This is a genomic window from Cyanobacteria bacterium QS_8_64_29 (assembly GCA_003022125.1).
GTDB lineage: Bacteria > Cyanobacteriota > Cyanobacteriia > Cyanobacteriales > Rubidibacteraceae > QS-8-64-29.
Genome location: PXQH01000049.1, coordinates 1 through 55,930, shown reverse-complemented (window position 1 = coordinate 55,930; position 55,930 = coordinate 1). Strand labels below are relative to the sequence as shown.

The window sequence follows — 55,930 nt, the reverse complement described above, 5'->3', positions numbered from 1 at the left end:
CCCACGAAAAGACGGCTTGGATGCTGCGCAGCATGATCGAGCAATCGAGTTAACCGGCAGCTCGGCGGCAACTGTGAAGCCATGACCGATGCAGCCCCACCCGATCGCGCCCGCTTGCTGCGGCAGTGGATGCAGCGGGTGGGGCTCTCAAGCTTGCGGCAACTGAGCCGTGCGGCCGGCGTTTCCGAGCGCCAGCTCCACTACCTGCGGCGGGGCGAGATTGCGCGCATGCGGCTGGGTACGCTGCAGAACTTGGCCCAGGCGCTGCAAGTCTCGGTGGCGGAGCTGCTGGCGCACTTCGATCCCAGCGGGGACCCCAACCGCGAACAAGCAGCACTGGCTGCCTTGCGGCAAGAGTGCCAACGCCTGCAGCAGCAGCAAGCCCATCAACAGCAGCAGCAGTGGGCGCAATGGCAGCGCGACAGCCTGGGGATTCTGGAGCCGTGGCTGTTGCAGTGGCCCACTGCCGCCGAGCAAGCGCAAGCCAACCCCGAGTTGCCCGCTTACAAGCTCGTGCCCTTGGTTGAGCCGGTCGAGCGGCTGCTCGAGCACTGGGGCATCCGCCCCATTGGAGCTGTGGGCCAAGCGGTGGCCTACGACCCGCAGTGGCACCAACTGCTGGATGGGGCGGCGGAGCCCGGCGATCGCGTCTGCGTGCGCTATGTGGGGTACTGCCAGGGCGACAGGCTGCTCTATCGCGCCCAAGTCAGCCCCAACCCGTAGCGAGCCCGCGCGCGATCGCTAGTAGTACTTAATGTAAACGCTGTCGATGCCGGCATTCTCGCTCTCGGCGAGTTGGAGCCACAAGCTGTTGGCCTCGGTCATCAAGTCGATGGCTGACAGCTGGTAGCGCTGCCGCTGGGTGCCCTCCAGCCAACTGACCGTCCCGTCAGTCTGAATCTCGGGTTGGCTGACGCGGCAGTAGTGTGTTTCGCTTTGCCGGGTTAGCGGATAGCCCTTGAGCTTTGATACCGCTGCACGCTGGCCGCTGTGGCGGTTCCACCAGGTTTGGATGGGCTGTTGCGTCGTAACGGCGGCGGCTTCCATTCTGACCGGAAACGCAAGGCGCATGCTGGCTGCCATGGTCGGATCTCGCTGAACTCGCCCACACCGTGGCTATCGTACACCGATGCGGAGCGCAGCGAAAGCGACTGCACGGCCAGCCCAACGCCGGTCATGACGGCTAGGTGATCGCTGCACTCAACCTGCTTGCTCTTTTGGGCACCAAAGTAGAGCTCGGCGCAGACGACAGTACAGAGCCGCACAGCGGTTGTTTGAGCAGCGGATGCACGCTAACCAAAGGACATAACTCCCATATTGAAGGATTTTTGGAGATCGCAATCTAGTGCATAAGCCACGAGAATTGGTATCAGGGGCTCGCCCTGCCAGCTGCCAATGACGTGCTCGAAAAAGCCAGGGGGCCATCCCAGCGCTTCTGGGGACTGGGATGGCTCGGCGGGCTCGGCTGCTTCGATGGTGACTGTGACCTCGCGATCGCGCAGGTCGGCGGGAAGCTGCAGCCAGAGATTGCCCTCGGCATCCACCTGGGCGCGGCGTGCGATCTTCCCTCCGCAATGCCGCAGTTCTATAACAGCACGCGATCGCCTCATCTTGTACGGCGGGGCACTAGGCCGCAGCTTACAAAACGGCAACTGCCAGGCGCGTTGGTGATCGCCAACCGGCAAATGCTGGGAATCCCATCCAGCAGCATTGAGCAGCAAGCTCGTTATGGCAACGGAACCAGCGCCTAGCGCGAGGGCGCGAGCTGCTGCGGCTCGGCAATGTAGTCTTGCAAGGCCCGCACCCCCAAGGCGTGCGCTTGCAAGCTCTCGATGGCAGCGACTGTGGCTTTGGCGCCGGCGACCGTCGTCACGGTGGGCACCTTGTACGCTAGGGCCGTGCGGCGGATCTGGCGCGCGTCCGCTTGCGCTTCGCGGCCGGCAGGCGTGTTGACGATCAGCTGGATCTCGCGGTTGACGATGGCATCAATAACATGGGGGCGGCCCTGGTGCAGCTTGAGAATGCCCGACACCGCCAGCTCCTGTGCCTGGAGATAGTCGCGGGTGCCATCGGTAGCCACCACGGCAAAGCCCAAGCGCAAAAAGGACTCGACGATGGGCGCGATCGCGGCCTTAAAGCGATCGTCGGCGGAGACAAACACCGTGCCCGAGCGCGGCAGCCGCTGGCCGGCAGCCAGCTCGGCTTTGGCAAACGCGCGGCCAAAATCCCCATCAATGCCCATGACCTCGCCGGTGGAGCGCATCTCGGGTCCGAGCAGCACGTCCGTGCCGGCAAACTTGTCAAACGGAAAAACGGCTTCTTTGACGGCCACGTGCTGCAGCGTGGGCTCTTGGGTGGCGCCTAGCGAGGCTAGTGTCGCCCCCGCCATGACCTGGGAAGCCAGCTTGGCAAGCGGCACGCCGGTGGCTTTGGCCAGGTAGGGGACAGTACGCGAAGCGCGCGGATTGGCCTCCAGTAGGTAGACGGCATCGCCCTGGATGGCAAACTGCAGGTTGAGTAGGCCTACAACATTGAGCGCCTGCGCCAGCTGCCGGGTGGATTGGCGCACCAGCGCCAGCGCCGGTTGCGATAGCGACACGTGGGGCACGGCGCAGGCCGAGTCCCCGGAGTGGACCCCAGCCTGCTCGATGTGCTCCATGACGCCGCCAATGGTGACTTCGCCGTTGCGATCGGCAACGGCATCAACATCCACCTCCACCGCATTTTCCAAAAACTTATCGATCAGGATGGGCCGCTCGGGCTCGACGCGGGCGGCGTGGGTCATGTAGTGCCCGAGTTCGCCGTCCGAGTAGACGACCTCCATGGCCCGCCCGCCCAGCACGTAGGAGGGGCGCACCACAACCGGATAGCCAATCTGGGCGGCGACGGCCAGCGCTTGCTGGTAGCTGCGCGCGATGCCGTGGGGCGGCTGCTCGATGGCCAGATCCTGCAGGATCTGCTCGAAGCGCTCGCGATCCTCGGCGACGTCAATGGCATCGGGGGTGGTGCCCCAAATTTGGGTGGCCAGCGACAGGCGATCGTCGGGCGCGCTGCCTAGGGTTTGCAAGTACTGCTGCAGCGGCACCGCCAGCTTGAGCGGCGTTTGGCCGCCAAACTGGATGACGATGCCCTGGGGCCGCTCCAGCTCGATGATGTTGAAGACATCCTCCTGGGTGAGCGGCTCGAAGTAGAGGCGATCGCTGGTGTCGTAGTCGGTGGAGACTGTCTCGGGGTTGGAGTTGACCATGATGGTCTCGTAGCCCTGCTGGTGGAGGGCAAAGGCCGCATGGCAGCAGCAGTAATCGAACTCGATGCCCTGCCCGATGCGGTTAGGGCCGCTTCCCAGAATCAGCACCTTGGGGCGATCGGAGGGGTGCGCCTCCGATTCGCCGGCTTCGTAGGTGGCGTAGTAGTAGGGCGTGTAGGCCTCGAACTCGGCCGAGCAGGTATCGACCATTTTGTAGGCCGGCACGATCCCCAACTGCCGGCGCTGGCGCACGACCTGGGCTTGGGTGGTGCCCGTGGCGAAGGCAATTTGCCCGTCGCTAAAGCCCTGCTGCTTGATTGCGCGCAGCTGGGGAGTGCTGAGCTCGTCTAGGCTGCGCTGCGCCAGGAACTGCTCGGTCTCGATCAGCTGGGCCAGTTGGGTCAAAAACCACGGATCGATGCCGGTGAGGTCGCGGATCTCGCTGGCGGCCATCCCCAGCAGGAAGGCGTGGCGGACGGTAAAGATGCGCTCGGGGTGGGGCACGCGCATCCCGGCTTGGACCTGCGAGCGGCTCGGGAGCGGCTCGGGGCGATCGCAGCCCCAACCCAGGCGGCCGTCCTCCAGCGATCGCAGCGCTTTCTGGAACGACTCGCAGAAGGTACGCCCGATGGCCATGGCCTCGCCCACCGATTTCATCTGCGTCGAGAGCACCGCCTCGGTCCCGGGGAACTTTTCGAAGGCAAAGCGCGGCACCTTGGTCACCACGTAGTCGATGGTGGGCTCGAACGAGGCCGGGGTTTCGCGCGTGATGTCGTTGGCGATCTCGTCGAGGCTGTAGCCAACGGCCAGCTTGGCGGCAAACTTGGCAATGGGAAAGCCGGTGGCCTTGGAGGCCAGCGCCGAGGAGCGCGAGACGCGCGGGTTCATCTCCACCACCACCGTCTCGCCATCGTCGGGGTTGATGGCGAATTGGATGTTAGAGCCCCCGGTTTCGACCCCAATCTCGCGAACGATTTGCTTGGCCAGATCCCGCAGCCGCTGGTACTCCTTGTCGGTTAGGGTTTGGGTGGGCGCAACCGTGATGGAGTCCCCCGTGTGGACCCCCATGGGATCCAAGTTTTCGATCCCGCAGATGACGACGACGTTATCGGCGAGGTCGCGCATGACCTCGAGCTCGTATTCTTTCCAGCCGATCAGCGATCGCTCGACCACGATTTGGGAAGCCGGGCTGGCATCGAGACCGGCTTGGGCTACCTGCTCGTACTCGCGCTCGTTGTAGGCGATGCCGCCGCCGCTGCCGCCCAAGGTATAAGCGGGCCGCACGATGGCCGGGTACCCGCCAATGCGCTCGATCAGCGCCTGGGCTTCGGTCAGGTTACTGGCGGTTCCCGAGGGGCAAACGGGGACGCCAATGCGGCCCATGGCGTCTTTGAATAGCTGGCGGTCCTCGGCCATTTCAATGGCCGGCAGCTTGGCCCCGATGAGCTCCACGCCATAGGCGGCCAGCGTGCCGTGGCGGGCCAGCTCGACGGCAACGTTCAACCCCGTCTGCCCGCCCATGGTGGGCAGTAGGGCATCCGGGCGCTCTCGGGCAATGACCTTTTCGACAATCTCGGGCGTGATGGGCTCGATGTAGGTGCGCTCGGTGAGTTCGGGGTCGGTCATGATCGTGGCGGGGTTGGAGTTGACCAACACCACCGCGTAGCCTTCTTCGCGCAGGGCTTTACAGGCCTGCGTCCCCGAATAATCAAACTCGCACGCTTGCCCGATGGTAATGGGGCCCGAGCCCAAAATCAGGATGGTGTGGAAGTCGCTGCGGCGCGGCATGCGTCTTGGTGCTCAGCAGGGGGTCTCCAGTCCCACTCATTCTAGGCTGGATTGTCCCCCACCCCGAGCGCGCTTGCCGCATGCCAGGGCGCTGCCGTTGTTGCTGGGGGGCGCTAGCGCCGGGTTTGGCGGGCCAGCTCGCGAAACGAATCCAGGCTGGGCCCGGGACGGCGCCGGCCCATGCTGGGCTGCAAGCGCCAATACTTTGGGGCAAAGTTCCCTACGTTCGCCGCTGCCTCGTTGCGCTGGGCAGCCGGCTGCGTGCGACCCCCCACCTGCGATGGCACGGCTGCTGACTGAACGGTTGCGCCGCTGCTGCTGGCTGAGGCGGTACCAGTCGGCTGCGATTGCTGCGCGGCACTGCTGGCTGGAGCTGCTCCCTGCTGCGAGCTGTCGGCGGCTTGCGAGCCGTCGAGCTCCAGGTAGTAAGCGTTCTGGCCCTTGCGGCTCCCTAACAGGCCAAAGGTCAAGATCGAGAGCAACCGGCCTAGCAAGCGCTTGAGAAAACCGAACATGGCGCCACCTCCTACGAGCATTTTGGGTCAAGCAAAGGATGCATCCTTCAATCCTAGCGGCCATGCGCCCGGCTCGATCCGAGCGATGGCAGGGGGCAATGCTAGGCTGGCGGGCAATTTGGTTGCAGGAGGCAATGGGTGGTTGAGCCGTGGCTGATTGGCGGCCTGCTGACTGCGGTCCTGCTGCTGCCGGTAGCGATCGCGCCCGTCCGGTTGCTCACGCGCGCCGGGTTGGTACACGCCTGGGGGCTGGGCACCTTGGTGTGGGGCAGCTTGGGCTGGCCGGGCTTTGCCATTGTGGCGTTTTACTTTCTGGCGGGCTCGGCGCTGACGCGGCTGGGCATGGCGCGCAAGCAAGCAGCCGGTCTTGCCGAGCGCCGCGCCGGCGCCCGCGGCCCGGAGAACGTCTGGGGCTCGGCCCTAACCGGCGCTGCCTGCGCGCTGGCCACGCTGGCTGCTCCCGCGCCGCAGTCGGCGCTGTTCGTTTTGGGCTACGCGGCCAGCTTTAGCACCAAGCTGGCCGATACGACGGCCAGCGAGGTGGGCAAGGCCTACGGTCGCCGCACATTTTCGCCTGCCACCTTGCGGCCGGTGCCGCCCGGCACCGAAGGCGCCGTTAGCTGGGAGGGCACCCTGGCCGGTGCCGTCGCCTCCGCAGTCCTTGCCCTGGTGGCCTGGGCCACAGGCGCGATCGCGGCAGTCGGGGTGGGGTGGTGCGTGGCGGCCGCACTGGTGGCCACGACCCTCGAGAGCGCCATCGGCGCCACGCTGCAGCAGCGTTGGGCGTGGTTGACCAATGAAGCGGTCAACGTTGCCCATACCGCCATAGGCGCTGCCATGGCCATGGCCCTGGCCGGATTGGCTGGCGGTGGGGGCGCTAGCTAAAGCGGCACGGGCGCGCCAGGGCTTGCCGCAGCCGGGCGCAATAGCTTGCCTCGCTAACCTCGTAGGCGCCAAAGCGGGCCAGGTGGGAGTTGTTGATTTGCACGTCGAACAACTCAAATCCCCGCGCCCGCAGGTGCGCCACCAGCCAGACCAGCGCCACCTTGGAGCCTTCGGAGATGCGGTGAAACATCGACTCGCCAATAAAAGCGCCACCCAGGCTCAGGCCTAGGATGCCACCGGCCAGGCGATCGCCTTGCCAGGTCTCGAAGCTGTGGGCCCAGCCGGCCTGGTGGAGGGCGCAATACACCTGCTGCAGCTCGGGCGAGATCCAGGTGCTCTCGCGATCGGCGCAACCGCGGCAGACAGCTGCAAAGTCGCGATCGATGGCGGTCTGGAAGCGATCCGGGCGCAGGAAGCGGCGCAACGAGCGCGGGTAGCGAAAGCGATCGTCCAGCGGCATGAGCGCCCGCCGGTGGCTGGCGTACCAGCCCAGCTCGCCGTCCTCATCGGCCATCAGAAAGTAGCCTTGGGCGTAGCCGGCAACGACGGTGGCAACATCGAGTGCCATGGCAACTTACAGGGGGCTGCTGCCCCTCAGGCTGCCGCAGCTGATGCGCGCGGCGATGGCATCCGTTAGGCTGATGGCAGCCCCAGACGAGACTTGCCCCCATGTCCCAAGCCATTGAGCCTGTCGTTTTGCCCCCGCTGCAGGATTCGCAGCAAGAAGCCCACTGGCTGCGCCAAGCCTTGCAGCAGCGGCTCGATCGCGAATTCCTGCCGGAAGCGATCAATGCCGAAATCGCGCGGCAAGCGGCGCAAATTTTCGTCCGCCAGCGCCTTGAGGGCGAGAACGAGCTCGGTGCCCTGGTCCTCGCCCTAGTGACGGAGATGCAAGCGTTTGACTTTAGCGACAGCTTCTACGGCGAGTGCGCTGTCGCCAATGCAGTCAGCGATCTGGTGCTGGAGCGCTTGGGCACTGAGCGCTGCTGCGGCCAGTAAGCGGCTTACCAGCTGGATTTGACCACACCGGGTAGCAGGCCCCGGTGCGCCCACTCGCGCAGCACGTGGCGCGAGAGGCCAAAATCGCGGTAATAGCCGCGCGAGCGTCCGGTTACCCAGCAGCGATTTTGCACGCGCGAGGGGGCGCTATTGCGCGGCAACCGCTGCAGCTGGCGGTGAATTTCTAGCTTCTCGCGCTGCGAGCTAGCATTTTTGAATCGCGCCTTGAGCTCCGCGCGCTTGGCAGCGTACTTTTGGGCCATGCGCTGGCGCTTGCGCTCGCGCTCGAGGACGCTCTTTTTCGACATGCAGCCTCCGTCGTTCCAGCGGATCGCTCATCCTATCGGATCGTCGGCCTCAATCGCAGTCCCGGCTTCGGGCAGGCTGGGATCGAAGCGGGCGGCAGCCGGGCAGAGCGAGGCCAGCAGGCAAGCGCGGCACTGGGGCTGGCGCGCCCGACAGACCGCCCGCCCGTGGTAGATCGAGCGGATGGACCAGTTCTCCCACTCGGCCTGCGGCAGCAGGCGCATCAGGTCGCGCTCGATCTGGGTGGGGGTGTTGCCCTCCGTTAGGCCCAGGCGGTGGCTGAGGCGCTTGACGTGCGTGTCGACCGTGACGCCTTGGTGGATGCCGTAGGCATTGGCCAAGACGACGTTGGCGGTCTTGCGCGCGACCCCTGGCAGCGCGAGCAGCTCGTCCATGTGATTGGGGACTTGGCCGCCAAACCGCTCGGTCAGCGCCGCGCAGGTGGCTTGAATGTGTTTGGCCTTGTTGCGGTAGAACCCGGTTGGGCGGATGGCCGCCTCGATCGCTTCGCGCGGTGCCGCCGCCAGTGCCGCTGCATCAGGGTAGCGCGCGAACAGCTCGGGCGTGACTTGATTGACGCGCTCGTCGGTGCATTGGGCCGAAAGCATGGTGGCTACCAGCAGCTGCACCGGCGTTTCGTAATCGAGCGTGCAGCGCGCCTCGGGATAGCGCTGCGCCAAGCGCGCCAGGATGGCGCGGGCGCGCCGCTGCTTGGCGGTCAGGGCCTGCGTTGCTGACACCGCCTAGCCGTCGTTTTGGAGCAGATCCTGAACCACGGCCAAGTTGGCCGTATCGCGCACGATCAAAAACATGGCCAAGCCGATGAAAAACACCACCCCAGTCTGGGTGATGCCCTCCTGAACTTTGCTGGGCAGGGGCCGGCCGCGGATGCCTTCCAGGGCCAGAAAGACCAGCTGACCGCCATCCAGCACCGGCAGCGGCAGGATGTTGATGATGCCTAGGTTGATGCTGATCAGCGCCGCAAAGCGGAACAAGCTACCAGCGTCGGACTCGGCAATGCCGGCGCCCACCTCGACGATGCGGATCGGCCCTGCCACTTGGTCGGCCGATTCGCGAAAGTTGGCGGCTAGCTCGCGAAAGCCCTCGGCGGTCAGGCTGACGATGCGTTGGTACTGCTCGGCCCCGGCTGAGAGGGCTTCCCCAATACCGCTGGGGTAGCGCCGCTGCACGTCGCCGTTGGGCGCCAGCAGGACGCCAATTTTGCCCTCGCCGCCCTCGTTGCGCGGGGTAACGCTGAAAGAGCGGGTTCGGCCGTCGCGCTCGATGGTGAGCGCCAGCGGCTCCTGCGGCGAGGCTTGAATGCGCGCTTGCAGCGCTCGGATGGCGTCGCGCCCTTCCCCTAGCCGCTGGGACTCTACCGAGACAATGACATCGCCGGCTTCTAAGCCCGCTTGCGCGGCTGGCGATTGCTGCTGCTCGACGATCTCGGGGACGGCAACGCCCGGTTCGTAGTCCGATTCCGGGATGCCCACAACGCTCGCTTGCGCCACTAACAAAAAATAGGCAAAGACAAAATTGGCGACGACGCCAGCGCTAATGACAATGGCGCGATCCAGCAGCGGGCGGTTTTTCATTAAGTTGGGATCGCTGGGATCGACCTCACTGTCGGGGTCGCCATCTGGGAAGCCGACAAAGCCGCCCAGCGGCAGCGCGCGCACAGCGTACTCGGTTTGCGCCCCTTGGTACCGCCAGAGCACCGGTCCAAAGCCAAGCGAGAAGCGGCTGACCCGGATCCCTTGGGTGCGCGCGGCCGTAAAGTGCCCCAACTCGTGAATGACGATCAGGAGCGCTAGCACCGCGATCGCCGCCAGAACTGACATAAATTGCCTGCTTCCTTCAAGCTTGTAGCTATTTTAAGACATAGGACGTGGACCGCCCGCGCTAACTGGCGTATGCCCCCAAGCCGGCGGTTGCGACCGCTAGAATGAAGCGGCGCCCTATCGAGCCGCTGAGCCAGTCAAGATGGCGAGCGCACCGGCAACAACGCCTGCCCTAATGGCCGCGAGCTGGCGCTGGCAGGGATGCGACATTCGCTACACTGTTGGGGGGCAAGGCCCGCCCGTGGTGCTCGTTCACGGCTTTGGGGCCTCGAGCGAGCATTGGCGCAAGAACCAGCCGGTTCTGGCGCGCGCTGGCTATCGGACCTACGCCATCGACCTGTTGGGATTCGGTGGCTCGGCCAAGCCCAAGCGCGCCTACAGCATCGAGCTGTGGCAGCAGTTGCTGGTCGATTTTTGGCAAGCCCAGATAGGGGAGCCGGCGATTTGGGTCGGCAACTCCATCGGCGGACTGATTGCGCTGAGCGTTATGACCCACCAGCCACACGTGGTGGCAGGGGGGGCGTGCCGATCAACTGTGCTGGTGGGCTCAGCCACCGCCCCGAAGAGCTGAGCTGGCCGCTCGGGCTCGCCATGCGCGGCTTTAGCTGGCTGGCCAACGCGCCGCTGGTGGGGCCGCTGCTGTTCGATCGCATCCGGCAGCCCGGGCACATTCGCCGAACGCTGCAACAAGTTTACGGCGATCGCGACGCTGTCACCGACGAACTGGTCGAGCTCATCCGCCGTCCGGCCTGCTATCCGGGCGCCCAGCAGGTTTTTGCTTCCGTTTTGGCCGCACCACCGGGCCCCAAGCCCAGCGAGCTCCTACCCCGCGTGCGCGCGCCATTGCTGGTGCTCTGGGGCGATGCCGATCCGTGGACGCCCATCAGTAGCGCCCACCACTACCGCGAGTTGAGCGAGCGACGCGCGGATGTAACCTTTCAAACCACTGCGGGAGCCGGCCACTGCTGCCATGACGAGTGCCCCGAGCGGGTCAACGCTTGCTTGCTGGATTGGCTGCAGCGCACGCTGAGCTTGCGATCGCAGTCGCCATGACGCCCATCCTGGCCGGTACAGCGGCCGGCCTGCTCATGGCCTGGCAACGGCGGTGGGGGCCCTGCCGGTCCTGCTGCCCGTGCGGCTGAGCCACCGCAGCCAGAGCGCGATGCTGGGATTTGGGGCTGGGCTGAGCTGCTAAAAGGCCCGCAACCGTTCGCAGTTGCGGGCGCAGGCATGGCTTTGGGGCTTGCCGTTTAGGGCATGGGATGGAAAAGCAGGTCGGGGAAGAAACGGTTGAACTCGATTAGCAGCCCGGCCGTCACGGCCATCATGGCCGTTAGCAGTACGGGGGCTGTTGAGAAAAAGCCACCTAGATTTTGCATGGTACTCGCCTCCTTGCTCGCGAACGCCTCGCTAGCGCGGCATGATTGGAATGTCGGTTTCTTTGGCTGTCAGCTGGCCGGAGAGCAACTCCTTAACAGCAGCAACGGGCCAGGCAAAGCCGTTCAGCATGAACCGCGCTGCCCTCGGAACGTCGATGACGATCTCTTTCTGTTCGGGGTTTTTGTCCTGCTTGATGTCGTTGAGGTAAGCGCGGCCGACCCAGCCGATCCAGCCGGCAATGTAGAGAAACAGGATGCTGGGAATGAGAAAGTCCCCAGCCCGATCCAGGCGGCCGTCAACGACCAAATGCGGCAACCCTTCCGGACCGCACAACGCCTGGGAGTAGCGCTGGGCGCGCTTTTGACCCGATTGCGGATCGGCGGTGGTATTGCGGAAGTTCTGGGCGCGCTTTTGAAAAGCCTCCGATTCGCTGCAGCGCACGAGCTGCCCTTGCTGTTGCGGTTGTTGGGCGCTGGCAGCCGGCACGAAGCCAAGCCACAATACAGCTACCAACGCTAAGGCAAGCAGTCGTTTCATAGGATCAGTCCTCGTTCGTATGTCTTCGCTACCGGTACACGATGGGCAAACTGGCAGGCGCTAAGATGCTGTCTCAATGTATGGTAACGCCCGCGCGCGATCCGAGTAAAGCTCGCAGTTGGGCGCTGTTTCGGCAACAAGATTCTTAACAACAATGGCGACAATACTAGCAATTGAGACGAGCTGCGATGAGACGGCCGCTGCGATTGTTAAAAATCGTCAAATTTGTAGCAACATTGTTGCCTCCCAAGCTGAGGTCCATCGCGCCTATGGGGGCATCGTCCCGGAAGTAGCCGCCCGAAAGCACCTGGACGTGATCGCGCCCTGCATCGAACGCGCCTTCGCCCAAGCAGGTTGCGATTGGGCGGCGATCGACGGCGTTGCGGTCACTTGCGCCCCGGGACTGACAGGCGCTCTCATGGTGGGGCTCAACGCCGCCAAAACGCTGGCTGTGCTCCACGACAAGCCGTTTTTGGGCATCCACCACTTGGAGGGCCACATCTGCGCCCACTACCTGAGCGAGCCGCAGTTGCAGCCCCCCTTCATCTGCCTGTTGGTCTCGGGCGGGCACACCAGCACGATCCGCGTCCGCGACTGCGGCAGCTACGAGCTGCTGGGCATGACCCGCGACGATGCCGTCGGTGAGGCCTTCGACAAGGTCGCGCGGCTGTTGGGGCTGGGCTATCCGGGCGGACCGGCCATCGAGCGCGCGGCGCGCACCGGCAACCCAGCGGCATTCGATCTCCCAGAGGGCAAAGTCTCGGCCCGCCAGGGGGGCTACCATCCCTACGACTGCAGCTTCAGCGGCTTAAAAACCGCTGTGCTGCGCTTAACGCAGCAACTCGAAGCGCAAGGGCCGCTCCCGGTCGCCGATCTGGCTGCCAGCTTCCAAGCAACGGTAGCGCGGGCCCTGACGCGGCGCACCATTGCAGCGGCCCGCGACTGCGGCATCGGCACGATCGCAGTGGGCGGCGGCGTTGCGGCCAACAGCGGCCTGCGGCAGCAGCTGCAAGCGGCGGCCCAGTCCCAGCCGTTGCGCGTTTTGTTTCCGCCGCTGGCCCTCTGCACGGACAACGCCGCCATGATCGGCTGCGCGGCTGCCGAGCGCTTCGAGCGCGGTTGGCGCTCGCCGCTGACGCTGGGAGTGACCTCGCGGCTATCGCTCGAGCGGGCCGGCGAGCTGTACGCCCCGCCCAGTGGGGCCAGGACGACCGAGCTGAGCGCGGCGTCCTTCTAAAGCGAGCGCGCTTTTTGGTAAGCAGCACTATAATTGGGGGCAGTTCCGTGCGGCCCCAAGCCGCCGTCCGCTTCATGCCCGAGAGCGCCGACCTGACGCTAGCCCCGCAGGACTACAGCCTGCTCACCGACCTCTATCAGCTGACGATGGCCGCCTGCTACGCAGGCGAGGGGGTGCACCAGCAGCGGGCGAGCTTTGAGCTGTTCGCGCGGCACCTGCCGCCAGACTGCGGCTACCTCGTTGCCATGGGGCTCGAGCAAGGCCTGGCCTACCTGCAGCAGTGGTGGTTTTCCCCGCAGCAGATCGAGGCCCTGCAAGCGACGGGGCTGTTCGAGAACGCCCCCGAGGGCTTCTGGTCGCTGCTGGCCGAAGGGAGCTTCAGCGGCGATGTCTGGGCCGTCCCGGAAGGCACGCCCGTGGGTGCCAGCGAGCCCATCCTGCGCGTGGAAGCACCGCTCTGGCAGGCGCAGCTCGCCGAGACGTACCTGCTCAATGCCATTAATTACCAAACCTTAGTGGCAACGCGCGCCGCTCGCCTGCGGGAAGCGGCAGGTGAGGGCGCTCGGCTTTTGGAGTTTGGCACGCGGCGCGCCTTCAGCCCCCAGGCCTCGCTCTGGGCGGCCCGCGCGGCGCTAGCGGCCGGGTTGGATGCCACCTCCAACATTCTGGCCGCCCTGCAATTGGGACGCCAACCCAGCGGGACGATGGCGCACTCGCTGGTGATGGCAATCGGAACCCTGCGCGGGGGCGAGGACGAGGCCTTTGCCGCCTTCCACCGCTACTTTCCCCAGGCGCCGCTGCTGATCGATACCTACGATACGGTGGCAGCCGCCCGCCGCTTGGCCCGCTGGGTCCAGCAGGGCCAGATGCAAGTGCGCGGCGTGCGCATCGACTCGGGCGATATCGCCGCGCTCTCGCAACAGGTGCGATCGCTGCTCCCCGAGACCGCCATTTTCGCCAGCGGCGATTTGGACGAGCACGAGGTCGAGGGGCTGGTGCGTGCCCAAGCCGCCATTGACGGCTACGGCATCGGCACGCAGTTGGTGACGGGATCGCCGGTCAATGGCGTTTACAAACTGGTGGACATCGGCGGCGAACCCACCCTCAAGCAATCCAGCGACAAGGAAACCCACGCCGGGCGCAAGCAAATCTTGCGGCGCTGGGATGGTGATGGCGCGGCTGCCGACCGCCTGGGAACGGCTGAGGAGCCCCCCCAAACGGGCGAGCGCGCGCTTTTGGAGTGCGTCATGGCTGGCGGCGAGCGAACGCGCGCGGCCGAATCGCTCCAGGCCATCCAGCAGCGCGTCCGAAGTGAGGTGGCGCAGCTGCCACTCTCGGCCCGCCGCCTACAGTCGCCAGTCCCGCTGCCGGTGGCGATCTCGCCTGCGCTACAGCAGCTCGATCGCGCTGCCCGGGCGCGCGGAGAGCATGGTTGAGGGCAACGCTCGCGCCATCGCCCTGTTCGGCACGAGCGCCGATCCGCCCACCCTCGCCCACGGCGCCATCCTGTCGCAGTTGGCGCGCCGCTTTGACTGGGTGGCCGTCTGGGCCTCGGACAACCCATTCAAACCGCAACAGACCGCCATCGAGCACCGCACGTGCATGCTGCAGCTGGCGATCGCCAGTGTCAACATTCCCCAAGCCAACGTGGGCCTGCATCAGGAGCTGAGCAGCCCGCGCACCTGGGAAACCCTCTGCCGGGCGCGCGCCCGTTGGGGGCCGAGCGCCGCCTTGACGCTGGTTGTGGGCTCCGATCTGGTGGGCCAAATCCCGCAATGGTACGCCAGCCGGCAGCTGTTGCGCGCCGTGCGATTGTTGGTGGTCCCGCGCCCGGGCTATCCCATGACGGCGCACGATTTCGAGGCCATCCGGCGCTTGGGCGGCCAGCCCGAGGCAGCTCCCTTCCAAGTGCCCGCCGTTTCCTCGACCGCCTACCGCGAGCAGCAGGCGGCCGGGGCCGTTGCGGACCCGGTTGAGGCTTACATCCGCCGCCACCGACTCTACGCATGCCAGAACGTGGCCTCCACTTGAGCGAGCGCGACGCGCCGGCCGATTTTAAAGTCGGGGTCGACAATGCCATCTTTTCGGTCGATACCCGGCACAACCGCCTGCTGGCGCTGTTAGTGCAGCGCTCGAGCGCGCCGTTTCGGCATTACTGGCGCTTGCCGGGCACGCTGGTGCGCCCAAGCGAGTCGCTGGAGGAGGCGGCCCACCGCATCCTGGCCGAGACCATCGCGGTGGAGAATCTCTACCTGGAGCAGCTCTACACCTTCGGCCAACCCGGCCGCGACCCCCGCGATCCGGAGGCCCACCCTGGGGTACGCCACCTGTCGGTGAGCTACTTTGCGCTGGTGCGCTATGAGGATACCCGCCTGCTCGGCGATCGCCCCGAACCGGTGGCGTGGTATCCCACCGATGCGGTGCCGCAGCTGGCCTTCGATCACAACCAGATCCTGAACTACGGCCGCCAGCGCCTGCGCAACAAGCTCGAGTACAGTCCGGTGGCGTTTCGAGTTTTGCCCGAGGCGTTCACGCTCAACGAGCTCTACCAGTTCTATGCCGCGGTTCTGGGCGATAACTTTGCCGATTACTCCAACTTTCGCGCCCGCGTGCTCAAGTTGGGCTTTCTCACCGATACCGGCCTCAAGGTCTCGCGCGGGGCCGGGCGGCCGGCCAGCCTCTACCGCTTCGATGAAGAGGCCTTCGAGCTGATTAAAGATAAATCCATGGTGTTTGCCTCAGCATGAAGGTCGCGATCGCGCAGCTCAATCCCACCATCGGCAATTTTAGTGGCAACGCCGCCGGGATCCGCGCCGAGGCAGAGCAAGCCGTGGCGGCAGGCGCCCAGCTGCTGCTGACCCCCGAGCTCTCGCTCTGCGGCTACCCGCCGCGGGACCTGCTGCTGGAGCCAGATTTTATCGAGGCGGCGGAACGCCATCGGGACGAGCTGGCGCAGGCGCTGCCGCCGCAGCTGGCCGTGCTGGTGGGGCTGCCCGTCCGCAACCCCCAGGCGGCCGAGCGCGGCGAAAATCCGCTGTTCAACAGCATCGCGCTACTGCAAGGCGGGCGCGCGCAGCGCTACTTCCACAAGCGCCTGCTGCCCAGCTACGACGTGTTCGATGAGGAGCGCTACTTCGCCGCCGGGCGCTGCAGCAACTGCCTGACGCTGCAAGACGGCGATCGCGCCCTCACCCTCGGCATCACCATCTGCGAGGACCTCTGGAACGACGCCCAGTTTTGGGGGCAGCGCCATTACCCCACCGATCCGCTGGCCGAGCTGGCCGCGCAGCAACCCGATGCGATCGTCAACCTGGCGGCCTCGCCCTACCGTGCCGGCAAACCCCAGCTGCGCGAGGTCATGCTGGCCCACGGCGCCCGCCGCTACGGCATTCCCATTGCCTACCTCAACCAGGTTGGGGGCAACGACGATCTCATCTTCGATGGCGCCAGTGTCGCGCTCGATGGGCGCGGGCAAGTGGCAGCGCGCGCGCGCGCCTTTGGCGCGGACCGCGCCCTCTGGACCTTCGATGCCGGCCGGCGCGATTGGGCAACCGGACCGACTGCGTCTCGGCCGCAACAGCACTGCGCCGAAATCTGGTCGGCGCTGGTGTTGGGGCTGCAGGATTACGCGCGCAAGTGCGGCTTCGCCACCGTTGTACTGGGCTTGAGCGGCGGCATCGATTCCGCGTTGGTGGCCGCGCTGGCCGCCGAGGCGCTGGGACCGGAGCGCGTGCTGGGCGTGCTCATGCCATCGCCCTACAGCTCGGCGGCCTCGCTGGCCGATGCGCGGGCGCTGGTAGCAAATTTGGGCATCGACAGCCGCGAGATTCCCATCGGCGAGACCATGCAGGCCTACGACCGCATGCTGGCGCCGCTGTTTGCCGGGACGGCGTTTGGCGCTGCCGAGGAAAACGTGCAGTCGCGCATCCGCGGCAACCTGCTCATGGCGATCGCCAACAAGTTCGGCCACCTGCTGCTGGCCACGGGCAACAAGTCCGAGTTGGCCGTCGGATACTGCACGCTCTACGGCGACATGTGCGGCGGCCTGGCCGTGATCGCCGATGTCCCCAAAACCCAGGTGTACGCGCTCTGCCGCTGGCGCAACCAAACCGCGACCTGCGAGCGTATCCCCGCCCGCGTTCTGGAGAAACCCCCTAGCGCCGAACTGCGCCCGGATCAAAAAGACGAAGATACCCTGCCGGCCTACCCCACCCTGGATGGCATCCTCCACGGGTTGATCCAACAGCGCTGCTCGGCAGCCGAGCTGGTCGAGGTTGGCTACGACGCCGGCGCCGTGGAGCGCGTGGTGGCCCTAATGGCCCAATCGGAGTTCAAGCGCCGGCAAGCGCCGCCCACTCTCAAGGTGGCCGAGCGCGCCTTTGGGCCGGGATGGCGCATGCCCATTGCGAGCCAGCACGCCTTCGCCCGGCTCGCCAGCCAGTCACCTAGCTAACGGCGAGCTGCTCGATCCGCTCGTGATCGGCTGGGTCGAGCTCGAACTCGAGGACCTGTAGGTCCTGGCGCATGTGCTGCGGGTCCGTGGTCCCGGTTAGCGGCAGCATGCCCGCATCCAGCGCGAACCGGAACACGAGCTGGGGGCGCGTTTTGCCCGTTCGCTCGGCGATGGCTTGCAAGCGCTCGTCGTTGAGCACCGGCGCGTTCGCCGTCAGCAGCGAAAAGCCCTGATAGATAACGCCCTGCTGCTGGCAGTAAGTGCGGACCTCGCGATCCCAGCGGGTTTTAGCAAAGCAGCGGTTTTGGACGAAGCTGGGCTTGATGCGCGCCCGCTCGCATAGGGTGCGCACTTGGTTAAGGTTGGCATTGCTAATGCCCAGATGGCGGAGCTGGCCGCGATCGTGCAGCGATTCCATGGCGCCCCAGACTTCCCAGTCATCGCCCCCGAGCGTGCCGGGGGTCAGCGGACTGTGGAGGAGGTAGGAATCGAGCCAGTCGGTGCCCAAATGCGCCAGCGAGCTGGCAAACGATTGCGCCACCTGGGTTGCCAGCGGGGTGTTGGAGTCGTAAGGCAGCCGGCGGTCCTGACCGCCGCGCGGCGTAAACTTGGTCTGCAGGAAAAGGTCGCTGCGCGGAACTGGGGCTTGCTGGAGGGCTTGGCCTACCCCCGCTTCGTAATAGTGCACGCGCTGGTTGGCGGTATCGATGCCGCGAAATCCGGCTTCTAGAGCGGCTTCGACGCAGCGCTGGGTGGCCTCTTCTTTCCAAGCCGTACCGTACAAAAAGCGGGGGATGGTGGCAGAAGCAGCGTCAGTCGGCATGGAATGTGCTCCGAGTTAGAAGTTGAGGGTTTTGTCAGCAGCAAGGGCGGCGCTGACGTAGTCGCCCATGCCTTTGTAGGTAGCCGTGGAGACCCAATTGTCGGGGGTAATGTTGCGCCCCTGCGCGCAAGCCTGGCAGACCCACAGCGGCGTCTCGGCTGCAATAAGCGCCTCCACCACATCTTTCATGGCGGGCATGTTGAGCCCTTGAATCGTGCCGTAAACGTGCCGGTTGGCGATCGCAACGCCCTCACCTTGCAACCAGACTGTGACCGCATGCCCGCGATCGGCGGCGGCTTTGGCCGCCAGCATGCCCAGGGTGGCTTTAGTGGGATCGTCAGTGCCGTAGCTCACCGCCACTACAACTTGCATGGCCCCTCGCCTCAAACGGCTGGCCCTAGTTTAGAGCGTGGGAACAGCTGCTAGCGAGACCCCAATGCCCAACCCAAATCCCACCAGGACCTGGAGCGGCGTGTGCCCCAGCAGCTCGTCCAGTTGGGGATCGCCGAGCGGCTCGCGCTCGTCAAACAGGTGATCGATCAGCTGGTTTAGGACTCGGGCTTGCTTGCCGGCTGCCTGGCGCACGCCAGCTGCATCGAACATGACAATGACGGCAAATAAGCTGGCAATGGCAAACTCGGCGCTGCCCCAGCCCACAACCTGCCCGACGTTGGTTGCCAGCGCCGCCACTAGTGCCGAATGGGAGCTGGGCATGCCACCGGTTGTGAGCAGGTAGCGCAGGTTGAACTCGCCGTTTTGAACCAGCTCCAGCCCCATCTTGAGCCCCTGGGCGATCGCGCCGGCCAGCAGTGCCACCAGCAGGATCTCGTTCTCCAGAATTTGGCCCAAATTGTGCATGGCACGCTCGCGGGTATGGGGGTTGCGCGCGCCAACGCTTCAGTTCTGGCGGGTCAGGATCCAGCGGGCAATGCCGCGCAGCGGATCGGCTCGCTCGCCGTAGCCTGACAGCGCCGCAATGGCGCCCTCGATCAGCTGGCTGGCGTAGTCGCGCGAACGCTCGATGCCCCAGAAACTGGGATAAGTTGCCTTCGCAGCGGCCGCATCCTTGCCGGCGGTTTTGCCTAGGACTGTCCCATCGGCGGTGACATCGAGGATGTCATCGATTACCTGGAAAGCCAAGCCGATGTTGTAGGCATAGCGGGACAGCCGCTCCAGGTCGCTGTCCTGCGCGCCCCCCAGGATGCCGCCTGAGGTGACGCAGGCCTCCAGTAGCGCCCCGGTCTTGCGGGTGTGGATGTAGTGCAGGGTATCGAGATCGGCCTGCGCGCTGCCCTCGGCCGCCAGATCGGCTGCCTGGCCGCCCACGATTCCGGTAGCGCCGACAGCACGACCCACCCGGGCCACCACGCGCACCACGCGCGAAGGCGGCACGTCCTGGGAGCCTTCGGCGATCGCCTCGAAGGCGTGGGCTAGCAAGCCATCGCCTGCCAGGATCGCCGTATCTTCGCCGTAGCGCTTGTGGTTGGTGAGCTGGCCCCGGCGGTAGTCGTCGTCATCCATGGCGGGCAGATCGTCGTGGATCAGCGACATGGTATGGATCATCTCCAGGGCGCAAGCCGTCGGCATGGCCGTCTCGGTGCTGCCGCCCACGAGCTCGCAGCTTGCCAGGCAGAGGATGGGACGAAGGCGCTTGCCCCCCGCCAGCAGCGAGTAGCGCATGGCCTCGTAGATCTGCTGCGGATCGTCGCCAGTTAGCGCCTGGGCCAGCGCTCGCTCGACCGCCGCCTGGCGCGCTGCCAAATAAGCGTCCAGATCGAATGCCGCCGTGTTGGCAGGTGCCGCCGATCCCTCCATCATGGCCGTGCCTCGTTGCCGTCCGCTGGCGCCCTGCTGCGCCTAGACCGGCTGCAAGCGAGCGCCGATGGTTTGAATCTACCACGCGCTGGCGATCGCCTTACAGCTACCATGCAGTCCCCACCTCAAGCAGATCGCTCCGCCATCAAAGCGTCCTCAGCCCCCAGGCAACGGTGGCAGTAGCTGGCCACTGTGTTGTGCAGCAGCATGGTGACCGTCATGGGGCCCACCCCGCCCGGGACTGGCGTAATGGCCTGCGCAATGCCGGCAACCGCCTCAAAGTCCAGATCGCCCACCAGCCGCGACTGGCCAGTCTCGTCCGTCTGGCGGCTGATGCCCACATCGATCGCCACGGCCCCGGGTTTGACCATCTCGGCCCCAACCGCGCGGGGTTGCCCCATGGCCGAGATCAAAATGTCGGCGTTGCGCGCCAGCTCGAGGGTATGGGCGCGCGGCGTGCGCGAGTGCGCGATCGCGGGCGTTGCGTTCGCCGCCAGCAGCATTAGGGCCAGCGGTTTGCCCACCAGCAGGCTGCGCCCCAAAATGAGCGCCCGCTTGCCGCTGAGCTCGAGGCCGTAGGCCTGCATCAGCCGCATCACGCCGGCTGGCGTGCAGCTACGTAGGCCGGGTTCGCCGCGCACCAACCGCCCCAAATTGGCCTCGTGCAAGCCGTCGACATCTTTGCTGGGATAGACCCGATAGAGCAGCGCCGAGGCATCCAGGCTGGGGGGCAGCGGCAGTTGCAGCAAGATGCCATCGACGCGCTCGTTCTGGTTGAGCCCGTCAATGGCGCGCTCGAGGGCCTGCTGCGAAGTGTCTGCCGGGAAATGCCGGCCGAAGGAGGCAATGCCCAGGCGCTCGCAGGCGCGCTCTTTGTTGCGGACGTAGACGGCGCTGGCGGGATCGTCGCCCACCATCAAAACGGCCAAACCAGGGGGCCGTCCGATGCGATCGCGCAGCGTCCCAATGCGCGCTTGCAGCGCCTGCTGCAGCTGCTGTGCCAGCGCTTTACCATCGAGTCGCTGGGCCTGTCCGACGGTCATGGCTGGGGATTCCGAATCTTGCCGGCTGCTGCAGCGGCGCGATGGGCGCGCGAGACGGCCCTAAGTCTAGCTCAAGCGCCTTGAGGGCAGCTAGTGCGCCGGCAGCCAGTGGGCGCAATCGGCGAGGAAGCACTCGAGCGAGAGCGGCTGGATGCCAGGTTCGGCCTGGGCTTGCGCGCGCGCGCGCTCGGTGTTGTACCCCCACTGGGCCAAAAACAAGCGCAAGTTGGGGGCATCCAACTGCTGCTGCACCGACTGCAGCGTCTCTAGGCGATCCTCAACGAACCAGAGGGCGGCTGGCTGGTGCTGGGCCAGCAGCTGCCGCAGCGTTTCGGTTTTGGGTTGCTGGCATTCCTTGCCCCAAATCGCGCCAGCCGGGAATGAGACGCCGGCCTGTTGCAGTAAGCGGCGGGCGAAGCGCTCTTCTTTGGTGGTCACCACCAGCACGGTCAGCCCCGGTGCCGCCAGCAGGGCCTGCAAGCGGCCGACAACGCCCGGATAGAAGCGGTGCTGGTCCAGCCAAGCTGCCGGATCGGTGGCGATCTGCTCGTCGCGGACGGCATCCAGCACCCGCGCCACTATAGCCCCCTCCAGCTGCTGCGCCGCCATGACCTTGTGCGCCACGCCCAGCCAATCCTGCCAGATCCGGGCTTCCGGCACGCCGGCCTGCAGGGCCGCTAGCAAAACCGGCATTTCCCAACCCACCGCCACTATGGGCCGCAGGCGGTCGAACTGTGATGCCAGCGCCTGAGGCGGCGTTGCCTCGCGCGGCTGCCAGAGGCTGCAGTAGGCTTGCCAGGCTGTCTGGAACTGCTCGGGCAAGCCATCGCACAAAACGCCGTCAAAATCGAGCGCGAGCAAATCCGGGCCGGTCATGGCAAGCCGTTCAATGCAAAAAGCGGCAGGCTTTCAACCCGCCGCCCTCAAGAAACTGGGGTGCTAGGATTCGAACCTAGGATCGCGGAACCAAAATCCGCTGCCTTGCCGCTTGGCTACACCCCATTGCAAAGCTATCCCCAATCATAGCAGCGGCTAGCGCGCGCCTCAAAACCATCTGCTAGCGATGCGACGCCTGGCAGCCAGCCCTACCATCGATCGCGAGACTGCGCGCTGCAACCGGAGATGCCTTGATCCGAGACGAAAGCTTGGCGCTGCTGGAGTGGCCGCGTTTGTGCCAGCAGCTGGCCGCGTTTGCGGCAACCGAGTTAGGGGCGGGGGCGGCGCGCCAGCTGCAACCGCCCCAGGCGCGCGCTCAAAGCGAGCGCTTGCTCGCCCAGACCCAAGACATTCGGACGCTAGAGGCACAGCTGACCGAGGCGCAATGGTCGTTTGCCGGCATCGAGGCGGTGGGCGATACCCTCGAGCGCGCCCGTAAAGGCAGCCTGCTGGCGCCCCAAGAACCGCTCGATGTGGCCACGACCCTGGCGGGAGTACGGCGGTTGCGCCGGATGATCGAATCGCTCGAGGCCGGCACCGTGCCTGCCATTGCCGAGGTCGTGGCGCAGCTGCGCACCCACCCCGAGCTCGAGCGCACGATCCGCCACTGCATTGATGAGGACGGGCGCGTCGCCGATCGGGCCAGCGATCGCCTCAGCGAGCTGCGAGCGCAGATCGCAGCACTGCGCGAGCGCATCGAGCGCACGCTGCAGCAGATCCTGCAACAGCACCGCAGCGACATCCAGGACTCCATCGTGACCGAGCGTGGCGATCGCCCGGTCATTCCCGTCAAGGCCGACTGCCAAGGGGCCATTGCCGGTATCGTTCACGATACCTCCAACACGGGGGCCACGCTTTATCTCGAGCCCCAGGCCGTGGTGGGGTTGGGCAACCAGCAGCGGCAGTACCGCCGCCAAGAGCGGGCCGAACAGGAGCGCATCTTGCGCCATCTCGGCCAACAGATCGCAGCAGTCAAACCCGATTTTGACGCTGTCCTGGAAGCCGCAACCGAGCTGGATCTGGCCACGGCCCGCGCCCATTACAGCGACTGGCTGGCTGCCACGCCCCCGCAGCTGAGCGATGCCAGCGCCCAAGATGCGATCGTGCTGCGCGGCCTGCGCCATCCGCTTTTGGTCTGGCAGGCCCACCGCGAGCAGGGGCCGGCGGTGGTCCCCATCGATATTGAGATTCGGCCGGCCGTGCGCGCTGTCGCCATCACCGGCCCCAATACCGGCGGTAAAACGGTGGCGCTCAAAACCCTCGGCCTGGTGGCCCTGATGGCCAAAGCGGGGCTGTTCGTTCCCGCCCAAGAACCGGTGGTGCTGCCTTGGTTCGAGCGCGTGTTGGCCGACATTGGCGATGAGCAGTCCCTATCGCAGAATCTATCGACTTTCTCCAGCCACATCCGCCGCATCGTCCGCATTCTGGATGCCCTGCCCGAGTGCGGGCGAGGCCGTGAGGCGCCGCTGCCGGCCCTGGTGCTGCTGGATGAAATCGGAGCCGGTACCGATCCCAGCGAAGGCAGCGCCTTGGCTGCCGCGCTGCTGCGCTACCTCGCCGATCGGGTGCGGCTGGCGATGGCCACAACGCACTACGGCGAGCTCAAGGCGCTTAAATACCAAGACGAGCGCTTCGAAAATGCCTCGGTCGAGTTCGATGGCAGCACGCTCGCCCCCACGTACCGCTTGCTCTGGGGCATTCCCGGGCGCTCCAATGCCCTGACCATCGCCCAGCGCCTGGGTTTGGCCCCCGAGATTTTGGAGCAGGCGCAGCAGCAGCTTGCTGGGGGATCGCAAGCCATCGATCGCACCATTGCCGGTCTGGAAGCACAGCGCAAGCAGCAAGAGCGCCAAGCCCAGGAGGCCAGCGAGGTGCTCGCGCACGCCGAGCAGCTGTATGGGGAGATGAGCGAGCGGGCGGCAGCCCTGCGAGCGCGCGAGCAGGCGCTACAACAAGCCCGCGAGCGCGAAATCGACGAGGCCGTTGAAGCAGCCAAAGCCGAAATCGCCCAGGTCGTTCGCGAGTTGCAACAGGGCAGTAAAACCGGGCGCGACGTGCAAAAAGCTACTCAGGCTGTCGATGCTATCGCCGAGCGGCATCGAGCCCAGGCGCCGGCCGATGCCGTCCAACCCGGCGACTACCGCCCGCAAGCCGGCGATCGCGTGCGCATCCCGCGCCTCGATCGCACCGCCAAGATCCTGAGCGATCCGGCCCAAGGGAACACGGTGACCGTGCGCTTTGGGCTGATGAAAATGCAGGTCCCGCTAAGCGACATCGAATCCCTCGACGGCCGCAAGGCAGCCGCGCCGCCCCCGAATCCCCCATCCCCGGCAGCCGAGGGGCTTGCCCCCCTGACGCTGGATCTGCGCGGCAGCCGCATCGCCGATGCCCGAGCCCAACTCGAGACCGCTATTGCCCAGCATCCCGGCCCGCTGCGGATCGTGCACGGTAAAGGCACGGGCCGGTTGCGCCAGGGCGTGCACGCGTTTCTAGCAGAGCATCCGCAGATCGCGCAGTTCGAGCTAGCACCGCCTGAGGAAGGGGGGCAGGGCGTCACCATCGCCCATCCTACTGGCGAGGACGCGCTAAGCTAGCAGGGGTACCCCTTTCGGTTTACGCATGAGCGCCGGTCGGGATGCCTGCTGGCACTACACGAGTCCGAGCTGCACGCTCGCGATTGCCGGCCAGCCATCGCGCCGCTGGTGGGGGCGCGCCCGCTCTGCCTGGCGCGCGCTGTGGTTCGAGCTGCGCTGGCTCCAGCCCGGCCAAGACAGCGCGACGGTCGTGCGCGGCGACCGGGCCCAACTCGAGTTGCTCTACCAAGCGTTAATGGCCGCTGAAGGCAAGCGCGAGTTGCCGGCCCAGGCGCAGATCGGCCAGCAACCGCAACTGCGGGCGCGTGATCGCGAGACCTACGAACTGGCACTGGGCAGCGGCGTCAGCGAGGGGCCGAGCGCGCCCATCCCCCTAAGCGCCGCGCAACTGACCGATTTGGCGCAAGTCCTGCAAGCCGGCAATGCCGCGATCGTCGGGCAGAGCAGGCAGCAGCGCCCGCGCGCGCTTGCTGCCGGTAGCCTGGTGTTGCTCGGAATCGGGGCTGCCACAGCTGCAAGCTATCTGGCCCCCTCGGCCAACGCCCCCGATGGAACTCGCGATGGGAGTCGCTCGCCGCCACAACCCGAGCGCGAGCGGGATGGGATTGCCAGCCTCCCCACCCCTGCCGATAGCGGGCCGGAACCGCCTGCCGCTCCTGAGGCCCCATCCGCTTCCCCAAACCAGGCCGCCACGCTGCAACCGCCGCCAGGACCGCCCCAATCCTGGGGCGAGCGCATCGAGCAAATCCTCCCGTTCCCGCTCGTGCCGTCCCAACCGAGCATGCCGCCACCGCCACAGCGCTCGGCGCCGCCGCTCGAGCCCCCGCAAGTGCCCATCCCTGCCTTGCCCGAGCGCGCCAATCGGGCTGCCCAGGCAGCCGACTCGCCGCCCGAGCCCCCTCGCCCCAACCAGTCCTCGCTAGCCTCGCCGCCGGCTGAGGCTGAGCCCTCCCCACCGTCTCAGTCCCCCAGCCCGCGATCGACCACCGCGATCGCGCCCCCTTCCTCTGCCGATCGCGCAAGTGAACCGGTGCCAGCAGCCGAGCCTGGCCCAGATGCCGCTAGCGGCGATCACTCGGACGATGCGGGCGGCAAGACCGAGGCCGCAATGCCTCGCCCCAATCCCCCGCGCGACCCAGCCACGGTCCCCACCCTAGAGGACCGGACCCTACAAAACCGGCAAGAGCTGACGGCCCGAGCGCCCAGCCTACCCCCTCAACCGGCGCCGGACGAGGATGCAAGCAAGCCAGCGACTGAGCCTGAGCCGTCGCCAGCGCCCCTTGCTGCTGCCAAGCAGCGCGATCCCCAACCGCCTGCCGAGCGCCAGCTGGAGCAGGTGCAGCAGTACTTCCAACAGCGTTGGGAGCCGCCCGAGCAGCTCGCGCAAGCCCTGGAGTACCGCCTGGTCCTCGCCCCCGATGGCTCGCTCGCGCGCGCCATTCCGCTCGGTCGCGCCGCTCGCCGCCACCTAGCCCAGGCCAACGGGCTGCTGCCCCAAGGCCCGTTTGTTTCCGCGCTGGCAGGCGAGGGAAAGCCGCAACTGCGCTTGGTTCTCGAGCCCAGCGGTTCGGTACAAACGTTCCTGCAATCCCGGCCAGCCGCCGACTGACGCTCCTGCCGCAGGCGGTTGTGTTACCTTGAGAGCCACCTCAATGCCGGCGGGCATAGTTTAGTGGTAAAACCTCAGCCTTCCAAGCTGATGACGCGGGTTCGATCCCCGTTGCCCGCTTGCTGCAGCTGCACCAACCGCATCCCAACAACCAGCGAGCCCGCTTGCGGGCTCGCTGGTGTTTGAGGGCCTTATTGGGGGGAGCGGCTGGCCCCCGAGCGGACGCTACTTGTTCTCGGACTCGGAGAACTCGGCGTCGATGACGTCGTCGCCACCACCGGATTGGTCACTGCTGCTGGCGCCAGCGGCAGCGCCTTGCGCCGCATCGGCTTCGCCAGAATCATCACCGCTAGCGGACTGATAGACCTGGCTGCTGATGCTGTAGAGCGTTTGCTGCAGCTCGGGCATCAGCGATTGGATGCGATCGTCGTCCTCTTGCGAGACAGCCTCTTTGAGGTCATCAACCTGCTTCTGGGCTTTGTCTTTTTCTTCTTGAGAGATGCTCTCGCCCAGGTCGCTAAGCTGCTTCTCAGCTTGGTAGACCAGCGAGTCGGCTTGGTTCTTGCGCTCGATGCGCTCGCGGCGCTCCTTGTCGGCCTCGGCGTTTTCCTCAGCCTCGTGGACCATGCGGTTGACTTCATCTTCGGAGAGGGTCGAAGCCCCAGTGATGGTGATGGACTGCTCTTTGCCGCTGCCCTTGTCTTTGGCGCTAACGTTCAGCATGCCGTTGGCATCGATGTCAAAGGTAACTTCGATTTGGGGCACGCCGCGCGGGGCTGCGGGGATGCCATCCAGGCGGAAGGTTCCCAAGCTCTTGTTGTCTTGGGCCATTTCGCGCTCGCCCTGCAGGACGTGAATCTCGACGTTGGTCTGATTGTCCACCGCCGTTGAGAAGGTCTCGGTCTTTTTGGTGGGAATGGTCGTGTTGCGCGGAATCATGGCGGTCATGACGCCGCCTAACGTCTCGACGCCGAGCGAGAGCGGCGTCACATCCAGCAGCAGGATGTCTTTGACCTCGCCGCCCAACACGCCAGCTTGGATGGCGGCGCCCACCGACACGACTTCGTCGGGGTTGACGCCTTGGTGGGGATCTTTGCCGATGGTTTGCTTGACCAGCTCCTGAATGGCCGGGATGCGCGTCGAGCCGCCGACCAATACAACCTCATCGACCGAGTTTTTATCGACCTTGGCATCGCGCAGGGCGTTCTCGACCGGTTTCTTGCAACGGTCGATCAGATCGGAGCACAACTCTTCAAACTTGGCCCGGGTCAGAGTCATCTCCAGGTGCTTGGGCCCGTCTTGGGTTGCCGTAATAAAAGGCAGGTTGATCTCGCTTTGCGAGACGCTGGAGAGCTCAACCTTAGCTTTTTCGGCGGCTTCGGTTAAGCGCTGCAGGGCCTGTTTGTCCTGACGCAGATCGATACCTTCGTTATTTTTGAACTCGTCGGCAATGTAGTCGACAATCTTTTTGTCGAAGTTATCGCCGCCCAGGTGGGTGTCGCCGGAGGTCGCTAGGACCTCGAATACGCCGTCGCCGACCTCCAGGATGGAGACATCAAAGGTGCCGCCGCCCAAATCGAAGACCAGAATGGTCTCATTTTCTTTTTTGTCCAGGCCGTAGGCGAGCGAGGCAGCCGTGGGCTCGTTGATGATGCGCTTGACATCCAAGCCGGCAATCCGGCCGGCGTCTTGGGTCGCCTGGCGCTGCGAATCGTTGAAGTAAGCCGGAACGGTGATGACGGCTTCCGTTACGTCCTCGCCTAGGTAGCGGCTGGCATCTTCAACCAGCTTGCGCAGCACCTGCGCCGAAACTTCTTCGGGCGCAAACTGCTTGTCCTGCTGCGGGCACTGGATCTTGACGTTGCCGTTGTTATCGCGGTTGACTTCGTAAGAAACTTCGTCAACTTCGTCACCGACCTCGTCGTACTTGCGCCCGATGAAGCGCTTGACCGAATAAAAGGTGTTTTCAGGGTTCATTACGCCCTGACGCTTGGCAATCTGGCCCACGAGCCGATCGCCGTTTTTGGAGTAGGCCAGAACCGATGGCGTCGTCCGAAAGCCTTCCGCGTTGGAGATGACGGTGGGCTTGCCACCCTCCATGACCGCAACGCAAGAGTTGGTCGTTCCCAAGTCGATGCCGACGATCTTGCCCATAGCGCACTGCCTCCTGTCGTCATTGCCTGTGCTACAGACCCGCATGCAGCCAGCGCGATTGCGACTGCCCGAGTGCTACCTTCCATGCTGACCGCTGCCCGAAGCGCCCCAAAAGTGCAGTTTCCCGAACCTGCCGGGACGGGTGAACCCCGGGCGCTCGCCTAGTGCAAAAAGCGATCGAGCGCCGCCTTGAGCTCTTCTACTTCGGCTTCGATGTTGCCTTCTTGGGAGGCCCGCCCGATGCACTCGCTCAGGTGTTCGTCGAGCACCATGCGAGCCACCCGATCCAGCGCGCCCCGAACGGCGGCAATTTGCATGAGCACTTCCGGGCACGGACGGCTCTCGTTGACCATGGTTTTGACCCCGCGCACGTGCCCTTCGATGCGCGAGAGCCGATTGACGATCCGCCGCAGCGACTCCTCGCTGTGGACGTGCGGTTGCAGGGGGGAGCCGCTACTGGCGGGGGAAGCGGGCTCGATCGCCGAGCTAGCGTGCCGATCGCCGGCAGAATCCGTTTCGGTCATCCCTGCGCGCCTCAGTTGCCCTGCATCCAGTCTAAATCGCGGTGAGCGCCACTCCCCAGCCTCCCCAGCGGCAAGCAGGGGGCACGCCAGCAGTGCCCCCTCACGCGGCAGTCCGAGCGAGCCCGCTTAGGCCTCGGTATCCCCGTTGTCGGCTTGCTCGCCCTCGCTGCTTTCGTCATCCAGGATGGGCAGCACGTCGCCGCTGTCGGTGGTGTAATCCGGCCGATCCTCGAGGCTGTAAGCGCGGGCGGTGCGATCGTCGAGGACTACCTCCTCGCTCCAGTTGCCAGCCTCGGCGCTTCCTTCCAGGCCGTTGCCCTCGGAGGCCTCGGCGGATGCTGCCGTTGCCCCGTTACCGGCGGCAGCCCCGTCGGGCTCGCCGGCCTGAGTGATGGCATCCTGGTGGGCGCTAAAGCCCGTACCGGCCGGGATCAAGCGACCGATGATGACGTTTTCTTTCAGGCCGCGCAGCCAGTCGGAGCGGCCCTCGATGGCCGCTTCGGTCAGCACGCGGGTTGTCTCTTGGAAGCTGGCGGCGCTGATGAAGCTGTCCGTATTGAGCGAGGCTTTGGTAATGCCCAACAGCACGGGCGTGTAGCGGGCAGGGGCCCCGCCGGTGATGGCCATGGCCTCGTTGACCTGCTCGATCTGGCGCACTTCCAGCAGCTCGCCCGGCAGCATGGTCGTATCGCCGCCATCGTCGATGCGCGCCTTGGAGCTCATCTGGCGCACGACGATCTCGATGTGCTTGTCGGCGATGTCGATGCCCTGGGACTGATACACCGACTGCACCTCATCGACGATGAACTGCTGGGCCCGACGCAGCGCGTAGAGCGCGGCTTCGTAGGTGCCGATCTCATCTTTGTAGAGCTCGAAGAAAATATCGAGCAACTCGTGCGGGTTAGCTGCGCCATCGGTCAGGGCTTGGGCCATGCCCACGGCCTGACCGTCCGCAACGAGTACGTTTTGCCCCGGGGCGATGGGGTAGTCGCTGACCGTGCCATCCGCCTCGACGATTTTGACCTCGGCGGTGTCATCTTCGCGGTAGCTCACCTGGGCGGTTCCCGGCCGCCGGGCCAACACGCAGGCTTCTCGGGGCTTGCGGGCTTCGAGCAGCTCCTCAATGCGCGGTAGCCCCTGAATGATGTCGCCGGTTTTGGCGCGCTCGAAGATCAGCAACACGAGGTTGTCGCCGCGCTGGACCAACCCGCCATCGGTGACGTGGAGCACGGCCCCCTGCGAGACGCGGTAGGGGCGGCCCAGTCGCAGCGCAATCGTGCCGTCCTCGACTGATACCACCCGGCCGGAGTCGGGGGCAGTTGCGTCCGAGGCCAGCGAGTCGCCCGCAACGACCCGATCGCCAGCCGCCACTTGGGCTTGCCCTTGATAGGTGACCGTGGCGCGATCGGCCTCGCGCACGATCAGGATGCGCCGAACGGCCTCGAGGCCCTCGCGGATGCCGCGCACCTCGCCGGTGTCCAAGCACCGGATTTCGGTGCGGGCCACCACGGCACCGGCCTCAATCTCATCGCCGTCCTGCACCGCGATCGTCGTTTGGGCGTTTCCGCCCAGCGGGTCGTCATCGCTGTTGCGGCGCACCGCCAGTGGCTCCAGTACCACCAGCTGCAGCAACTCGCTGCCGTCGTCGCTATCGACCAGCTCGACATCCACCCAGGTATGGGACTGCCCGTCGGCCTCGCCGACATCGAGCACCAGCTGCGTGCGGACCAAATCGACGCCATCGACCGATTTGACGCGCTCGCCGTCTTTATACAGCACGCGCTGGGTGGCCTTGAGCCCGATGGGTGGGTTGTTGCGCTGGTTGAGCGATCGCTGCGAGGGCAGCTCCGGGTCCTCGGGGATGCGGTACTCGATCGCCGGCCGCAACAGCAGGGCCTTACCCTGGGGGCTTTGCAGGGACTCGGCGTAGCGCAGCTCTGAGACCTCGACCCCCGGTAAAACCTCTGTGTCGGGGTTGACCAGCTGCTGCTTGACGGCCGGTTCTTCTTCGCTCAGGTGGAGCTCGCCCGGCTTGATGGCGATCTCGCGCAGGATGTCGTTTTTCTGCACGACCTCCACAACGCCCGAGGACTGGCAGAAGATGTCTTTGACGATCTCGGTGCCGGCTTCGACGTATTGCCCGTGCTCCACCAGCAGCAGCGAGAGGTCTTTGTTGACTTCGTGGCATTCCTCGGGAATCCAGAGCAGCGTGCCGCCCTGGGTAACCTCGTAGCCCTGCTTGGCTTTGCCGCGCTTGTCGACCTCGAGGTCGGCGTACTTGACGATGCCGCCGGTGGCCGTTTGGTAGCGCTCGTCCACCAGCTCAGCGACGGCTTGATTGTGTTGGATTTTGGTCCCGGGCGCCGCTTTGAGGGCAAACGTGCGCTCGTCCGCAGTGCGGATGAGGTACTGTTCGCTGCTGCCGCTGCGATCGCGGCTCACCCGAGCCCGATCCAGCTGCAGCGATGCCGTCAGGATCTCGATGTCCTGCCGGCTCTGCTCGCTGTCCCTGAGCCGAACGACGCCGCCGGCGGCCGAGGACACTCGGGTCTCGGCCAGCACCGAGTCCGGCTCCACCCAATCGCCGTTTTGGACCGTGGGCTCGGCCCCAGGCAGCAGGTTGTAGACCTCGCCCGAGAGCACCCAAATCAGGCCGCCGCGTTGGGCGACGCGGGTAATGTTGCCCTGGCGGTCGTTTTTTTCCTCGGGCATCAAGCCATCGAAGATGGCTTCGCCAGCCAGATCGGCGGAGACGTCTTTAACGGCGCGCTCGGTGGATTGCTGCTGCTTGCCAGTGGCAATTTCAGCCAGCAGCTGGCCGGCTTTGACGGCTTCGCCGTCGCGAACCAGCAGCTGCGAGCCGGGCGTGAGCGCAACGGTCTGGGGCTGGCCGCCGGTACTGGGGTGCAGCGTTAGCTCGCCGGCAACCTCCAGCTGCTCGCGCTGGTCGCCGCGCTCGGTTCGGACTTGGCGCGTGCGCAGGCCTTGCTCGAAATGCACCGTCCCTTCCGATTGCGCCCGCACCTGTTGGGCCACCTCGCCGGTGTGGGCGCCGCCGGTATGGAAGGTGCGCATGGTGAGCTGGGTGCCGGGCTCGCCAATGGATTGCGCGGCGATGATGCCCACAGCTTCGCCCAAATCGACCGTGTGGCGGTGGGCCAAATTCCAGCCGTAGCAGTGCTGGCAAACCGAGCGGGTTGCTTCGCAGGTCAGCGGCGAGCGCACCACCACCTCATCGTGCAGCTCGGCAATGTGCTTGGCTAGCGCCTCATCCAGGCTCTGGTTGCGCTGGGCGAGGGTCTCGCCCGTTTCGGGGTGGGTGACATCCTGGGCCAAGATGCGCCCGAACAAGCGATCCGATAGCGGGATCAGGGTCTGCTCGCCATCGCTCATGCTGCTCAGCGGAATGCCGCGCTGGGTGCCGCAGTCGAGCTCGCGGATGATGACATCCTGGGAAACATCCACCAGGCGTCGCGTCAGGTAGCCGGAGTCAGCGGTTCGCAGGGCCGTATCCACCAGGCCCTTGCGCGCGCCGTAGGCCGAGATGATGTAGTCGGTGACCGTTAGCCCCTCGCGAAAGTTGGTCTTGATGGGGAGGTCGATGATCTCGCCCTGGGGATCGGCCATGAGGCCGCGCATGCCCACCAGCTGGCGTACTTGGGCCATGCTGCCGCGCGCGCCGCTCTGGGACATCATGTAGACCGAGTTGAGCGGATCGCTGTCTTCGAAGTTGCGAACGACTTCGTCCTTGAGGGCCTCCGAGGTGCTGTTCCAGGTGTCGATTACGCTCTGGAAGCGCTCCACCTCGGTGATCTGCCCGCGCCGGTAGCGATCCTGGGTTGTGTCGATCTCCTCTTCAGCGGCTTCCAGCATCTGCCGCTTGGCCGAGGGGACCTCCAGATCGTCGATGCTGAGCGAGACGCCCGCTTTGGTGGCGTACCAAAAGCCCATGTCTTTGAGCTCGTCTGCCATGGCGGCGCAGCGTGCGCTGCCGTAGTGGGCGAACGCCCAGCCGATCAGGTGCTTGAGCTGGCCTTTATCGACCTTGCGGTTGAAAAAAATCGGGGCTTGCTCTTGGCTCATGGTTGCGCTCGCAGGGCAAATGTCGGGAAATGGGGTAGCCGGGCAGCTGGCGATCACGCTAGGCGTCCACCAGCGCCGATTGAATGGTTCGGTTGTAGATAGCGCGCCCGATGGTGGTGTAGATGTATTGGGACAGCTGCTCGCCCGTGGTGGATTCGCGCACTTGGCGCATGCGGTAGCGCTTGAGGGTGGTGCCATCACCCAGGGTGCGTTGTTCTAGGGGCTCGCTCTCGTCGTCTTCGGAGTTGACCGGCCCGTTGTAGCGCACCCAGACCCAGTCGTGGAGGCCGACAATGCCTTGCTCGTAGGCGGCGATCGCGTTGTCGAGATTGGCAAAGTAACGCGCGCTCGCGGGATCGGTGTTGGCTTGGGGATCGTCGGCGGTGAGGTAATAGCAGCCCAAAACCATATCCTGGGAGGGCGTCACAATGGGATCGCCGGTCGCCGGGGACAGGATGTTGTAGCTTGACATCATCAGCAGGCGCGCCTCCGATTGCGCCTCCAGCGACAGCGGCACGTGCACTGCCATTTGGTCGCCGTCAAAGTCGGCGTTGAAGGCCGGGCACACCAGCGGATGGAGCTGGATGGCGCGCCCCTCGACCAGAATGGGCTCAAAGGCCTGAATGCCCAAGCGGTGCAGCGTCGGCGCCCGGTTGAGCAAGATGGGATGGCCCTGAATGACTTCTTCCAGCGCTTCCCAAATGCTGGCATCGCCGCGCTGCACCAGCCGTTTGGCCGCCTTGATGTTGTTGACAATGCCGGAGCGGATCAGGCGGTGGATGACAAAGGGCTGGAACAGCTCGATGGCCATCTCGCGCGGCAGGCCGCACTGGTAGATCTTGAGCTTGGGCCCTACCACAATCACCGAGCGGCCGGAGTAGTCCACACGCTTGCCCAGCAGGTTCTGCCGGAAGCGCCCCTGCTTGCCCTCGATGATGTCGGAGAGGGATTTGAGCGGGCGGTTGTTGGAGCCCACCACAGTGCGCCCGCGCCGGCCGTTGTCGATCAGGGCATCCACGGCCTCCTGCAGCATGCGCTTTTCGTTGCGCACGATGATCTCGGGGGCCAGGATCTCCTGCAGGCGCGCCAAGCGATTGTTGCGGTTGATCGCGCGTCGGTAGAGATCGTTGAGGTCCGAGGTGGCAAAGCGGCCGCCATCGAGCTGGACCATGGGCCGCAGATCGGGCGGGATGACCGGCAGGCGCGTCAGCACCATCCACTCGGGCCGCGATCCGGTGGCAATGAAGTTATCGATGACGCGCAGCCGCTTGATGAGCTTGGCGCGCTTTTGGCCTTTGGCCCCCGCGATTTCCTCGCGCAGGTTCTCGGCTTCCTGCTCGAGCTGGACTTCCGAGAGCAACCGCTGGATGGCCTCGGCGCCAATGCCGACCTCGATGCCCTCGAGCTGGGATCCTTCGCTGTAGAGTTGGTCTTCGAGCTCGACCCACTGCTCTTCGGTGAGCAGCTGCTTGTAGCTCAGGTTGCCGGCGTTGCCAGGATCCAGCACGACGTAGGCATTGAAATACACCACCTGCTCGACATCGCGCAGCGGCATATCCAGCAGGATGCTGATGTAGCTGGGAATGCCTTTGAGGTACCAGACGTGGGTGACCGGGGTGGCGAGCTTAATGTGGCCCATGCGGTGCCGCCGCACGCGGGATTCGGTGACCTCGACGCCACAGCGCTCGCACACCAAGCCGCGGTGCCGGACCTTTTTGTACTTGCCGCAGTGGCACTCCCAGTCCTTGGCCGGCCCGAAGATGCGCTCGCAGAACAACCCGTCCATTTCGGGTTTGAGCGTGCGGTAGTTAATGGTCTCGGGCTTGGTGACTTCGCCGACGACGTTGCCGTTGGGCAAGGTCCGCTCGCCCCACTGGCCGATGCGCTCGGGGGAGGCGAGCCCGACTTTGACGTAGTCGAATTGGGGTTCTAGCTGGTGTCTCATGGGTATGGGCAACTCGCTTGGCTGAGCGGCAGGCGGGGATTACTCGTCGAGCTCGACCGCTTCGGCATCGGGGGGCGCCTCGCTCGGGGTGGCTTCCTCAACGGCGCCGTCGCTGTCGCCGTCACCACCATCGACCTCGGCTTCGGGCACTCCGGGCAGGTCCTCGCGCGATAGCGACTCGTAGGTGGGCCGCGAGGGCGTGCGGCGGCGCTCGGCATCGGCCATTAGGTCCACCTCGACATCCTGGCTGCTGCCGTCCTCGGCTGTATCCACCTTATGGACCGACATGTCCAGCCCCAGCGATTGCAGCTCCCGCATCAGGACCTTGAAGGACTCTGGCGTTCCGGGGCGCGGGATGGGCCCCCCTTTGACGATCGCGTTGAGGGCCTCGTTGCGGCCTTGCATGTCGTCCGATTTGACCGTGAGCAGCTCCTGCAGCGTGTAGGAGGCCCCGTAGGCCTCGAGGGCCCAAACCTCCATCTCGCCAAAGCGCTGGCCGCCCTGTTGGGCCTTGCCGCCCAGCGGCTGCTGCGTGACCAGCGAGTAGGGGCCCGTGGAGCGGGCGTGGATCTTGTCGTCCACCAGGTGGACCAGCTTCATCATGTAGGCGCCGCCCACCGTGACCGGGCGATCGAAAGGCTCGCCCGTGCGCCCGTCGTAGACCTGGATCTTGCCCGGACTGTTCGGATCGTAAGCCCACTCGCGCCCGGGCTGCTGGCTGGCCTCGTCGAGCTTTTGGTGCACGCTGTTGCGCGAGGCCTGCTCGCCGTACATCTCGTCAAAGGGGGTGACCTTAAAGCGCTGGCCGAGCTGCTCCCCGGCCCAGGCCAGCAGGCACTCGTACACCTGCCCGACATTCATCCGCGAGGGAACCCCCAGCGGGTTGAGGATGACATCCACCGGCCGGCCGTCCGGCAGAAAGGGCATGTCCTCCGGCGGCAGGATCTCGGAGATGATGCCTTTGTTGCCGTGCCGGCCCGCCATTTTGTCGCCCACTTGCAGCTTGCGCTTTTGGGCGACAAACACGCGCACCACCATATTGGCCCCCGGCGGCAGTTCGTCGCCCTGCTCGCGGGTGAACACGCGCACATCCACCACGCGCCCTTGTTCGCCGTTGGGAACGCGCAGCGAGTTGTCCCGCACGTCGCGCGCCTTCTCGCCAAAAATGGCCCGCAGCAGCTTTTCTTCGGGCGGTTGGTCCGACTCGCCTTTGGGCGTCACTTTGCCCACTAAGATGTCCCCGGCCTCGACCCAAGCGCCGATGCGAATGATGCCGCGCTCGTCCAGCTGCCGCAGCGCGTCCTCGCCCACGTTGGGCACCTCGCGGGTGATCTCTTCGGGGCCGAGCTTGGTCTGGCGGGCCTCGATTTCGTACTTTTCGATGTGGACGCTGGTGTAGGTGTCGTCGCGCACCAGGCGCTCGCTCACCAGAATGGCGTCTTCGTAGTTGTAGCCTTCCCAGGGCATGTAGGCGATGAGCACGTTCTGCCCCAGCGCCAGCTCGCCCCCTTCGGTCGCGCTGCCATCGGCTAGGACCTGGCCGGGGGCAACGCGCTCGCCTTCTTTAACCAGCGGCCGCTGGTTCAGGCAAGTGTCCTGGTTGGAGCGCTGGTACTTATGCAGCGGGTGAGTTACCTCACCCCGCTCGCCATCGGGCCGGACGCGGATGGTTTGGGCATCGACGTGGCTCACCGTGCCCGGTTGGCGCGAGACAGCGACCATGCCCGAATCTCGGGCTGCCTGGGGCTCGACCCCCGTCCCCACCAGCGGGCGCTCCGGGCACAGCAGCGGCACGGCCTGCCGCTGCATGTTGGACCCCATTAGGGCGCGGTTGGCATCGTCGTGCTCCAGAAACGGAATTAGCGAGGTTGCCACCGACACGATTTGGTTGGGCGAGACCGATACGTAGTCCACCCGATCAGGCGAGGTGGTGGAGAACTCGTGGCGGTAGCGCACGGGCACCGAATCGCCCTGGATGTTGCCCTCCTCGTCAGTAGGCAAATCGCCGGGGGATACCCGCAGCTCGTCTTCTTCATCGGCGGTTAGGTACTCTACTCCCCGCTCGTGGCAGATGCGGCCGTTCTCGACCGGGTAGTAAGGGGTCTCGATGAAGCCGTACTCGTTGACGCGCGCGTAAGTCGCCAGCGAGCCGATTAGCCCGCAATTGGGTCCCTCCGGGGTCTCAATAGGGCAAATGCGCCCGTAATGGGATGGGTGAATGTCGCGCACGGCAAAGCCCGCCCGCTCGCGGGTGAGGCCACCGGGCCCTAGCGCGCTCAGGCGGCGCTTGTGGGTCAGCTCTGCCATGGCGTTGGTCTGGTCCATAAACTGCGAGAGCTGCGAGGACCCAAAGAACTCCTTGATGGCCGCGACCAGCGGCTTGGGATTGACCAGCGAGGTGGGGGTGAGCGCGTTCGACTCGCTGACGGTCATGCGCTCGCGGATGATGCGCTCGAGGCGATTGAGCCCCACGCGTACCTGGTTTTGCAGCAGCTCGCCCACCGAGCGGACGCGGCGGTTGCCCAGGTGGTCGATGTCATCGGTCTGGCCGGCGTCGAACTCGAGGTTGATGAGGTAGTCGACGGCCGCCAGGATGTCTTCGGCAGTCAGCACGCGCACCGTATCGGGCACATTCAGCCGCAGCTTTTTGTTGAGCTTGTAGCGGCCCACGCGACCCAGGTCGTAGCGCTTGCCATCGAAAAAGCGCGAATCCAGCAGCTGCTGCCCGCCTTCGACCGTAGGCGGCTCGCCCGGGCGCAGCTTGCGATAAAGATCCATCAGGGCCTCATCGCGGCTGGGATTGCCCTCTTTATCCACCGTTTTTTGGTAGTAGTCCGGATGGCGCAGGGCGTCAGTGATTTCGTTATCGGCCAGCCCGATGGCCTTGAGCAACACCTGGGCGCTGAGCTTGCGCGTTTTGTCGATGCGCACCCAGACCAGATCGTTTTTATCGGTCTCGAATTTGAGCCAAGCGCCCCGGTTGGGAATGAGCGATGCTGAGTAAGTGCGGCGGTTGTTTTTGTCCGTCTCGGCCTTGTAGTAAACGCCTGGCGATCGCACGATTTGGTTGACGATCGCGCGCTCGGCGCCATTGATAATAAAGGTCCCCCGCTCGGTCATCAGGGGCAGGTCCCCAATGAAGACCTCTTGCTCTTTGATCTCGCCCGTTTCCTTATCAATGAGACGCGTGGGGACATACATCTGCACCCCGTAGGTGGTATCGCGCCGCTTGGCCTCTTCCACGTCGTATTTGGGGCGCTTGAGCTTGTAGTCGTCCCCCAGAAAGTGCAGCTCCAGCTTGCCAGTGTAGTCGGTGATGGGAGAGAAGCTGTTGAGCTCCTCAATCAGCCCCTGCTCCAAGAACCAGCGGAAGCTGGCACGCTGAATTTCGATCAGATCGGGCAGCAAGGTGGGAGTTAATTCGCTCATGGCTTAGCGGGTGGTGGTAAGAGCTCGGGGTGGAGAGTGGCGGCAAGGGCGTGCGCGCTGCTAATGAGCCGGTACCGCCTCCGGCCCGAGCGCGAACAAGCGGCAGGCGTTAGCGCTAGCCTGTTGCGCTAGCCCCTCTGGGCTGGTGCCGCGCAGCTGGGCCACTTGCTCGGCAACGTGGCGCACGTAGCTGGGTTCGTTGCGCTTGCCGCGGTAGGGCTCGGGGGCCAGAAACGGGCAATCGGTTTCGACCGCAATCCGATCCGCCGGCACCATCTGCACGGCTGCCTGCACTTGCCGGGCATTTTTGAACGTGACGATGCCGCTAAAGCTGATGTAGAAGCCAAAGTCGAGGAACCACTGCGTTTGCTCGGGAGTCCCGCCCCAGCAATGCATGACGCCCCGGACGGGCCCGTGGGCCTGCCAAAACTCGGCTAGCAGATCGCGCATGGATTCGGCGGCAGCGCGGCAGTGAATGAGGGCGGGCTTGTCCAATCGCTGGGCGATGGCGAGCTGTTGGTAGCACGCCAGCCGCTGCTGCTGCTCGTTCTGGGCTTTGTAGAGATCGAGCCCCGTCTCGCCGATGGCGACGGCGCGCAGATCCGAGCGCGCCAGTGCCTCGATCCGCTCGGCTGTATGGGTGTCCCACTGGTGCGCTTCGAGTGGGTGCAAGCCCACGGCAAAGGCAAGCTCGGGCAAGCCGTCCGCCAGGGCGCGGATGCCCTCGAACTCCTGGGGCTCGACGCAGGAGTGGACCAAGCGCCGCACGCCGGCCTCTTGCCAGCGCGAGCGCAGGGCATCCCGTTCGTTTTGGAACACGTCGAAATTAATGTGGACGTGCGTATCGATCAGCTGCATCGGCCGTTGGGCCCGTCACGAGCAAGCGGGCTCGAGGGAATACGCTAGCGGCTCGCGATCGCTCAAGAAGCCGCTGCCGTTTTGGCTTTTACCGCTTTGGCCAGGCGGGCTTTTTTGCGCGCTCCGTTATTGCGGTGGAGCACCTTGCGCTTGACTGCCTTATCGATTTTGCTGTGAGCGGCCGCCGTCGCTCGCTCGAGCTCGGCTTGCGACTCGGCGCTCGGGTTGGCGGCGTAACGATCCGCAGCCCAATGGGCTTTTTTGATCAGCGTCCGAACTGCCGAGCGGTACGCTTTGTTCCGCAGGCGATTGCGCTCCTCCACGCGGATGCGTTTCTTCGCCGATTTGATGTTCGCCAAGGCTATCCTGCGAGCAACTGACTCAAGAATGCGATACGGGGATCGATAGGATATCCCACTCTAACAGATCTGGCAGCAACTGCTGGCCCTGCTCGATAGAGCCCTGCGCTGCCTGCGGTCGCTGTCTGGGGTGCTGGCTGCACATCCTCTCAAAATAGCACCATTACGAGCCTGCTGCCAGCCTCGGGTTAAGCTGTAGGCAAAGCGCCGATTCGGCCGGGTTGCCTGCTGCAAGCTGCAGCGGCAACGGCAGGCCCCCGGCAATCGCGACCAGCCTGAGCGGATGCCATGCTGCGAATTATCAAGCGCGCCGATGAAGCCCAAGCCGAGCTCCAGCGGATCAGCCAACGCACCTACGACGAGCGCATCCGCGACAAGGAGGATGCGGTGCGGGCGCTGTTCCCAACGGTCAGGCAGGGCGGTGATCGCGCGCTGCTGGACTATACGGCCCAGTTTGACGGGCAAACGCTCGCGCCCGAGCAGTTGCGCGTGAGTGGCGCAGAACTCGATGCCGCCTACCAGCAGGTCTCGCGCCAGTTCATCGATGCCATTCGCTTGGCGCGCCGGCAGATCGAAGCATTCCACCGCCAGCGCGTGCCGCGCTCGTGGGTGCAGTTTGGCAGCGACGAGGTCGTGCTGGGCAAGCGCTACACCCCCGTTGCGCGCGCCGGCCTCTACATCCCCGGCGGGCAAGCGGCTTACCCCAGCACAGTGCTAATGAACGCCATCCCGGCCCAGGTGGCGGGGGTCCCGCGGCGCGTCATGGTAACCCCACCCGGCCCCGAGGCGCAGGTAATGCCAGCGGTGCTGGTTGCTGCTCAAGAAGCCGGCATTGAAGAAATCTATCGGGTTGGGGGCGCCCAGGCGATCGCGGGGCTAACCTTTGGCACCGAAACCCTGCCTGCCGTCGATGTCATTACCGGCCCGGGCAACATCTACGTCACCCTTGCCAAAAAGCTGGCCTACGGCACAGTGGGCATTGACTCGCTGGCCGGTCCCTCCGAGGTGCTGGTCATTGCCGACGGCAACGCCGATCCCGTCCGGGTTGCAGCCGATCTGCTGGCGCAAGCCGAGCACGATTGGATGGCGGCTGCCATTTTGCTTACCCCTGATGCCAGCTTGGCCGAAGCCGTCCAGGCGCAGGTGGAACAGCAGCTGCAAGGCCACCCGCGCCGCACGCTCACCGAGAAAGCGATCGCTCACTATGGTGCGATCGCCGTTGTGGACTCGCTCGAGCAAGCAGCCGAGCTCTCCAATGGCTTCGCGCCCGAGCATTTGGAACTGGAGGTCAGCGACCCCTGGACGCTGCTGGAAGCCATCGAGCATGCCGGCGCCATCTTTTTGGGCTACGCCACGCCCGAGGCGGTGGGCGACTACCTAGCCGGTCCCAATCACACGCTGCCCACCTCGGGCGCAGCGCGCTATGCCTCGGCGCTGGGGGTGGAGACGTTTCTCAAGCACTCCAGCTTGGTGCAGTACTCGGACGCTGCCCTAGCCAAAGTGTCCGATGCCATTCAAACCTTGGCGCAAACAGAGGGGCTGCACTCGCACGTCCAATCCGTACGCTATCGCACCCAAGATGACGCCTCGGCTTAAGCCAACACGGCCGTCAGCCAGAACAGCCCATCGACCCCGATCGTGCAGAGGACGGCACCGCTAAACGCCCACCAGTGCAGCTTGTAGGACTGCAGCGCCCCTAGCCCAACGCCCAGCAGCACCAAGACCAGCACTAACGCCCATGCCAGCCCCCAGGGGGTGTGGAGCTGGGTTAGGGCCTCTTGCAAGATGGGAGGCGCCAAGGCCGGTTTGACCTGCATGACCTCGCGCCAGTAGGGAATGAGCCCAGCGAGGTAGAAGTAGGCATCGGTGATGGCTGTGCCGAACAGCGACCCGAGATAGAAGCAGTTGCCCACCAGGCCCCAACCGCGCCACAGTCCCCACAGGGCGAACGGAATGCCGATCGATTCGATGGGCAAGTGCACGATGGGTTCCCAGCGCCACCACCCCCAATAGATCGAACCGGCCAGCCAAGTCCAGCTAAAGCCCAGCAACAGATCGCCCCAAAATTGCGTGCGGCGCTGTTGCAGCAGCCAGAGACTGACCCCTACCCAGGCCAGGGTTAGGGCCAAGCTCCACTCGGGCAGCCAGCGCACCAGCGGTGCCTGAACGAAAACCGGAACCGAGACCAAAAACGCCCCCGCCCCAAACGCAACGCGGAGGCGGCGCTGCGGGCGGCGGCGCTTCGGGGGCCCCAGCTGGGGAGCGCCGGTTAGCGCGAAGGGGGTGGGATCGAACAAGCGCGCTTTACCCTTTGTTACTGAATTTAATCTTTATCGCAAGCGTAGCACGTTTAGCCTTATCCCCCTAGGGGGGATAGCAAAAAGTTGCTCGCCTATACTTGGTAGCGGCAACCGTGCGGGAGGGAGGCATGCCAAACGGAAGGCTGCGGTGCCCGATCGCGCTGGGCGGGGCTGTCCTGGGCAGCCTGCTGGCGCTGCATTACGCAGGTGCGCGGCAAGGCTGGGCCGCTCCGGCAGCAGCGGAAACTGCAGAGTCGGGCGTGGGCCTGGGACAGGCGGCAGTGTTGGGCATCGTGCAAGGCCTGACCGAATTTTTGCCCATCAGCAGTACGGCGCATCTCAAGGTGGTGCCGGTTGCACTGGGCTGGGGCGACCCCGACATCACCTTCTCGGCCGTCATTCAGCTGGGCAGCATTGCGGCCGTCGTTTGGTACTTTTGGGCAGATTTAGTGCGCTTGGCCGGCGCGACCGTTGCTGCCGTTCGTAGCTCGGACTACCGCTCGAGCGAATTTCGGCTGGCGCTGGGCATCGCCATTGGGACAGTGCCCATTGCCATCGCTGGGCTGCTGCTCAAGGTTTTGGTTGCGGATCTGGAAGACTCGGCGTTTTGGGGGCTAACCACGATCGCGCTGGCCTCAATCGTGATGGGGTTGCTGATGGGCATTGGCGATTGGTTGGGCGCCCGCCAGCGCAGCTTCGAGCGGTTGAGCGCGCGCGATGGCATTTGGGTGGGCCTGGCGCAAGCTCTGGCCATTCTGCCGGGGGTCTCGCGCTCGGGCTCGACCATCACGGCCGGACTGTTTTTGGGACTGGAGCGCCCGACGGCGGCCCGCTTTTCTTTTTTGCTGGGTATACCGGCCATTGCACTAGCTGGGGGGGTTGAGCTTGCCGACGCCCTGGCCGCACCCAGCACCGGTGCCGCCTTCCTGCCGCTGCTGGTGGGCGTGGTGTCCTCGGCAATTTTTTCCTATCTGGCGATCGCGGGGCTGATCCGCTACCTGCAGCGCCAGAACACGTGGGTGTTTGTTTGGTACCGCCTGCTGTTGGGGGGCGCGATCCTGGTGGCCGTTGCCGCCGGCGCTTGGGACTAGCGCGCGCGTTGGGAAGACGGCCCGGCGTTCCCCCGCCCCAGCTGCAACTGCCGCAGCTGCCGCTCGATCGCGGCTCGGGCTTGCTGCAGGTCGTCCAGCTTGCGCCCAATGTTGAGCTGAGCCTCAATACTGGCCATGCGGATGCTAAGGGCCAGGCGGTCGATCTCGGCTAGGCGGTCGCGCAGCCGCGTCTCGAGCGCGCTGGCCGCCGGTTGGGCGCGCGATCGCTGCTCTGGGGTGGGGCCATTGCTGCTGCCGCTCTCGGGCGTTGCCAGCGCCGGGGCCGGCGCCATCAGCAAGCTCAAGGCTGCCAGCATTGCCATCGCCCGTTTCATGCCGCAGATAGCGCTGCCACCGAGCGCTTGGGACCCCCTAGTTTAAAATACCGAATTGCGGTGCCCGCTGGGAGCGCAGCTGCCGCCTCGATTCCTGTCCTGTCAAAGCACGGACTCTGCCATGAGCGATTCCGCGATTCGCCCGGCTCGCATTGCGCGCGTGCTGCCCGATTCCATTGCCGCCGAGATGGGGTTTGAAGCGGGCGACGCCATCGTGGCGATCGGTGGCGAGCGGCCCCGCGATTTGATCGACTATCAATTTTTGTGCGCCGAGGAATTTCTGACCCTCCAGGTGCAGGACGCCACTGGCGAGCTGCACCATCTAGAAATTGAAAAAGATTGCGACGAGAGCCTAGGACTAGAGTTCGAATCGGCACTGTTCGACGGCCTAATTCAGTGCAACAACCGTTGCCCGTTTTGTTTCATCGACCAACAGCCGCCCGGCCAGCGCGAGAGCCTCTATCTCAAAGACGATGACTACCGCCTGAGCTTTCTCTATGGCAGCTACCTAACGCTGACCAACCTGCGTTCCCGCGATTGGGCGCGCATCGAGCGGTTGCGCCTCTCGCCGCTCTACGTCTCGGTGCATGCCACCGATCCCGAGGTGCGCAGCCGCATGCTCAAAAACCCCTGGGCGGGCCGAATCCGCGAGCAACTAGCGTGGTTCCAACAGCGGCGCCTGCAGCTGCATGCGCAGGTCGTGCTCTGTCCGGGCATTAACGATAGGGCCCAGCTCGAGCGGACGCTGCGGGATCTGGCCGCTTTCGGTGCTGGCGAGGTACCGGCAGTGGCCTCAGTGGCGGTTGTCCCGGTGGGCCTGACCCAGTTTCGCCCCCAGCAGGACGAGCTCGTTCCCGTTACCCCCACCCATGCGGCCGAGACGATCGCCCGAACCCAAGCCTTGCAAGCTGAGTTTCGCCAGCGTTTGGGGACCCGCTTTGCCTGGTTGGCCGACGAATGGTTCTTGATGGCGGGGCGCGACCTACCGCCCGAGGCGCACTACGAGGACTACCCGCAACTGGCCAATGGTGTGGGCAGCATCCGCCAGTTTATCCAGCAGTTTCGCGCCACTGCTGCGGCTTGGCTCCCGCAACGGCTGGCGGTGCCGCGCCGCTTGAGCTGGGTGGTGGGCAACGCCGTCGAAACAGCATTCCAGCCGCTGGTGCAGCAGCTCAATGCTGTCGAGGGCTTGCAGGTCGATCTCGTGCCGCTGCGCAGCGACTACTGGGGCCAAAGCATGACCGTAACGGGCGTGCTCACCGGCCAGGACCTGCTGGCCGGCCTGCGCGGGCGCGATCTGGGCGATGGCGTCTTGCTGCCCACGCTCATGCTCAAGCCCGATAGCAACTGCTTCCTCGATGGGGTGACGCTCGAGGCATTGGCCCAGCGCCTCGATACGCCCGTTTGGCCCGTAACGGGGATTGAATCGCTGCTCGAAACTTGCACGGCAGAGGCAAGGTCACTGCAACTGCAGCAAGCCCCTTAGTTCCATGCCACAGGGCCGAATCTGGATGGCTGGCTTGGCCCTGCTAGCCCTCGGGAGCACTGCCTGTCACAGCAGCCCCAAGGGACCCACCCGCGATCGCGCAGCTCAAGCGAGCGAGATGGCCTGCTATCGCAACGCGCGCTTTGGGTATTCGGTTGCCTATCCGGGCGATCGCCTGAGGCCGGCCAAGCCACCTCAAAATGGGGACAAGCGCACGTTCCGGTCTGCAGGCGATCGCACCGTCATGACGGTGTACGGCCGCCACAACATTGGCGATCTGAGCCCGGCAGCGCTTTACCGCAAGCGCCAGGCCAACCGCGCTGCAACCCAGCTAACCTACCAGCACGTTGCCGGGTGGGGATTCGTCTGGTCCGGTTACCGCGGGGACCGGGTCGTCTATGAGAAAGCGGTGCTGCGCGATGGCAGGGTCCTGACGCTAAAGCTGCGCTATCCGCGCTCGCGCCAATCCCAATTCGATCCGCTCGTAGCGCGCATTGAACGCTCCTTCCCAGCGGCCGACGCTGCCTGCTGAGCTCACCTCAGCCCGGCGGCCACTGTAGGGCGCGACCGCCCATGATATGGAAGTGCAAGTGCTCGACGGTCTGGCCGCCCTGGGCCCCGTCGTTGGTCACGACGCGATAGCCGCTCTCCAGGTCTTCCTGCTGGGCGACCCGCCGCGCCACCAGCAGCAAGTGGCCTAGCAGGGCTTGGTCCTCGTCGCTGGCCTGGGAGAGCCTGGGAATGGGCTTTTTGGGAACGACCAGAACGTGAACGGGCGCTTGAGGGTTGATATCGCGAAAGGCCAGGGCATCGTCGTCTTCATAGACAATGTCGGCGCTAATCTCGCGGCGGACGATTTTGCCGAAGATGGTGTCGCTGAATTTGAGCAGTGGATGCACGCTTTCCAAAGAATATGACTCCCATATTGAGGGAGTTTTGTAGGTCGAAATTTAGTGCACAAGCCACGAGAATTGGTATGACCCCAGCCAGTGCCTATACTGGCGGCAAGCCCAGCGCGACCTCGGATGCTAGCCAGAGTCTGGAGTGCTTCAGTCGTCGGCATCGAGGCCCTTCAAGTGGGCGTTGAGGTCGATGTCTCGGGCGGCCTGCCCGGCATTACTGTTGTTGGGTTGCCGGATGCGGCCGTGCAGGAATCGCGCGAGCGCGTCAAGTCGGCGCTGCGCAACGCGGGCTTGAGCTATCCCATGCGCCGCATCGTCATCAACCTGACCCCAGCCGATCTGCGCAAGGAAGGGCCCAGTTTCGATTTGCCCATTAGCGTGGGCATCCTGGCTGCTTCCGAGCAGGTCGACGCGGCCCAGTCGGCGCAATATCTGTTTGTGGGTGAAGTCTCGCTCGATGGCAGCTTGCGATCGGTCTCGGGCGTGCTGCCGGTTGCGGCTGCTGCCAAGCAGCTGGGGTTTGCAGGCGCGATCCTGCCAGCCGGTAATGCCCGCGAAGCTGCCGTTGTGGATGGCCTGTCGGTTTACGGCTTCGAGCAGCTCTCGAGCGTGGCCGCGTTTCTCAACGGCACCGAGCGCCGCGAGCCGCTGCAGCTGGATGCGCAAGCAGAACTGGCTCAGTCACCGCTGACGGCCCCCGATCTGCGCGATGTCCGGGGGCAGGCCCACGCGCGCCGCGCCCTCGAAATTGCAGCGGCAGGCGGGCACAACGCCATCTTTGTGGGGCCGCCAGGTAGCGGCAAAACCATGCTGGCCCGGCGCCTGCCCGGCATCCTGCCGCCGCTGTCGTTCCAGGAGGCGCTGGAGGTTTCGCAAATTCACTCGGTGGCCGGCTTGCTCAAAGACCGCGGCTCGCTGGTGACCGAGCGCCCGTTTCGCAATCCCCATCACTCGGCCTCGGGGCCCTCGCTGGTCGGTGGCGGCAGCGTCCCGCGCCCGGGCGAGATTTCGCTGGCGCAGCACGGCGTGTTGTTTTTAGACGAGCTGAGCGAGTTCAAGCGCTCGGTGCTGGAGTGCCTGCGCTAGCCGCTGGAGGACGGCTACGTCAGCGTCTCGCGCGCCCGCCAGTCCGCGGTTTTTCCGGCCCAATTCACCCTCATTGCCAGCAGCAACCCTTGCCCTTGCGGTTACTACGGCGATCCGCTGCAGGCTTGCACTTGCACGCCCCAGCAGCGCGTGCGCTACTGGTCCCGGCTCTCCGGGCCGCTGATGGACCGCATCGACCTGCAGGTGGGGGTCAATCGCCTCAAGCCGGAAGAAATGACGCGCCAAACGGCCGGCGAGCCCACGCAGGCCGTCCGGGAGCGCGTTGTGGCTGCCCGTGATCGCGCCCGGCACCGTTTCCAAGATGAGTCCCAGCTGCGCTGCAACGCCGAGATGGCCAGCCGCCACTTGCGCGCGTTCTGCGAGCTAGATGAGGCCAGCCGCGACTTATTGGAGGGGGCCATCCGCCAGTTGGGCCTCTCGACGCGCGCCATGGATCGCATTCTTAAAGTGGCGCGTACGATTGCCGATTTGAGCGAGGCCGAGCGCATCGAGAGTGCGCACGTCGCCGAGGCCATCCAGTACCGCGCCCTCGACCGCTGGCAGTAACCCTTTCCCCGGCGCACGGTCGCTTGGCTGCCATGCTGGGATGTTGTCCCTGCAATACCCTGCTTTACTGCTATGGCCGAGGCCGATCTACCGCCGCTCATCCAGCAGATGCAGCAACCCGAGTTCTACCCGCATGCGGTTGCTGGCGGCGTTGAGCTCATCCAAACCCACATCTCCTACATCCTGCTGGCTGGAGACTACGCCTACAAGGTCAAAAAGCCCAAAGACCTGGGCTTTTTGGATTTTTCCACCCTGGCCAAGCGACAGCATTACTGCCACCAGGAGCTGCGGCTGAACCAGCCCACTGCCCCCGATATCTATCTGGCCGTGTTGCCCATTGCGCAGGCCGGGGAGCAGTTCGCGCTCGATGGCTCGGGCGAGCCTGTGGAGTACGCGGTCCAAATGCGCCAGTTCCCTCAGGACTCGCTGCTGAGCGAGCAGTTCGAGCGCGGGGAACTAACGGGCGAGTGGATGGTTGCCCTCGGCGAGACCATCGCGCGCTTCCACACTGAGGCGGCAACCAGCGACTACATTGCCAGCTTCGGCCGCCCGTCGCAGGTGCGCCAGGCCTTTGACGAAAACTATGCGCAGACCGAGCGCTACATCGACGGCCCCCAAACCGCGCAGCAGTACCGCGAAACGAAAGCCTTTACGGATCGCTTTTTCGAGCGGGATGCCGCGCTGCTGGAGCAGCGCCAGGCCAACGGCTGCATCCGCGAGTGCCACGGCGACCTGCACTTGCGCAACCTTTGCTGGTGGCGCGACAAAATCCAGCTGTTCGATCGCATTGAGTTTAACGAAGCATTTCGCTTTGTCGATGTCATCTGTGATGTAGCGTTTGCCGTGATGGATGTCGAGGCACGCGGCCGCCGGGACTGGGCCAACCGCTTGCTCAATACCTACTTGGAGCGCACCGGCGATTGGGAAGGGGCCGAGGTACTGCCGCTGTACCTGAGCCGGCAAGCCTACGTTCGTGCCAAGGTGGCTTCCTTGCTGCTGGATGACCCCAACGTCTCGGCCGCCGAGCGGCAGCAAGCGCAGGCTAGGGCCGCGCACTACTACCGCCTGGCTTGGCAGTACACTCAGACCGGGCGCGGCCGGCTGATCCTGATGTCAGGGCGTCCGGGCTCGGGCAAAAGTACGGTTGCCAGCGAGATCGCTCAGCGGTTGGGCGCGATTCACCTGCGCTCGGATGCCGTCCGCAAACACTTGGCCGGCGTGCCGCTCGAGGCGCGCGGGGGGCCAGAGCTCTACACCGGCGAGATGACTGGGCGCACCTACAATCGCCTGCGCGCGTTGGGCTTGCGCTTGGCCGAGCGCGGCTTTGCCGTGGTGCTGGATGCGACCTACGCCCGCCAGGGGCAGCGCCAGCCCGTAGTGGCCTCGGCGCGCGAGCGGCAGTTTCCGCTGCACATCTACCACTGCACGGCGCCGCTCGAGGTGATGCGCCAGCGTCTCGCCCAGCGCCAAGGGGATGTCTCGGACGCCACGCCCGAGCTGCTGGAGCAGCAGTCGGCGCCCGTGGAGGCCTTTAGCGAGACCGAGCAGTACTACCTCCAGCAGGTGGATACCACCGATCCGGCGTGGCGCTCGCAGCTAGCGCTGGAGTAGCGCAGGGCTGCCTACTTGCCAATGCAGAAGCGGCTGAAGATGCGATCGAGCATGGACTCGGTCACTTCCTCACCCGTGACCTCGCCCAGGGCCTGCACAGCCCCTCGCAGATCGATGGTCCAAAAATCCAGCGGCAGTCCGTCACCGATGGTGGCGCGCACGCAATCCAGGGCGTTTTGGGCCCGGGTTAGGGCGGCGGCTTGGCGCTGGTTGATGGCAATGTCGGCATCGGCTGCCGTGAGCTCGCCAGCGTTGACCGACTCGAGCAGCGCCCGCTCGAGGGCTTCGATTCCCTGGTTCTGTGCCACGGCGGTGCTGACAGTGCGGGTTATCCCGGCCGGGGGGCGGACGTTGTCCGAGGGAGCCAAATCAGTTTTGTTGGCCACTAGCACGATGGGGCGGTGCTGCACGTGTTGGTAGATTTCGTCTTCGGCAGCCGTCCAGCCTGCTTGCGCGTCAACCGTAAAGACGACCAAGTCGGCGCTATCGGCGGCGTGGCGCGATTGCGCCACGCCAATGCGCTCCACCGTTTCCTCGGTCTCGCGCATGCCTGCCGTATCGAGCACTTGCATGGGCACGCCCCGAACGTTGAGCTGCGACTCGACCACATCGCGCGTTGTCCCGGGGACCTCGGTCACGATGGCGCGATCGCTGCGGCTCCAGGCATTCAGCAGGCTGGATTTGCCCACATTGGGCCGCCCGACAATGGCGACTTTTAAGCCGCTGCGCAGCAGCTCGCCCCGATCGGCAGTGGCGAGGATGCGCTCGAGCTCGGCTCGGACCTCGCCAATGCGCTGGCTGATGTCGCCCTCATCCAGCGGCGGCAGATCGTCTTCAAAGTCGATGCGCGCCTCCACCTCAGCCAAGATCTCCAGGCAGGTTGCGCGCAGATCGCGAATAGGTTGGGCCAGCTTGCCCTGCAAGCCGGCTAGCGCCATGTGGGAGGCCTGCGGCGATCGCGCCCCCACCAGCTCGGCAACGCTCTCGGCTTGGGTTAGATCCAGCCGTCCGTTGAGAAAGGCTCGCAAGGTGAACTCGCCCGGCTGCGCCAGCCGCGCGCCCTGCGCCAGGCACAGCTGCTGCACCTGCTGCACCGGCACGATGCCGCCGTGGCAGTGAAACTCCACCACGTCTTCGCGCGTATAGGAACGCGGCCCCTGCATGATCAGCAGCAGGGCCTCATCCACTGTCTGCTGCGTTTCGGGGTGGTGCACGTAGCCGTAGAGGATGCGATGGCTCTCCCAGGGCTGCCGGCCGGGGGCGTGAAATAGGGCGCGCGCGATCGCCATGGCGCTCTCGCCCGAGAGCCGCACGATGCCAACGCTGCCCTGCTCGGGGACCACTGGTGTGGCAATGGCGGCAATGGTTTCGCCTTGCGCCGGCTGTTGGGACATGCCGCTGCCTGACGGTGCCTCTGGCTTTAGGCTAGCAAGCGCCCGTCTCGCAGGGGCGGGCGGGGTAGGCTAGCGTGGGAACCGCCACTTTCCCAACAGGTAGCAGCCGACTGCTTGCAACCCACCATGATCGAATCCCTCAGCGACGTACTGGCGCTCGACGCACGGCTCCTAACCGGCATTGCGATCGCGATTGAGGTTTTGGCCTCATTGGGGGCTCTCTTTGGCCTCTACCGGGCGTTGGTAACGCTTCCCGAGCGCGTAATGTCGCCGCAAGCCCAAGCTATCTACCGCAACGCGTTTGCCCCCTACCAAAGTTGGCTGGTGGCGATCGCGCTCCTGTCGGCAGCGGATCTGGCCATTATCTACACTTATGCCCCGCGCTGGCTGGATTGGTTCGAGATTGCGCTGGGCCTCGCGATCAGCGTCCTGGTGAGCTGGACGGGGTCGCGGGTGTTCAAGCAGTTTTTCGACCAGTACCTGCTCAGTGCCGTCATTAAGAGCAAGCGCAAAGTCAACAGCGAACTGCTGGTCGTGGGCAAGGTGCTGGCCAATACGGCCATCGTTGTGACCGTTCTATTCATCTTTGCCCAGATCCACCAGATCAACCTATTTGGGTTGCTGGCTAGCTTGGGGGTGGGCGGTTTGGCGATCGCCTTTGCCGCCCAGAAGAGCCTGGAGCAGCTACTGGGCGGTATCGTGCTCTACATCGATCGGCCCTTTGTCACCGATGACTACGTGGGGCTGGATGACGGGACCTTCGGGCGGATCGAGTCGATCGGGTTGCGCTCCACCCGCATCCGCACCTCGGGCAAGGGGACCGTGATGGTCGTGCCCAACAGCTTTTTGACCGAGTCCAAAGTTGAGAACTTTACCGATGCCCGCAAGATCATCTCCATCGTCTACTTGCGGTTTTATCGGGCCATTCCCGAGGATGAAAAAGCCCTCATCCGCCAAGTGTTTTTGGACAGCACGCGCGACATCGTTGGCATCGACCCGCGCAGCACCGAGGTCACCTTCAGTAATATCACCGATGACAGCGGCCAGAGCCTGACGCAAGCGCAGATTAATCTGTTCGTGCTGGGCTCGGGCAAGTTCTCAATGGAGCTGCGCCGCCAGTTGGTCGATAGTGCCAAGCAGAATGTGAGCTTGCAGCTCAAAGAATACGGCATTGCCTTCGACCTGCAGGAGCGAACCACCAACGTGGCCTCGCCCATTACCATCTAGAGGCACCCGGCGGCATGTGGGAAGCCCTTCCGGCAGGCATCCGCCAGCTCGTTCCCTTTGATCGCGACGCACAGGCATTTGCCCTCGAGATCCTGACCGATGCGGCGCTGCTGAGCCTGGCTTTGAGCAGTGGATGCACGCTTTCCAGAAAATATAACTCCCATATTGAGGGAGTTTTGGAGGTCGGAATCTAGTGCACAAGCCACGAGAATTGGTATGAATGCCTCGGGATCGCGCGCGCTTGCCGAGGCCGACCGGCAGTTGCTGGCACCGCTGATGGCCTGTTGCGGCTGGCGCTTACGCTGGGACTGCTGCGCTGGGCGCTGGCACCGCTGCAACCCTACCAGCCGCTCTATACCCTCCTGTCGCTGGGCGTCGAGCTGGCGCTAGCGCTCGCCTTGGCGGGGGTGGCGTCGCGATTGCTAGGACGCCTGCTGCGCCGCTATGGCGCTGCTCCCATTCGCAAGCTGGGGACTGGGTCCAGCGAGCTGCTGCTATTGCTCGAGTTCGCGGGCAATGCCGCCCTTGCGCTCGCGATCACGGCCGCATTCGCGCAAGGGCGCGGCATCAACCTGTTGCGGGTCTCGGCCGGTTTGAGCCTAGGCGGCTTGGCGATCACGGCGGCCGCACGGCGCCTCCTAGAGCAAATTTGGGGCACGCTGGTGCTGTATTTGGACCGGCCCCTGGTGCCCGGGGAGTACGTGCGCATCAATCGCAACAGCTTCAGTCCGCGCAGCGTCCTCAGACCGCGTCAGGGGGAGTCGTTTCTTTACGGGCGCGTCGATGCCATCGGGCTGCGCTCGACCCGCATTCGCCTAGCCGGCAAATTCTCGTGGCTTGTGCACTAGATTTTGACCCTCGAAACTCCCTCAATATGGGAGTCATGTTCTTTAGTAAGCGTGCATCTGCTGCTCAAATTGGTATTGGCTCAAGCGAACGGTCCAGTCGGAGACAGACGGGCTGTTGGGGATTGACCCTGGCAGCACCCGCATCTCGCTGCTTGATCGGGCGGATGGGAGCGGCACGCGCGCCCAGGTGAGCTTGTTCGTTTTAGGGGCAAGCCAGGATTCGATGCAGTTGCGCAAGCATCTGCTAGAGTTTGCCCGGCATCGGCTGGCTGCGCGGCTAGCGCAACAGGGCCTTACGCTCGCCAACGTCGATACTACCCTTTATGTGGATGTTCCCATCACCGTTTGAGCTTAATGGCAATCCCTGAGTTCGTTCGCGAGTTTTTCCGACTCGAGCCGGAAACGCGCGCCTTTTGGCTCAATTTCGGCATCGATCTGGGCTTTTTCCTGCTGGCCCTGCTGCTATCGCTGCTGGTGGGCCGCTTGACCCCTTTCCTGTTGAGCTAGGTCGTCTGGCGGTTTGCCCCGCAACGCGCTGCCGGCATTTATGCCAACTTGATTGCGCCCATCAAAAACTTATTTTGGATAGCAGGCACCCTCATTCTGATCTCGCTGTCGCTGCAGATCGTGCAGCCGTATGAAGCGCTGTACGGCTTTTTGGGCTTTTTTTTTAATCTGGCCCTGATTGCGGGCATTGCGTGGCTGCTCTCGCGCCTGTTCCGGCAGTTCGTTCGCGCCTACGGAATTGATTTGATCCGCCGGCTGGGCCGCGAAGTCAACGAGCTGCTGCTCATTGTCGAGACCGTTGCCAACGTCATGATTGGCTTTTTTGCCGTTGTTGCCTTTGCCCAGAGCCAGAACTTTAACCTTGTCGGATTGCTGGCAGGGGTGGGGATTGGGGGCTTGGCGATTGCCTTTGCCGCCCAAAGAACGCTGGAGCAGCTATTGGGGACGATCGTTCTCTATTTGGACCGGCCGTTCGTCCCGGGCGAGTACATTCGCGCCAACTTCAACCCAGCCGCTCCCGATCTCTACGGCCGCATTGAGTCGATCGGGTTGCGCTCGACCAAAATCCGCACGGCGGCTAAAAGCACGCTCTACATCGTGCCCAACTCCACCATGGCCAATTTGGACATTGAAAACATTACCCGCGGCAAAAAGGTCATGGTGCTGCTGTATCTGGACTTTACCCAGATCCTGGGCGAGCGCGCCCTAGTCGAGCAAGTGGTTGAGGACAGCACCAACGCGCTGTTTGGCATCGATCCTGGCAGTACGCGCGTTTCGCTATTCGAGACGGACAACAAACCGGGCACGCGCGCGCGGGTCAGTTTTTTCATTCTGGGATCGAGCGAGGATTCCATCGAGCTGCGCAAGCGCCTGCTCGAGCTGGCCAACGAAACGATCTCGAAAAAACTAGTGGGCTATGGCATCGAATTCAGCAGCACCGAGCCCTCCGTTTATGTAGATTCGCCGGTAACGATTTAGCGGGTTAGGTACTCATGGCCAGCATGCGCTGGATGGGCCGAAGCGCTGCCTGACGCGTCCCCTCATCCAGCTCGATAGCCGGTTCGCGCCGGACCATGGCCCAATACAGCTTCTCGAGCGTATTGAGGCGCATGTGCGGGCACTCATTGCAGGCGCAGTGGTTGGTTGCCGGTGCCGGAATGAAGCGCTTGTCGGGTGCTGCTTGCTGCATCTGGTGGATGAGGCCCGGCTCGGTCGCCACGATGAACTCGCGCTGGGGGCTCTGCTGGCAGTGGCGCAACAGCTTGGCGGTCGAGCCGATAAAGTGCGCGCGGCGCAGGAGGGGGGCCTCGCACTCGGGGTGCGCGATTAGCTCGGCCTTGGGATAATCGAGCTGCAGCTGGACGATCTTTTTTTCGGAAAACGTTTCGTGCACGATGCAGCTGCCCTGCCACAGCACCAGCTCGCGCCCGGTTTGCTGCATAACGTAGCGGCCCAAGTTGCGATCGGGGGCAAAGATAATGGGCTGCTCGGCCGGGATTTGGTTGATGATGCCGACGGCGTTGGAGCTGGTACAGACAATGTCGCTCATGGCCTTGATGGCCGCCGAGCAGTTGATGTAAGAGACCACCGTATGGTCGGGCCGGTCGGCCTTAAAGGCAGCGAACGCGTCAGGCGGGCAGCTCTCGGCCAGCGAGCAACCGGCATTTAAATCCGGCAGCAGGACTTGCTTGTCGGGGTTGAGGATCTTGGCCGTTTCGGCCATAAAGTGCACGCCAGCAAACACGATGGCATCGGCGTCCGTCTCAGCCGCCTTGCGCGCCAGCCCCAACGAATCGCCAATGCAATCGGCGATGTCTTGAATGGCAGGCTCCTGATAGTAGTGCGCCAGCACAATGGCGTTGAGCGCTTGCTTGCGCTCTTCGATGGCAGCAACCAGGTCGTCGGGCGTCGCGGCCACCTCAGGCGTGCGATCGGATAAGGCTGTGGCAAACACGATTGCAACCTGCCGCTCGCGGCAGGGGAAACTGCAAGATTTATGGTGGTATATACCAAATATTGTAGTGGCTGTCACCAAAATTGGCAGGCAGCGGTCCGGCCGCAACTAGGGCGCGATCGCGCCTTGCCAGCGCTGGGCGGCAGCTTGCAACGGCGGCAGCAGCCAATCGAGGTACTGGGGATAAACTGGCAGGCGGGGCACCAATTGCCAGCCGGCTCCCGCCAGCAGCGCTGCCAGCGATCGCGGCTGATGGTGGGGATAGTTTGGATTGACCTCATCGGTGGGGCCAATGCCGCCCAAATCCCGAGCTCCGGCTGCCAGGCAATCAAGGAGTAACTGCCTGTCGCCGACCAGATTGGGTGGAAACTGGATGGCGATATCGGCCGGCAGTAGCGCGCGCGCCCGTGCGATAAGTGTCGGTAGTTGGTGGAGGTCGAAGCCCTCCTGGGCTACCGCTTGGCTGCTACCAAGGCTGTGCGGCTGCAGGATGACCTCCTGGATGTGGCCCCAGCGCCGGTGGAGGCGCGCGATCGCGCCCAAGGTGGCTTCTCGATCGGCAGCGGTCTCACCGATGCCCAGCAGCACTCCTGTGGTAAACGGGATCTGGAGCTCGCCTGCCCACGCCAACTGCTGCAGCCGCCATTGGGGCTCTTTACTAGGGGCTTGCCGGTGCACTGTTTGCAACAGCGCCGGTGTCAGCTGCTCCAGCATTAACCCCATCGAGACGCTCATCTGCTTGAGCTGCGCCATTTCAGCCCGTTGCAGCGGCCCGACGTTGGCGTGGGGCAAAAAGCCCATGGCCAGCGCCAGCTCGGCGAGATCGGCAATTCGCTGCAACCAGGCGCCCCGCTGCGGCGATCGCGGATGCACTTCGCCGCTCAACAACAGGATTTCGCAAGTCCCGCTGGCCTGCAGCCGAGCGAGCTGCCGCTGCGCCGCCGCTAGGCTCAGCCAGCTCCCCTGGCCTGGCTCCAGTCGGAAGTTGCAGTACGTACAGCGGTTGAAGCACTCGTAAGTCGGCACCAGGGTATAGGCCGGACTGTAGGTGACTGTTGGGGCAGGCATGGTCGTTGCGTTCCGGACGGCTCGGTGGGCATCCCCACCTCAATTCGTTAAGCTGTTTTAAGTAGCTTAAATGCTACTGCGCTTTGTCGCCCTAATCAAGGACTCATCGAGATATGACGACGACCCTAGAACGCCAGCAAAGCGGTGGCGCCTGGGAGCAGTTTTGCCAGTGGGTAACCAGCACCAACAACCGC

47 protein-coding genes, 2 tRNA genes and 3 pseudogenes are annotated in these 55,930 nt (G+C 64.7%); 22 read left to right on the top strand and 30 right to left on the bottom strand.

Annotated features, from left to right (window positions below; genetic code table 11):
* Window positions 1-81: 81 nt before the first annotated feature.
* Complete coding sequence (locus BRC58_08070) at window positions 82-723, top strand: hypothetical protein (protein ID PSP16870.1); 642 nt, start codon at window positions 82-84, stop codon at window positions 721-723.
* 18 nt (window positions 724-741) lie between these two features.
* Here BRC58_08070 and BRC58_08065 read toward each other — a convergent pair whose 3' ends face one another.
* The 4 genes from BRC58_08065 to BRC58_08050 form a co-directional block, all read right to left on the bottom strand.
* Window positions 742-1,047, bottom strand: a complete 306-nt coding sequence (locus tag BRC58_08065) for a hypothetical protein (protein ID PSP16869.1) — start codon at window positions 1,045-1,047, stop codon at window positions 742-744.
* A gap of 245 nt (window positions 1,048-1,292) precedes the next feature.
* Window positions 1,293-1,544, bottom strand: coding sequence for a hypothetical protein (locus BRC58_08060; GenBank protein ID PSP16868.1), 252 nt, complete (start codon window positions 1,542-1,544; stop codon window positions 1,293-1,295).
* 203 nt (window positions 1,545-1,747) lie between these two features.
* Window positions 1,748-5,035 (bottom strand): carbamoyl phosphate synthase large subunit, encoded by a 3,288-nt coding sequence (gene carB / locus BRC58_08055; GenBank protein ID PSP16867.1) that lies wholly within the window; start codon window positions 5,033-5,035, stop codon window positions 1,748-1,750.
* Window positions 5,036-5,148: 113 nt separating this feature from the next.
* Window positions 5,149-5,550: a hypothetical protein gene (locus BRC58_08050; GenBank protein PSP16866.1), complete on the bottom strand. Its 402-nt coding sequence runs from the start codon at window positions 5,548-5,550 to the stop codon at window positions 5,149-5,151.
* A 138-nt stretch (window positions 5,551-5,688) separates the two neighbouring features.
* Between BRC58_08050 and BRC58_08045 the strand changes: the two genes are divergently transcribed.
* Complete coding sequence (locus tag BRC58_08045) at window positions 5,689-6,435, top strand: TIGR00297 family protein (protein ID PSP16865.1); 747 nt, start codon at window positions 5,689-5,691, stop codon at window positions 6,433-6,435.
* Here the strand turns inward: BRC58_08045 and BRC58_08040 are convergent.
* Window positions 6,428-7,003 (bottom strand): leucyl/phenylalanyl-tRNA--protein transferase, encoded by a 576-nt coding sequence (locus tag BRC58_08040; GenBank protein PSP16864.1) that lies wholly within the window; start codon window positions 7,001-7,003, stop codon window positions 6,428-6,430. The two genes, BRC58_08045 and BRC58_08040, sit on opposite strands and share 8 nt — an antisense overlap.
* Window positions 7,004-7,104: 101 nt before the next feature.
* Between BRC58_08040 and BRC58_08035 the strand changes: the two genes are divergently transcribed.
* Window positions 7,105-7,434 carry a hypothetical protein gene (locus BRC58_08035; protein ID PSP16863.1) on the top strand — a complete coding sequence of 110 codons (330 nt, stop codon included), beginning with the start codon at window positions 7,105-7,107 and terminating at the stop codon, window positions 7,432-7,434.
* Window positions 7,435-7,439: 5 nt separating this feature from the next.
* On the opposite strand, the gene BRC58_08030 is transcribed toward BRC58_08035, so the two are convergent.
* The 3 genes from BRC58_08030 to rseP are packed head-to-tail and all read right to left on the bottom strand — an operon-like array spanning window position 7,440 to window position 9,581.
* Window positions 7,440-7,742 carry a 30S ribosomal protein S14 gene (locus tag BRC58_08030; protein ID PSP16862.1) on the bottom strand — a complete coding sequence of 101 codons (303 nt, stop codon included), beginning with the start codon at window positions 7,740-7,742 and terminating at the stop codon, window positions 7,440-7,442.
* A gap of 27 nt (window positions 7,743-7,769) precedes the next feature.
* Window positions 7,770-8,480: an endonuclease III gene (gene nth, locus BRC58_08025; protein PSP16861.1), complete on the bottom strand. Its 711-nt coding sequence runs from the start codon at window positions 8,478-8,480 to the stop codon at window positions 7,770-7,772.
* Window positions 8,481-8,483: 3 nt separating this feature from the next.
* Entirely contained in the window at window positions 8,484-9,581 is a 1,098-nt protein-coding gene (rseP, locus tag BRC58_08020) for an RIP metalloprotease RseP (protein PSP16860.1), read from the bottom strand.
* A gap of 142 nt (window positions 9,582-9,723) precedes the next feature.
* Here rseP and BRC58_08015 point away from each other — a divergent pair.
* A pseudogene (locus BRC58_08015) lies at window positions 9,724-10,634 on the top strand (alpha/beta hydrolase).
* A 197-nt stretch (window positions 10,635-10,831) separates the two neighbouring features.
* Here BRC58_08015 and BRC58_08010 read toward each other — a convergent pair.
* Window positions 10,832-10,960, bottom strand: coding sequence for a photosystem I reaction center subunit IX (locus BRC58_08010; GenBank protein ID PSP16859.1), 129 nt, complete (start codon window positions 10,958-10,960; stop codon window positions 10,832-10,834).
* A 31-nt stretch (window positions 10,961-10,991) separates the two neighbouring features.
* Window positions 10,992-11,498: a Photosystem I reaction center subunit III gene (locus BRC58_08005; GenBank protein PSP16858.1), complete on the bottom strand. Its 507-nt coding sequence runs from the start codon at window positions 11,496-11,498 to the stop codon at window positions 10,992-10,994.
* A 154-nt stretch (window positions 11,499-11,652) separates the two neighbouring features.
* Between BRC58_08005 and tsaD the strand changes: the two genes are divergently transcribed.
* From tsaD to BRC58_07980, 5 genes are all read left to right on the top strand, one after another.
* Entirely contained in the window at window positions 11,653-12,735 is a 1,083-nt protein-coding gene (gene tsaD, locus BRC58_08000; protein ID PSP16857.1) for a tRNA (adenosine(37)-N6)-threonylcarbamoyltransferase complex transferase subunit TsaD, read from the top strand.
* A gap of 74 nt (window positions 12,736-12,809) precedes the next feature.
* On the top strand, window positions 12,810-14,171 hold the full coding sequence (locus BRC58_07995; protein ID PSP16872.1) for a nicotinate phosphoribosyltransferase: 1,362 nt from the start codon (window positions 12,810-12,812) through the stop codon (window positions 14,169-14,171).
* Window positions 14,164-14,766: a nicotinate-nucleotide adenylyltransferase gene (locus BRC58_07990; GenBank protein ID PSP16856.1), complete on the top strand. Its 603-nt coding sequence runs from the start codon at window positions 14,164-14,166 to the stop codon at window positions 14,764-14,766. The genes BRC58_07995 and BRC58_07990 overlap by 8 nt, the downstream gene beginning before the upstream one ends.
* Window positions 14,742-15,482: an NUDIX hydrolase gene (locus BRC58_07985; protein ID PSP16855.1), complete on the top strand. Its 741-nt coding sequence runs from the start codon at window positions 14,742-14,744 to the stop codon at window positions 15,480-15,482. Before BRC58_07990 ends, BRC58_07985 begins: the two co-directional genes overlap by 25 nt.
* The gene (locus tag BRC58_07980; protein PSP16854.1) at window positions 15,479-17,188 is read left to right on the top strand and encodes an NAD+ synthase; all 1,710 of its coding nucleotides are present in this window, start codon (window positions 15,479-15,481) and stop codon (window positions 17,186-17,188) included. The genes BRC58_07985 and BRC58_07980 overlap by 4 nt, the downstream gene beginning before the upstream one ends.
* Here the strand turns inward: BRC58_07980 and BRC58_07975 are convergent.
* From BRC58_07975 to BRC58_07945, 7 genes are all read right to left on the bottom strand, one after another.
* Window positions 17,181-18,011 carry an aldo/keto reductase gene (locus tag BRC58_07975; protein PSP16853.1) on the bottom strand — a complete coding sequence of 277 codons (831 nt, stop codon included), beginning with the start codon at window positions 18,009-18,011 and terminating at the stop codon, window positions 17,181-17,183. The genes BRC58_07980 and BRC58_07975 overlap by 8 nt on opposite strands.
* 15 nt (window positions 18,012-18,026) lie before the next feature.
* Complete coding sequence (locus tag BRC58_07970) at window positions 18,027-18,383, bottom strand: sulfur reduction protein DsrE (GenBank protein ID PSP16852.1); 357 nt, start codon at window positions 18,381-18,383, stop codon at window positions 18,027-18,029.
* Window positions 18,384-18,413: 30 nt separating this feature from the next.
* Window positions 18,414-18,869, bottom strand: coding sequence for an acid phosphatase (locus tag BRC58_07965; GenBank protein ID PSP16851.1), 456 nt, complete (start codon window positions 18,867-18,869; stop codon window positions 18,414-18,416).
* Window positions 18,870-18,908: 39 nt separating this feature from the next.
* The gene (locus tag BRC58_07960) at window positions 18,909-19,829 is read right to left on the bottom strand and encodes a farnesyl-diphosphate synthase (protein ID PSP16850.1); all 921 of its coding nucleotides are present in this window, start codon (window positions 19,827-19,829) and stop codon (window positions 18,909-18,911) included.
* Window positions 19,830-19,951: 122 nt separating this feature from the next.
* Window positions 19,952-20,869: a bifunctional methylenetetrahydrofolate dehydrogenase/methenyltetrahydrofolate cyclohydrolase FolD gene (locus BRC58_07955; GenBank protein PSP16849.1), complete on the bottom strand. Its 918-nt coding sequence runs from the start codon at window positions 20,867-20,869 to the stop codon at window positions 19,952-19,954.
* A gap of 90 nt (window positions 20,870-20,959) precedes the next feature.
* On the bottom strand, window positions 20,960-21,745 hold the full coding sequence (locus BRC58_07950; GenBank protein PSP16848.1) for a haloacid dehalogenase: 786 nt from the start codon (window positions 21,743-21,745) through the stop codon (window positions 20,960-20,962).
* A gap of 55 nt (window positions 21,746-21,800) precedes the next feature.
* Window positions 21,801-21,871, bottom strand: a tRNA-Gln gene (locus BRC58_07945).
* 125 nt (window positions 21,872-21,996) lie between these two features.
* On the opposite strand from BRC58_07945, the gene BRC58_07940 reads away from it, so the two are divergent.
* The 3 genes from BRC58_07940 to BRC58_07930 all read left to right on the top strand — a co-directional run bounded on the left by BRC58_07940 (window position 21,997) and on the right by BRC58_07930 (window position 26,128).
* Complete coding sequence (locus tag BRC58_07940; protein ID PSP16847.1) at window positions 21,997-24,399, top strand: endonuclease MutS2; 2,403 nt, start codon at window positions 21,997-21,999, stop codon at window positions 24,397-24,399.
* A gap of 25 nt (window positions 24,400-24,424) precedes the next feature.
* A complete protein-coding gene (locus BRC58_07935; GenBank protein PSP16846.1) occupies window positions 24,425-26,008 on the top strand; it encodes a hypothetical protein in 1,584 nt (527 codons plus the stop codon).
* A gap of 49 nt (window positions 26,009-26,057) precedes the next feature.
* Window positions 26,058-26,128, top strand: a tRNA-Gly gene (locus BRC58_07930).
* Between the two features lie 105 nt (window positions 26,129-26,233).
* Here BRC58_07930 and BRC58_07925 read toward each other — a convergent pair.
* From BRC58_07925 to BRC58_07895, 7 genes are all read right to left on the bottom strand, one after another.
* The gene (locus BRC58_07925; GenBank protein ID PSP16845.1) at window positions 26,234-28,162 is read right to left on the bottom strand and encodes a molecular chaperone DnaK; all 1,929 of its coding nucleotides are present in this window, start codon (window positions 28,160-28,162) and stop codon (window positions 26,234-26,236) included.
* 161 nt (window positions 28,163-28,323) lie between these two features.
* On the bottom strand, window positions 28,324-28,686 hold the full coding sequence (locus tag BRC58_07920; GenBank protein ID PSP16844.1) for a hypothetical protein: 363 nt from the start codon (window positions 28,684-28,686) through the stop codon (window positions 28,324-28,326).
* Between the two features lie 126 nt (window positions 28,687-28,812).
* Window positions 28,813-32,769 carry a DNA-directed RNA polymerase subunit beta'' gene (locus BRC58_07915; GenBank protein PSP16843.1) on the bottom strand — a complete coding sequence of 1,319 codons (3,957 nt, stop codon included), beginning with the start codon at window positions 32,767-32,769 and terminating at the stop codon, window positions 28,813-28,815.
* Window positions 32,770-32,827: 58 nt separating this feature from the next.
* Entirely contained in the window at window positions 32,828-34,714 is a 1,887-nt protein-coding gene (locus BRC58_07910) for a DNA-directed RNA polymerase subunit gamma (protein PSP16842.1), read from the bottom strand.
* Between the two features lie 39 nt (window positions 34,715-34,753).
* On the bottom strand, window positions 34,754-38,143 hold the full coding sequence (gene rpoB, locus BRC58_07905) for a DNA-directed RNA polymerase subunit beta (GenBank protein ID PSP16841.1): 3,390 nt from the start codon (window positions 38,141-38,143) through the stop codon (window positions 34,754-34,756).
* Window positions 38,144-38,203: 60 nt separating this feature from the next.
* The gene (locus tag BRC58_07900) at window positions 38,204-39,001 is read right to left on the bottom strand and encodes a deoxyribonuclease (protein ID PSP16840.1); all 798 of its coding nucleotides are present in this window, start codon (window positions 38,999-39,001) and stop codon (window positions 38,204-38,206) included.
* Between the two features lie 62 nt (window positions 39,002-39,063).
* Window positions 39,064-39,360: a 30S ribosomal protein S20 gene (locus BRC58_07895; GenBank protein PSP16839.1), complete on the bottom strand. Its 297-nt coding sequence runs from the start codon at window positions 39,358-39,360 to the stop codon at window positions 39,064-39,066.
* A 288-nt stretch (window positions 39,361-39,648) separates the two neighbouring features.
* Between BRC58_07895 and hisD the strand changes: the two genes are divergently transcribed.
* Window positions 39,649-40,956 carry a histidinol dehydrogenase gene (gene hisD, locus BRC58_07890; protein ID PSP16838.1) on the top strand — a complete coding sequence of 436 codons (1,308 nt, stop codon included), beginning with the start codon at window positions 39,649-39,651 and terminating at the stop codon, window positions 40,954-40,956.
* On the opposite strand, the gene BRC58_07885 is transcribed toward hisD, so the two are convergent.
* Window positions 40,953-41,657, bottom strand: coding sequence for a DUF3120 domain-containing protein (locus tag BRC58_07885; GenBank protein ID PSP16837.1), 705 nt, complete (start codon window positions 41,655-41,657; stop codon window positions 40,953-40,955). The genes hisD and BRC58_07885 overlap by 4 nt on opposite strands.
* A gap of 131 nt (window positions 41,658-41,788) precedes the next feature.
* On the opposite strand from BRC58_07885, the gene BRC58_07880 reads away from it, so the two are divergent.
* Window positions 41,789-42,751 (top strand): undecaprenyl-diphosphatase, encoded by a 963-nt coding sequence (locus BRC58_07880; GenBank protein ID PSP16836.1) that lies wholly within the window; start codon window positions 41,789-41,791, stop codon window positions 42,749-42,751.
* Here the strand turns inward: BRC58_07880 and BRC58_07875 are convergent.
* Window positions 42,748-43,074, bottom strand: a complete 327-nt coding sequence (locus BRC58_07875; protein ID PSP16835.1) for a hypothetical protein — start codon at window positions 43,072-43,074, stop codon at window positions 42,748-42,750. The genes BRC58_07880 and BRC58_07875 overlap by 4 nt on opposite strands.
* Window positions 43,075-43,207: 133 nt before the next feature.
* On the opposite strand from BRC58_07875, the gene BRC58_07870 reads away from it, so the two are divergent.
* A complete protein-coding gene (locus tag BRC58_07870) occupies window positions 43,208-44,572 on the top strand; it encodes a TIGR03279 family radical SAM protein (GenBank protein ID PSP16834.1) in 1,365 nt (454 codons plus the stop codon).
* 25 nt (window positions 44,573-44,597) lie between these two features.
* Window positions 44,598-45,104, top strand: a complete 507-nt coding sequence (locus BRC58_07865; GenBank protein PSP16833.1) for a hypothetical protein — start codon at window positions 44,598-44,600, stop codon at window positions 45,102-45,104.
* 7 nt (window positions 45,105-45,111) lie between these two features.
* On the opposite strand, the gene BRC58_07860 is transcribed toward BRC58_07865, so the two are convergent.
* On the bottom strand, window positions 45,112-45,462 hold the full coding sequence (locus BRC58_07860; protein PSP16871.1) for a histidine triad nucleotide-binding protein: 351 nt from the start codon (window positions 45,460-45,462) through the stop codon (window positions 45,112-45,114).
* Window positions 45,463-45,597: 135 nt separating this feature from the next.
* Between BRC58_07860 and BRC58_07855 the strand changes: the two are divergent.
* Window positions 45,598-47,127 (top strand): annotated as a pseudogene (locus BRC58_07855) (magnesium chelatase).
* A gap of 72 nt (window positions 47,128-47,199) precedes the next feature.
* Complete coding sequence (locus tag BRC58_07850; protein ID PSP16832.1) at window positions 47,200-48,738, top strand: adenylyl-sulfate kinase; 1,539 nt, start codon at window positions 47,200-47,202, stop codon at window positions 48,736-48,738.
* 11 nt (window positions 48,739-48,749) lie between these two features.
* Here BRC58_07850 and BRC58_07845 read toward each other — a convergent pair whose 3' ends face one another.
* Entirely contained in the window at window positions 48,750-50,132 is a 1,383-nt protein-coding gene (locus BRC58_07845) for a tRNA uridine-5-carboxymethylaminomethyl(34) synthesis GTPase MnmE (GenBank protein ID PSP16831.1), read from the bottom strand.
* Window positions 50,133-50,258: 126 nt separating this feature from the next.
* On the opposite strand from BRC58_07845, the gene BRC58_07840 reads away from it, so the two are divergent.
* From BRC58_07840 to BRC58_07825, 4 genes and pseudogenes are all read left to right on the top strand, one after another.
* Window positions 50,259-51,359, top strand: a complete 1,101-nt coding sequence (locus BRC58_07840) for a hypothetical protein (GenBank protein ID PSP16830.1) — start codon at window positions 50,259-50,261, stop codon at window positions 51,357-51,359.
* A 14-nt stretch (window positions 51,360-51,373) separates the two neighbouring features.
* The gene (locus BRC58_07835) at window positions 51,374-51,553 is read left to right on the top strand and encodes a hypothetical protein (protein ID PSP16829.1); all 180 of its coding nucleotides are present in this window, start codon (window positions 51,374-51,376) and stop codon (window positions 51,551-51,553) included.
* A gap of 36 nt (window positions 51,554-51,589) precedes the next feature.
* Complete coding sequence (locus tag BRC58_07830; protein PSP16828.1) at window positions 51,590-52,207, top strand: hypothetical protein; 618 nt, start codon at window positions 51,590-51,592, stop codon at window positions 52,205-52,207.
* Between the two features lie 354 nt (window positions 52,208-52,561).
* Window positions 52,562-53,692: pseudogene (locus tag BRC58_07825) on the top strand (mechanosensitive ion channel protein MscS).
* 4 nt (window positions 53,693-53,696) lie between these two features.
* Here the strand turns inward: BRC58_07825 and BRC58_07820 are convergent.
* Window positions 53,697-54,668, bottom strand: coding sequence for a quinolinate synthase (locus BRC58_07820; protein ID PSP16827.1), 972 nt, complete (start codon window positions 54,666-54,668; stop codon window positions 53,697-53,699).
* A 108-nt stretch (window positions 54,669-54,776) separates the two neighbouring features.
* Window positions 54,777-55,736 (bottom strand): 7,8-didemethyl-8-hydroxy-5-deazariboflavin synthase subunit CofG, encoded by a 960-nt coding sequence (locus BRC58_07815; GenBank protein ID PSP16826.1) that lies wholly within the window; start codon window positions 55,734-55,736, stop codon window positions 54,777-54,779.
* Between the last annotated feature and the right edge of the window lie 194 nt (window positions 55,737-55,930).

Bases quoted from the DNA above. Each gene is read 5' to 3' on its own strand.
- BRC58_07960 (PSP16850.1), bottom strand. From the start codon at position 19,829: ATGATGGAGGGATCGGCGGCACCTGCCAACACGGCGGCATTCGATCTG.
- BRC58_07950 (PSP16848.1), bottom strand. From the start codon at position 21,745: ATGACCGGCCCGGATTTGCTCGCGCTCGATTTTGACGGCGTTTTGTGC.
- BRC58_07845 (PSP16831.1), bottom strand. From the start codon at position 50,132: ATGTCCCAACAGCCGGCGCAAGGCGAAACCATTGCCGCCATTGCCACA.
- BRC58_07985 (PSP16855.1), top strand. From the start codon at position 14,742: ATGCCAGAACGTGGCCTCCACTTGAGCGAGCGCGACGCGCCGGCCGAT.
- BRC58_07935 (PSP16846.1), top strand. From the start codon at position 24,425: ATGAGCGCCGGTCGGGATGCCTGCTGGCACTACACGAGTCCGAGCTGC.
- BRC58_07870 (PSP16834.1), top strand. From the start codon at position 43,208: ATGAGCGATTCCGCGATTCGCCCGGCTCGCATTGCGCGCGTGCTGCCC.
- rpoB (PSP16841.1), bottom strand. From the start codon at position 38,143: ATGAGCGAATTAACTCCCACCTTGCTGCCCGATCTGATCGAAATTCAG.
- BRC58_07910 (PSP16842.1), bottom strand. From the start codon at position 34,714: ATGAGACACCAGCTAGAACCCCAATTCGACTACGTCAAAGTCGGGCTC.
- BRC58_07875 (PSP16835.1), bottom strand. From the start codon at position 43,074: ATGGCAATGCTGGCAGCCTTGAGCTTGCTGATGGCGCCGGCCCCGGCG.
- BRC58_07965 (PSP16851.1), bottom strand. From the start codon at position 18,869: ATGCACAATTTGGGCCAAATTCTGGAGAACGAGATCCTGCTGGTGGCA.
- BRC58_08070 (PSP16870.1), top strand. From the start codon at position 82: ATGACCGATGCAGCCCCACCCGATCGCGCCCGCTTGCTGCGGCAGTGG.
- BRC58_07925 (PSP16845.1), bottom strand. From the start codon at position 28,162: ATGGGCAAGATCGTCGGCATCGACTTGGGAACGACCAACTCTTGCGTT.
- BRC58_07835 (PSP16829.1), top strand. From the start codon at position 51,374: ATGTGGGAAGCCCTTCCGGCAGGCATCCGCCAGCTCGTTCCCTTTGAT.
- BRC58_08005 (PSP16858.1), bottom strand. From the start codon at position 11,498: ATGAAACGACTGCTTGCCTTAGCGTTGGTAGCTGTATTGTGGCTTGGC.
- BRC58_07865 (PSP16833.1), top strand. From the start codon at position 44,598: ATGGCTGGCTTGGCCCTGCTAGCCCTCGGGAGCACTGCCTGTCACAGC.
- BRC58_07880 (PSP16836.1), top strand. From the start codon at position 41,789: ATGCCAAACGGAAGGCTGCGGTGCCCGATCGCGCTGGGCGGGGCTGTC.
- BRC58_07920 (PSP16844.1), bottom strand. From the start codon at position 28,686: ATGACCGAAACGGATTCTGCCGGCGATCGGCACGCTAGCTCGGCGATC.
- BRC58_07955 (PSP16849.1), bottom strand. From the start codon at position 20,869: ATGACCGTCGGACAGGCCCAGCGACTCGATGGTAAAGCGCTGGCACAG.
- BRC58_08035 (PSP16863.1), top strand. From the start codon at position 7,105: ATGTCCCAAGCCATTGAGCCTGTCGTTTTGCCCCCGCTGCAGGATTCG.
- BRC58_08065 (PSP16869.1), bottom strand. From the start codon at position 1,047: ATGGAAGCCGCCGCCGTTACGACGCAACAGCCCATCCAAACCTGGTGG.
- rseP (PSP16860.1), bottom strand. From the start codon at position 9,581: ATGTCAGTTCTGGCGGCGATCGCGGTGCTAGCGCTCCTGATCGTCATT.
- tsaD (PSP16857.1), top strand. From the start codon at position 11,653: ATGGCGACAATACTAGCAATTGAGACGAGCTGCGATGAGACGGCCGCT.
- carB (PSP16867.1), bottom strand. From the start codon at position 5,035: ATGCCGCGCCGCAGCGACTTCCACACCATCCTGATTTTGGGCTCGGGC.
- BRC58_07970 (PSP16852.1), bottom strand. From the start codon at position 18,383: ATGCAAGTTGTAGTGGCGGTGAGCTACGGCACTGACGATCCCACTAAA.
- BRC58_07975 (PSP16853.1), bottom strand. From the start codon at position 18,011: ATGCCGACTGACGCTGCTTCTGCCACCATCCCCCGCTTTTTGTACGGT.
- BRC58_08040 (PSP16864.1), bottom strand. From the start codon at position 7,003: ATGGCACTCGATGTTGCCACCGTCGTTGCCGGCTACGCCCAAGGCTAC.
- BRC58_08050 (PSP16866.1), bottom strand. From the start codon at position 5,550: ATGTTCGGTTTTCTCAAGCGCTTGCTAGGCCGGTTGCTCTCGATCTTG.
- BRC58_08030 (PSP16862.1), bottom strand. From the start codon at position 7,742: ATGTCGAAAAAGAGCGTCCTCGAGCGCGAGCGCAAGCGCCAGCGCATG.
- BRC58_07850 (PSP16832.1), top strand. From the start codon at position 47,200: ATGGCCGAGGCCGATCTACCGCCGCTCATCCAGCAGATGCAGCAACCC.
- BRC58_07840 (PSP16830.1), top strand. From the start codon at position 50,259: ATGATCGAATCCCTCAGCGACGTACTGGCGCTCGACGCACGGCTCCTA.
- BRC58_07990 (PSP16856.1), top strand. From the start codon at position 14,164: ATGGTTGAGGGCAACGCTCGCGCCATCGCCCTGTTCGGCACGAGCGCC.
- BRC58_07900 (PSP16840.1), bottom strand. From the start codon at position 39,001: ATGCAGCTGATCGATACGCACGTCCACATTAATTTCGACGTGTTCCAA.
- BRC58_07815 (PSP16826.1), bottom strand. From the start codon at position 55,736: ATGCCTGCCCCAACAGTCACCTACAGTCCGGCCTATACCCTGGTGCCG.
- BRC58_07980 (PSP16854.1), top strand. From the start codon at position 15,479: ATGAAGGTCGCGATCGCGCAGCTCAATCCCACCATCGGCAATTTTAGT.
- BRC58_07995 (PSP16872.1), top strand. From the start codon at position 12,810: ATGCCCGAGAGCGCCGACCTGACGCTAGCCCCGCAGGACTACAGCCTG.
- hisD (PSP16838.1), top strand. From the start codon at position 39,649: ATGCTGCGAATTATCAAGCGCGCCGATGAAGCCCAAGCCGAGCTCCAG.
- BRC58_07915 (PSP16843.1), bottom strand. From the start codon at position 32,769: ATGAGCCAAGAGCAAGCCCCGATTTTTTTCAACCGCAAGGTCGATAAA.
- BRC58_08010 (PSP16859.1), bottom strand. From the start codon at position 10,960: ATGCAAAATCTAGGTGGCTTTTTCTCAACAGCCCCCGTACTGCTAACG.